Here is a 57,369-nt window from a genome sequence, read left to right as displayed (position 1 = left end):
TGAGCACCTTCGCGCCCTTGGCCACGGCGTCCTGCACGTGCCGCTCGATCTTCTCCACCGCCCGGGCGTTGATCATCGGCCCGATCTGCGAGGCGGGGTCGCTGGCCGGCCCCACCTTCAAGGCCGCCACGCGGGCGGTGAGCTTTTGCGCGAATTCGGCATGCACCCTGGTGTGCACGAACACCCGGTTGGGGCACACGCAGGTCTGGCCGCCGTTTCTGAACTTGGCGGCCATGAAGCCGTCCACCGCCGCGTCCACGTCAGCATCCTCGAAGACGATGAAGGGGGCGTTGCCGCCCAGCTCCAGCGAGAGCTTCTTGAGCGTGTCGGCACTGCGGCGCGCCAGGTGCTTGCCCACGGGCGTGGAGCCGGTGAAGGTGATCTTGCGAACGCGCGAGTCATCGAGCCACACGTCCACCACCTCGGGCGTCTTCTCGCGCGAGGCGGTGACGATGTTCAACACCCCAGGCGGCACCCCGGCCTCATGGGCCAGCAGCACCAGGGCGAGCGACGTGAGGGGCGTGTCTTCGGCGGGCTTGCAGACCACCGTGCAGCCGGCGGCCAGGGCCGGGGCGATCTTGCGGGCGATCATCGCGGCGGGAAAATTCCACGGGGTGATGGCGGCCACCACGCCAACGGGTTCCTTCAGGGCGAACATGCGCCGGCCGGGCACGGGGGCGGGGATGACCTCGCCGTTCATGCGCGTGGCCTGTTCGCCGAACCATTCGATGTAGCTGGCGGCATAGGCCACCTCACCCTTGCCCTCGGCCAGGGGCTTGCCCTGCTCCAGGGAGATCAAGGCGCCCAGGTCGTCCTGGTGGGCCAGCACCAGATCGTTCCAGCGCTTGATGATGGCCGCGCGCTGCTTGGCCGGCACCTGCCGCCAGGAAGGGAAGGCGGCATGGGCGGCCTCCAGCGCGGCCCGGGCCTCGGGGGCGCCGGAGTCGGGCACTTCGGTGATCACGGCGCCGGTGGCCGGGTCGGTCACGGGCAGCAGTGCGCCGGGGCCGGGGTGCCAATGCCCTGCGATGAAGTTGGCGCTACGGATCAGGTCGGGGCGGTGGAGGGTCAGGGGCATGGCAGGGAAGGAATGGGGTTGGAATGAAATCAGGCTCCAGTGCAAATGACACTAGGGCATCGTGCTACAAATTCAATAGCAAAAGGAATGGCAGGGCCGATGGGCTAGCGCCTGGCGATGCACGCGGCGATGGCCTCGCCGACCTGCGTGGTGTTGGCCGTGCCCCCTAAGTCGGGCGTCTTCGGTCCGGTCCTGATGACCTCTTCGATCGCCGCCACGATGGCATCGTGCGCCTGCCGTCCCGCGCCCTGGCCTTGCGTCAAGAAGTCCAGCATCAGCGCGCCCGACCAGATCATGGCGATGGGGTTGGCGATGTTTTGGCCGTAGATGTCCGGCGCCGAGCCGTGCACGGGCTCGAACAGGCTGGGGAAGGTGCGCTCGGGGTTCAGGTTGGCCGAAGGCGCCAGGCCGATGGTGCCGGTGGTGGCGGGCCCCAGGTCGGAGAGGATGTCGCCGAACAGGTTGGTGGCGGCCACCACGTCGAAGCGCCCGGGCTGCAGCACGAAGCGGGCGGTGAGGATGTCGATGTGCTGCTTGTCCAGGGTGACCTCGGGGTAGGCCTTGGCGATGTCGTCAGCGCGGGCGTCCCACCAGGGCATGCTGATGGCGATGCCGTTGCTCTTGGTGGCGAGGGTCACGTGCTTTTTGGCGCGGCTTTGCGCCAGGTCGAAGGCGAACTTCAAGAGGCGGTTGGCGCCGTGGCGCGAGTAGACCGATTCCTGGATGACGATCTCGCGGTCGGTGCCCTCGTACATGATGCCGCCCAGGGACGTGTATTCGCCCTCGGTGTTCTCGCGCACGACGAAGTAGTCGATGTCGCCGGGCTTCCTGCCGGCCAGGGGACACGGCACGCCTTCGAAGAGGCGCACGGGGCGCAGGTTGATGTACTGGTCGAACTCGCGGCGGAACTTGAGCAGCGAGCCCCACAGGGATACGTGGTCGGGCACGGTGGCGGGCCAGCCGACGGCGCCGAAGAAGATGGCGTCCACGCCGGCGAGCTGGGCCTTCCAGTCGTCGGGCATCATTTTTCCGTGGGCGGCGTAGTAGTCGCAGCTGGCCCAGTCGATGGTGCGGCATTCCAGCTCGAAGCCGAAGCGCTCGGCGGCGGTCTGGATGGCCCGCAGGCCTTCGGGCATGACTTCCTTGCCGATGCCGTCGCCGGGAATCACGGCGATGCGGAAGATGGGGTGCATGGGGTGTCTCCGGTAGGGATCGCCTGTTTGTCAGGCCGCTGCGGCCAGCACGGCCGGTGCGCCGGCCCTCTCCTCCAGCCAGCCCTGGCGCAGCTCGGGCACCGAGCGCGCCAGCAGTTCGTAATACGGGTGGTGCGGCCCGCGGTCGTAGTCGGCGCGCGCCACCTGCGCGAGTTTGCGGCCGTGCTGCATGACGACGATCTCGTCGCACACCGAGCGCACGGTGTGCAGGTCGTGGCTGATGAAGAGGTACGACACGCCCAGCTCGCGCCGCAGCTCGGCCATCAGGTCGAGCACGGCGGCACCCACCACGGTGTCGAGGGCGGAGGTCACTTCATCGCACAGGATCAGGTCGGGGTCGGCCGCGAGCGCGCGGGCCAGGTTGACCCGCTGCTTCTGCCCGCCCGACAGGCCGCCGGGCAGGCGGTCCGCCACGCTGTGCGGCAGCTTGACCAGGTCGAGCAGCTCGCGGATGCGCCGCTGCAGCGCCTCGCCCTTGAGTCCTTTGTAGAACTGCAGCGGCCGGGCCAGGATGCGCTCGATGGTGTGCGAGGGGTTGAGCGCCGTGTCGGCCATCTGGAACACGATCTGGATGCGGCGCAGCTCTTCCTTGGTGCGGGCGCCCAGGGTGGTCTTGAGCTCCGAGTTGCCGAACAGCATGGTGCCGTGCCAGGGCTGAATGAGCCCGGCGATGGCGCGCGCCAGCGTGGTCTTGCCCGAGCCCGATTCGCCGATGACGCCGATGGCCTGGCCCCGGTAGAGCTTGATGTTGATGTCTTCCAGGATGAGCGAGGCGGGGCGGCCGGTGGCATCCACCGGGCCGTAGCCGGCGGACAGGTCGCGCACATCCAGCAGCAGCTCGCCTTCGCCCCGGCAGTGCTCGGCCACGCGCGGCGTGGGGCGCGCGGCGGCCAGCAGGCACCGGGTGTACTGGTGGGCCGGGGCGGCGAGGATGTGCGCGGTGGTGTCCACCTCCTGCATCTGGCCGTTGCGCAGCACGAGGATGTGGTCGGCCATTTGCGCCACCACGGCGAGGTCGTGGCTCACGTAGACGGCGGTGGCGCGGCGTTCGCGCACCACGCGGCGAAAGGCGAGCAGCACTTCGATCTGCGTGGTCACGTCCAGCGCGGTGGTGGGCTCGTCGAGGATGACGAGGTCGGGGTCGGTGATGAGCGCCATGGCGGCCATCAGCCGCTGCAGCTGCCCGCCCGAGACCTGGTGGGGATAGCGGTCGCCGATGGTGTCCGGGTCGGGTAGCGCGAGTTCGCGGAACAGCTGCACCGCCTTGGCTTCGGCCTCGGCACGCTTCAGGGTGCCGTGGATGCGGGTGGGCTCGACCACCTGGTCCATGATGGTGCGCGACGGGTTGAACGACGCGGCGGCGCTCTGCGCGATGTAGGCCACGGTGCGCCCGCGCAGCGCGCGCTGGGCGGCGGGCGCCAGGTGCAGCACGTCGACGTCGCCGATGCGCACGCTGCCGCCGGAGATGGTGCAGCCGTGCCGTGCGTAGCCCATCAGCGCGAGCGCCGTGGTGGTCTTGCCCGAGCCGGATTCGCCGATGAGCGCCAGCACCTCGCCGGGCGCGATGGTGAAGCTCAGCGCATCGACCAGCGTCTGGTCGCCCGCGGTGATGCTCAGGTCTTGGACGACAACGGATGCCCCCATGTTCAACGCCCTCCGCGTTCGCGGGCCGCACGGCCCGGCAGGTTGTCGATGACGAGATTGACCGCGATGGTCAGGCTGGCGATGGCCAGCGCCGGCGCGATGACCGAGGCGCCGGCGTCGGGCAGCGCGCCGATGTTCTCGCGCACCAGCGATCCCCAGTCGGCCGCGGGCGGCTGGATGCCCAGGCCCAGGAAGCTCAGGCCGGCGAGCAGCAGCACCACGTAGACGAAGCGCAGCCCCAGGTCGGCCAGCATGGGGCCCACGATGTTGGGCAGGATCTCGCGCAGCATGATGTAGAGCGTGCCCTCGCCCCGGGTGCGCGCCACGGTGACGTAGTCGAGCGCATTGATGTTGACGGCCAGCGACCGCGCGATGCGGTACGCGCCCGGGATGTAGATGACCGCCGCCGTGGCCACCAGCATGGCGACGGACGAGCCGAAGCCGGCCACCAGGATCAGCGCGAACATCTTGCTGGGAATGGCGGTGAGGGTGTCCAGCACGCGGCTCAGAATGGTGTCCACCTTGCCACCCATGGCGGCGGCGAACAGCGCCAGGGCCGTGCCCGTGCCGCTGGCCAGCAGGGTGGCCAGCAGGGCCACGCCCACGGTGTAGCGCGCACCGTCGATCACGCGCGCCAGCATGTCGCGGCCCAGGTAGTCGGTGCCCAGCCAGTGTTGGGCGCTGATGGGCGCGAACACGTCGGAGCCGCCGCCCGCCTGCAGCGGGCCCGGCAGCAGCATGGGACCGGCCAGGGCGGCCAGCATCCAGCACAGCAGCACCGCCAGGCCGATCAGGCCGGAGACGCCGAAGCCCGAGAGCCAGCGGCGCACCGCGTGGCGCGGCGTGGCGGGCGGGCTGGAAGGGTGGGTCAGGGAATCCATGGGGCGGCCCTTCGGTGTGGTCAGCGGTGGCGCAGGCGCGGGTTGGCGAGGATGCCGCACACGTCGGCCGCGGTCACCAGGATCAGGTAGCCCGCGCAGAAGATCATGGCGCAGGTCTGCACCAGCGGCATGTCGCGCTGGGTCACGCCATCGACCATGAGCTTGGCGATGCCGGGGTAGTTGAAGATGGTCTCGATGATGATGACGCCGCCCAGCAGGTACGACAGCGACAGCGCCACCGCGTTGGCGATCGGCCCGATGGCATTGGGCAGCGCGTGGGCCATGACCATGCGCAGGGGCGAGGCGCCCTTCAGGCGCACCATCTCGATGTAGGGCGCCTCCAGCTGGTCGATGACGGCGGCGCGGCTCATGCGCATCATCTGCGCGACGATCACGCAGCACAGGCTGAGCACGGGCATGGCGAAGGCCCGCAGCATCTGCCCCACCGATTCGATGTCGCTCACGTAGGACAGCGCGGGCAGCCATTTGAGCTTGACGGCAAACACCAGCACCGCCAGCGTGGCCACCAGGAACTCGGGCACGGACACCACGGCCACCGCCGCCGACGAGGCCAGGCGGTCGAACCACGAGCCGCGCCACACGGCCGAGGCGATGCCCAGGGTGAGCGCGATGGGCACCGAGAACAGCGCGGTCACGGCCGCCAGCAGCAGCGAATTGGGCAGGCGGCTGGCCACCAGCTCGCCCACTGGCATCTGCGTGGTGACCGACTGGCCCAGGTCGCCGCGCACGATGCCGCCCAGCCAGCGCAGGTAGCGCAGCGGGGCCGGCACGTCCAGCCCCATCTGGGCGCGCAGCGCGGCGAGGGCCTCGACCGTGGCGTCCTGGCCCAGCTGCTCCTGCGCGGCATCGCCCGGCAGCACGGCGGTGATCGAGAAAACGATCACCGAGACCGCCAGCAGGGACAGCAGCGCCAGCAGGATCCGCTGGACCAGGAGCTTGAGAATCACACGGTTCATGGCGCGGCGGCTTCCAGTGCTCGGGGCGTGCGGGGCGTCAGGCTTCGAGCCAGACGTGCTCGGCGAAAGAGTAGCCCATCAGGCCGCCCAGCGGAATCGGGGACAAGCCCTTGAGCTTGGTGGAATGTCCGTCGATGCTGGCCAGGAACAGCGGAATGCCGATGCCCGCCTCCTGGTGGATCATGGTCTGCATGTCGGCGTACATCTGGCGGCGTTTGGCCAGATCGGTCTCGGCGCGCGAGGCCAGCAGCAGCTGGTCGAACTGCGGGCTCTTCCAGCGCGATTCGTTCCAGGCCGCGTCGGACTTGAAGAACTGCGTCAGGATGGTGTCGGCGCTGGGGCGCGGGTTCACGTTGCCAAAGCCCACCGGGCTGTTGAGCCAGTGGTTGGACCAGTAGCCGTCGGCCGGCATGCGCTTGATGTCCAGGTCCAGGCCGATGCGCTGGCCCGACTGCTGCAGCAGCAGCGCGGTCTCGGTCGAGTACATGGCGGCCGGCGAGGTGACCACCGGCACCTTGCCCGTCACGCCCGACTTCTGCAGGTGGAACTTGGCCTTGTCCAGATCGAACGTGCGCTGCGGCAGGTCCTTGAAGTAGAACCGGTTGGTCGGGTCGATGGGCTGGTCGTTGGCGATGACGGCGTAGTCGAGCGCGATGCTCTTTTTCATCTGCTCGCGGTCGAACAGGTACTTCATCGCCAGGATGAAGTCGGGGTTGGCGCCCGGGCCCATGTCCTTGCGCAGGATGAGGTCGGAGTACTGGCCCGACTGCGTGGTGAAGATGGCGTAGCCGGGCGTGCCCTTGACCCGTGCCACGGCGCGCGGATTGACCGAGGCCACCAGGTCCATGCCGCCCGACAGCAGCGCGTTCACGCGGGCGCTCTCGTCGCCGATGCCCACGAACTCGATCTCGTCCAGGTAGGGCTTGCCGGGCTTCCAGTAGGCGTCGTTGCGCACCATCAGCGACCGCACGCCGGGCTTGAACTCCTTGAGCTTGTAGGGGCCGGTGCCGATGCCGGCGTTGAAGTCGGTGGTGCCTTCCTTGACGATGTGGAAGTGGAAGGTGCCCAGGATGACCGGCAGGTCGGCGTTGGGCGCGCTCAGCTCGATGGTCACCTCGTTCGGGCCCGAGGCCTTGACGGTCTCGATCTGGTCGGCCAGCACCTTGGCCTTGGAGGCCGTGGCCGGGTCCTTGTGGCGCAGGATGGAGAACACCACGTCGGCCGGCGACAGGGCCTTGCCGTCATGGAAGGTGACGCCCTTGCGCAGGGTGAACACCCAGGTCTTGGCGTCCTGCGTGGCGGACGATTCGGCCAGCGCGGGCTGCGGCGTGAGCGAGCCGTCCAGCACGAACAGGCCGTTGTAGAGCATGGTGCCGCGCGAGTAGTCGGTCTGGTTGGACTGCTTGGCCGGGTCCAGCGTGTCGGTGGCCGCGGCCGTGGCGCCGGCCACGCGGATGCGGCCGCCGCGGCGGGGCGTCTGCGCATGCGCGGTGACCGCCATGCCCGCCAGGCCGCCGGCCAGCGTGGCCTGCATGCCGCCCGCCATCAGCATGGCGAGCACGTCGCGGCGCGTGGCGCCCCGCCGCAGCGAGTCCATCACGCGAAGGCTTTCTTGGGGACCGACGAGGGTGTCGAACGGGGTGCGGCTGTCGCTCATGGTGATGCTCCTGTGACGGGTGGCAGTGGGGGGGGTGAACGGGGATCTTGGAATGGTGCGAATCAAGGGAAGGTGGCAGGCGCCCGCAGGGACGTCAGGCCAGCCGGTCCTTCAGGCGGTAGTACAGCCCCACCGCCGGCAGGAACCACGGCGGGCCGAAGTGGCCGGGCACGGCGGGCCAGCCGCGGCCGCGCCAGGGATTGGCCTCAGCATCGCCGGCCATCACGGCGGCCATGCGCTCGCCCATGTGCACCGACATCTGCGTGCCGTGGCCGCTGTAGCCCATGGAATAGAACAGGCCGTCGCGCTCGCCGGCGTGCGGCAGGCGGTCCTGCGTCATGTCCACCAGGCCGCCCCAGCAGTGGTCGATGCGCACGCGGCCCAGTTGCGGAAAGGTCTGCGCCAGGCCGGCGCGCAGGATCTCGCCGCTGGCGGCGTCCTGCTGCGGGCTGGAGATGGCAAAGCGCGCCCGGCCGCCGAACACCAGCCGGTGATCGGCCGTGAGCCGGAAGTAGTGGTGGATGTTGGCGATGGTGACGTAGGTGCGCCGCTCGGCCAGCAGGGCCTGCGCGCGCGCCGCGCCCAGCGGCTCGGTCACCACGATGAAGCTGCCGATGGGCACGATGCGCCGGCGCAGCCAGCCGAACGTGCCGTAGCCGCCGTGGCGCGAGGCGCCGGTGGCCAGCAGCACCTGGCTGGCCTGCACCGCGCCGCGCGCGGTGTGCAGCCGGTGCACCTGGCCCTGCACGCGCTCGATGCGGTCCACGCAGGTGCCGGTGTGGATCTGCGCGCCCTGGCGCTGGGCGGCCAGGGCCAGCCCCTGGGCGAACCGCCCCATGTGCATCTGCGCGCTGCGCCGGTACAACAGCCCGCCTTCGAACCGGTCGCTCTGCACCTCGGCACGCACCCGGGCGGCGTCGAGGATCTCCACGTCGGTATCCACCCCGTCGGCGATGAGCCGCTCGGCACTGCGCCGCAGCGCCTCCAGGTGGTGGGGCCGGGTGGCGAGCTTGAGCTTGCCGTGGCGCAGGAAATCGCAGTCGATGGCCTCGTCGCGCACGATGCGGGCCACGGTGTCCACCGCCGCGTCGTAGGCGTGGTACCAGGCCCGGGCCTGCGCCACGCCGACCTTGGCGGCCACCTCGGCATAGTCCACCGCCAGGCCGTTGTTGACGTGGCCGCCGTTGCGGCCCGATGCCTCGGGCGCCACGCTGGCACCCGCCTCCAGCACCGCCACGCTCGCGCCGCGCCGGGCCAGGGCCAGCGCGGCCGACAGGCCGGTGAAGCCCGCACCGACGATGGCGACATCGACCTGCCTCGGCAGGTCGTGCGGTGCCAGCGCCAGCGGCGGGACCGAATCGTTCCAGTAGGACTCGAGCTTCATGGCAAGGGGCGTGCGGGCTGTGGGAAGGAAGGAAAAACCGCTCAGAGGCCGACGACGCCCGGCAGGCCGCCGATGTCTTCGATCTGCACGTAGTGGTAGGCCGGGTTGCCCGGGCCGTGGCCGCGGTTCACGAACACCTTGTTCTTGATGCCGATGTCGTCGGCCGACATCAGGTCGTAGCGCAGGCTGGAGGACACGTGCAGCACGTCCTGCGGGCCGCAGCCCAGCGAGTCGAGCATGTATTCGAACGCCTTCAGGCGCGGCTTGTAGGCCTGGGCCTGCTGCGCGGTGTACACGCGGTGGAACGGCGCGCCGAGCATGGCGACGTTCTTCTGGATCTGGTCGTCGGAGGCGTTGGACAGGATCACCAGCGGGATCTCCTTGGCGACCTTGGCCAGGCCTGCGGGCACGTCGGCATGCGGGTCCCAGGTGGGCACGGCGTCGTAGAACTTCTGGCCGTCGGCGTCCAGGTACTGGATCTTCCACTGCTTGCACAGGCGGCGCACGGCGTTCTTGAGCACCACTTCGTAGGGCTTCCAGTCGCCCAGCACTTCGTCGAAGCGGTAGGCGCTGAAGTCGGCGATGAACTGCTCCATGCGTTCGGCCGGAATGCGGTCGGCGAAGAGTTCACGCGTCATCTCGCCCATGCGAAAGCGGGTGAGCGTGCCGTAGCAGTCGAAGGTCACGTACTTGGGACGGAAGGTCATGGTCTCGGAATCCTCGGGTTGGGTCGGTCACCGACCGGGGCGGTTCGCAGCGCCTGATTTGGCATTTGCGACAGTGTCATTACGAAGTGATTGAAGCACGCGGTTTCGCGGGTGTCATAGGGAAATGCAGGGGTGCGGCGCGCGAAAGCTGCGGTTTGCCGGGGGCCTTGCGGCATGCCGTGCGGTCTGCACCGCCGGCGTGCAACCGTGCACCGTTAGTGCGCCGCAGCAAAGTCGATGAGCACGCTTTTGAAGCGCAGGTTGGCCTCCACGGCCTGGCGGCCCAGGTCCTTGCCGATGCCCGACTGGTGGTAGCCGCCGGTGGGGATGACGAAGTCCGCGCTGCGCCCGTAGCGGTTGATCCAGACGGTGCCCGCGCTGATGCCGCGCATGGCGCGCAGCGCGCGGCCGATATCGGCGGTGTGCACGCCGGCCGCCAGGCCGTAGTGCGCGTGCGCGGCCAGGGCCAGGCCTTCTTCCTCGGTGTCGAAGGTCTGCACCGTGAGCACGGGGCCGAAGATCTCTTCCTGCACGGCGGGGCTGTCTGCCGCCACGCCTTCGAGCAGCGTGGGCTGGAAGTACGCTCCGCCCGCCGCACCGGCCGCCACGCCGCCGGCCACGTCGTCGAACAGCCCCCCGCCGCAGCGCAATTGGGCGCCCGCGTCGCGCGCGCGCTCCACGATGTCCAGGATGCGCGCGGCCTGCGGCGCCGAGATGATGGGCGGCAGCGTGGCGGTGCCGTCCCAGGTGGCGCCGGGCCGCAGCGCGGCGAACCGCGCGCCGATGCGCTCCACCAGTTCCGCCGCGATGCCGCGCTGCACGATGAGCCGCGACCCCGCCACGCACACCTGGCCCGCGTTGCCGGTGATGGCACCGGCGATGAGGCCGGCCAGCCGGTCGATATCGGGTGCGTCGTCGAAGACGAGCTGCGGGCTCTTTCCGCCCAGCTCCAGCGTGACGGGCTTGGGGCCCTGCAGCGCACAGGTGGCCATAATGGCGGCGCCCGTGCGCGTCGATCCGGTGAAGGTCATCTTGGCGATCCGGGGGTGCCGCGTGAGCGCATCGCCGGTGGTGCGGCCATCGCCCTGCACCACGTTGAAGAGCCCGGGCGGCACGCCCGCCTCCACCGCCAGCTGGGCCAGCCGCACGGCGGAAAACGGCGTCATCTCGGACGGCTTTAGCACCACCGCGTTGCCTGCGGCCAGCGCGGCGCCCACCTTCCACGACATCATCACCAGCGGGAAATTCCACGGCGTGATGGCGCCCACCACGCCGTAGGGCTCGGCCACCACCATGCCCAGGTGGTCGTGCCGCGTGGCGGCCACCTCGCCGCCGAGCTTGTCGGCGTACTCGGCGAAAAAGCGCAGCCCTTCGGCGGTGAAGGGCACGTCCCACGCAGCGGCATCGCGCACTGGGCGCGTGGAGCACACGGCCTCCAGCGGCGCCAACTGCGGGCCGTCGGCCTCGATCATGTCGGCCCAGCGGCGCAGCACGCGGGCGCGTTCCCGAGGGGCGCGCCGCGCCCAGTCCGTGGTGCGCCAAGCCTGCCACGCATCCTGCACCGCGGCGTCCACGGTGGCGGCATCGGCCAGCGGCAGGTCGGCATGCCATTGGCCATCGGAGGGGCGCAGCACGGCGATGCGGCCGGCATCGGGCACGAGGCGCCCGCCGATGAAATGGCCGGCGGGAACGGCGATGGACCGGGGATCGAAAAGCAGCATGGAACGGGGGCGCGCAAGGGGCTGCGCGCAGTTGGAAAAAGGTGCTTCGATGCTAGGCAGGAAGGTCCAGCATTTGTGCCCGTAACGCCCCGCGTCACCGCAGCGAATTGCAAAACGCACGCGCCCGGCAGACGAAGCTTGCAAGTTGCGGGCAAACCCGAATTCGGGGTGGTGCGGCCTGCCGATGTCGTCCAAGATAGACGCCCAATCCCTTCGCAACGAGGACGCCGCCCATGCTCTCCACCGCCCTGCCCGCCACCCCTGCCACCGCCGAGGACGGCGTGCTGCTGCGCCCCATGACGCCCGACGACCTGCCGCAGGCGCAGGCGCTGTCGGCCGAACTGCGCTGGCCGCACCGGCTGGCCGACTGGGAGCAGGTGTTCGCGCATTCCGAGGGCCTCGTGGCCGAGCGCGACGGGCAGACCATCGCCACCGCCCAGCGCTGGAAATGGGGCGATCGGCACGCCACCATCGGGCTGGTGCTCGTCACCCCGGCCTGCCAGGGCCGCCGCATCGGCCACCGCCTGATGACCACGCTGCTCGACGGGCTGGACGGCCACACGGTGCTGCTGCATGCCACCGCCGAGGGGCGCGGCCTGTACGAGCGCCTGGGCTTCGTGCGCACGGGCGAGGTGCGCCAGCACCAGGGCGTGGCCCGGCCCACGCCGCTGATCGCCCTGCCCCCCGGCTGGCGCCTGCGCCCCTCTGGCCTGAACGAGGCGGCCGCGCTGCACCGGCTCGACGCCCAGGCGCGCGGCATGCCGCGCGATGCGCTCATCGACGACCTGCTGGCCCGCAGCGATGCCTGCGTGGTGCTGGACCACGACGGCGAGCAGCGCGGCTTCGCGCTGCTGCGGCGCTTCGGCCGCGGGCATGCCATCGGCCCCGTGGTGGCCCCGGATGCGGAAAGCGCCAAGGCGCTGATCGCCCATCTGGCCGGCATGAACGCCGGCCACTTCACGCGCATCGACATTGATTTCGACAGCGGTCTGGCCGAGTGGCTGGAGAGCATCGGCCTGCTGCGCGTGGACGCGCCCACCACCATGGTGCGCGGCGGCACCCTGCCCACCGCATCGGACGCCCCGAACGGCGCCCCGCGGCTGTTCGCCCTGGCCACCCAGGCGCTGGGCTGAGCCCGCCCCTTCGACGATCCACCCTGCCGGGCCTTGCCGTGACCTCCACCACCTTCCTCTACAAATCCGACCCCGTGCGCGGTCGCCAGTGGGCCGGCGTGTTCCGCGACCGCGCGCCCGAGATCGACTTTCGCATCTGGCCCGACATCGGCGACCCGGCCCAGGTGCGCTTTCTCGCGGCCTGGGAGCCGCCGCAGGATCTGGCCACGCGCTTTCCGCAGCTGCAGGTGCTGTTTTCATCGGGCGCGGGCGTGGACCAGTTCGACTTTGCGGCGCTGCCGCCCGAGTTGCCCGTGGTGCGCATGGTGGAGCCGGGCATCGTGCAGGGCATGGTGGAGTACGTGACGCACGCCGTGCTGGGCCTGCACCGCGACATGCCCCAGTACCGCCGCCAGCAGCAGCAAGGCGAATGGCGCGTGCTGCCGGTGCGCCCGGCCAGCGAACGCCGGGTGGGCGTGCTGGGCCTGGGCTCGCTCGGGCAGGCGGTGCTGGCCCAGTTGCGGGGTCTGGGCTTCGACTGCGCGGGCTGGAGCCGCTCGCGCCACCAGTTCGCCGGCGTGCACTGCTACGCGGACCGGCACGAACTGCCGGCCTTCCTGGCACGCACCGACATCCTGGTGTGCCTGCTGCCGCTGACCGATGCCACGCGGGGCTTTCTGAACAAGGACCTGTTCGCGCAACTGCCGGCCGGTGCCGGGCTGGTGCACGTGGGGCGCGGGCCGCAATTGATCGACACCGACCTGCTGGCCGCGCTGGCCGTGGGGCAGATCGGCGAGGCGGTGCTCGACGTGAACGACCCCGAGCCCCTGCCGCCGTCGCACGCCTTCTGGCGGCACCCGCGCGTGCAGCTCACCCCGCACATCGCGAGCATGACCCAGCCCCTGAGCGCCGCCAACGTGGTGGTCGACAACCTGCGCCGGTTCGAGGCGGGCGAGCCCATGGTGGGGCTGGTGGACCGCTCGCGCGGCTACTGACGCATGGCGGCCGGCAGCCAGCGCCCCGGAGGCACCGCACGATCTGCTGCCACCGCGCCAACAACCGCAGCGTGCTGCGCGAAACCCCGCCAAAGCAGCACCACGCGCAGCGGCCCCTGGCCTAACCTTGGGGCCATCGACAGACGCCTCACCACCGCCACCGAACCCCTGGCCCGCGACCGGACCCCGCCATGACCCAACTCACCGACCTGCCCCAGCTCGCCTCGCTCGATGCCATCGACCGGGCGCATTTGATCCACCCCGTCTCGCCCTGGCGAGCGCACGAGCGCCGCGGCCCGACCGTGCTGTCCTCGGGCCGGGGGGCATGGCTTACCGATGCCAAGGGCAACGAGCTGCTGGACGCCTTCGCCGGCCTGTGGTGCGTGAACGTGGGCTACGGCCAGGAGAGCGTGGTGCAGGCCGCCGCCGAGCAGATGCGCCGCCTGCCCTACGCCACGGGCTACTTCCACTTCAGCAGCGAGCCGGCCATTCTTCTGGCCGAAAAGCTGGTGCAGATCACGCCGAAATCGCTGAACCACGTGTACTTCACGCTGGGCGGCTCCGAAGCGGTGGATGCCGCCGTGCGCTTCATCGTGCAGTACCACAATGCCATCGGCCAGCCGGCCAAGAAGCACTTCATCGCGCTGGAGCGCGGCTACCACGGCTCGTCGTCCACGGGCGCCGGGCTCACCGCCCTGCCCGCCTTCCACCGCGGGTTCGACCTGCCGCTGCCGACGCAGCACTACATTCCCTCGCCCAACCCCTACCGCGCCGCGGACCCGTCGGACGGCCCGGCCATCATCGCGGCCTCGGTGGCGGCGCTGCGGGCCAAGGTGGCCGAGCTGGGCGCCGACAACGTGGCGGCCTTCTTCTGCGAACCCATCCAGGGCTCGGGCGGGGTGATCGTGCCGCCCCAGGGCTGGCTCAAGGCCATGCGGGAGGCCACGCGCGAGCTGGGCATCCTGATGGTGGTGGACGAGGTCATCACCGGCTTCGGCCGCACCGGCCCGCTGTTCGCCTGCGAGGCCGAAGGCGTGTCCCCCGACATCCTCACGCTGGCCAAGGGACTGACGGCCGGCTACGTGCCCATGGGGGCGACGGTGATCTCGGACGCGCTGTACGCCGGCATCGCCGACGGTGCACCCGAGGGCGCGCCCATCGGCCACGGCGCCACCTACTCCGCCCACCCCGTGAGCGCGGCGGTGGCGCTGGAAGTGCTGCGGCTGTACGAGGAAGGCGGCATTCTCGCCAACGGCCAGCGCGGCGCCGCGCCTTTCGCGGCTGGGCTGGATGCCTTGCTGGCACATCCGCTGGTGGGCGACTCGCGCCACCGCGGCCTGCTGGGCGCGCTGGAGCTGGTGAGCGACAAGGCGACCCGGCGCGGGTTCGATCCGGCGCTGGGTCTGTCCGAGCGCATCGCGGCCACGGCGTACCGCAACGGCATCGTGTTCCGCGCCTTCGGCGACAACATCCTGGGCTTTGCGCCCGCGCTCACCTACACCGAGGACGAGTTCGCCGAAATGTTCAAGCGCCTGCGAAAGACGCTGGACGATGTGCTGGACGCGCCCGACGTGCGCGCCGCGCTCAAGGGCTGAAACCGGCGGCAACGCCCCAGCAACGCCAACACAGCGACCGCGCGCCGCCGCAGAATCGAAGCCTCCTTCACGTCCCGATGCCGCCATGATGAACGAAGCCTTCAAGATCGACCGCCTCGACCTGCGCATCCTCGCGCAGTTGCAGAAGAACGGGCGCATGACCAACGTGGACCTGGCGGACGCGGTGGGCCTGTCGCCCAGCCCCTGCCTGATCCGCGTCAAGCGCCTGGAGCAGGCGGGCTACATCGCCGGCTACGGCGCGCACCTGCGCCTGGAAAAGCTGGGCGACACGCTCACCGTGTTCACCGAGGTCACGCTCACCGACCACCGCCGCGAGGACTTCACGCGCTTCGAGGCCGCGATCCGCGAAGTGGACGAGGTGCTCGAATGCCACTTGGTGAGCGGCGGCTACGACTACCTGCTGCGCTTTCTGACGCGCGGCGTGAACCATTACCAGGAGGTGATCGAGGACCTGCTCGAACGCAACCTCGGCATCTCCAAGTACTTCAGCTACATCGTCATCAAGACGCCGTTCATCAAGACGCACTGTCCCATCGAGCGGCTTTTTCCCCACCAGCGCTGACCGCCCTCCAGACGCCCATGCCCGACACCGCCCACCGCCCGCCGGCCCGCTTCGTGCGGCTGGCCGAGACCGATCGCCCCCCGATCGCCCTGACGATCGATGGCCTACCTGCCGCCGCGCTCGCTGGCGACACCCTGCTGGTGGCGCTGCTGCAGCACGGGCGGCGGGTGCGCGACAGCGAGTTCGGCGACGGCCCGCGCGCGGGCTTTTGCCTCATGGGTGCCTGCCAGGACTGCTGGGTGTGGACGCCTTCGGGCAATCGGCTGCGCGCCTGCTCCACCCCGGCCGAAGCCGGCATGGAGGTGCTCACCCACCCGCCCGCGGCGCACTGGCCGGTGACGCCGGACCTGCGCGAATCGCTGGCGCGCCATGCGCAAGGGGACGCGGCATGAGCACCCCCACCGCCACCCCAGTCACTAACCCTACCGGCTCGCCCCGCATCGTGGTGGTCGGCACCGGCCCGGCCGGCGTGCGCGCCGCCCAGGCGCTGGTGCAGGCCGGCCTGCGCCCCACCGTGGTGGATGAAAGCCGGCGCGACGGCGGGCAGATCTACCGCCGCCAGCCCGAAGGCTTCAAGCGGCCCTACGCCAAGCTCTACGGCAGCGAGGCCGGCAAGGCCCAGGCGCTGCACCGCGACTTCGACGCCCTGCGCGCATCGGTCGATTACCGGCCCGACACCCTGGCCTGGAACGTGACCGCCGGCGAACTGCACGTGGTGCATGCCGGCGAGCCGCAGACGCTGCCGTTCGACGCGCTGCTGGTGTGCTCCGGCGCCACCGACCGCCTCATGCCCGTGCCGGGCTGGCACCGCGCCGGCTGCTACAGCCTGGGTGCCTCGCAGATCGCGCTGAAGGCCCAGGCCTGCGCCATCGGTTCGCAGGTCGTCTTTCTGGGCAGCGGACCGCTGCTGTACCTGGTGGCCTCGCAGTACGTGCAGGCCGGCGCGCGCGTGGCGGCGGTGCTCGACACCGCGCCCGCATCCAAGCCCTGGGCCGCCATCGCCGGCCTGCTGGCGCGGCCCACGCTCGCGCTGCGCGGCCTGGGGCTGATCCGCGGCCTGCGGGCGGCGGGCGTGCCGGTGCTGCAGGGCGTGGCGCCACTGTCCATCGACGGCGACGACCGCCTGGGTGTGCAGGCCGTGGCCGTGCGCGATGCACAGGGCCAGGAACGACGCTTCGAATGCGATGCGGTGGGGCTGGGCTGGCACCTGCGGGCCGAGACGCAACTGGCCGATCTCGCGCGCTGCGCGTTCGCCTTCGAACCCGTGAGCCGCCAGTGGCTACCCAGCATCGACGCGGACGGCCGCAGCAGCACACCCGGCGTGTACCTGGCGGGCGACGGTGTGCGCATCCTGGGGGCCGACGGGGCCGAGGCCGCGGGCCGCCTGGCCGCCCTGGCGGCGCTGGCCGACCTGAAGCATGCCGCCGGCAGCGCCCGCTACGGCCAGGAGGCGCCCGCGCTGCGCCGCACGCTGGGCCGGATGGACCGCTTTCGCGAGGGGCTGGCGCGGGCCTTTCCCTGGCCGCATGCGCAGGCCGCGGCGCTGCCCGATGCGGCCGTGGTGTGCCGCTGCGAGGCCGTCACCGCGGGCGAACTGCGCCGCTGCGTGACCGAGATGGACAGCCAGGAAGTGAACCGCGCCAAGGCCTTCAGCCGTGTCGGCATGGGGCGCTGCCAGGGGCGCTTTTGCGGCCATGCCGCGGCGGAGATCGTCGCGAGCGCCTGCCACGTTCCCGTGGAACAGGTGGGCCGCCTGCGGTCGCAGGCGCCGGTCAAGCCTTTGATGATGAACACGCGCGAGGTGCAGGCATGAACCACGGCAGCCAGAACGCCACGGCGCACGACACCGACGTGCTGGTGCTGGGCGGTGGCCTGATGGGCACCACCACGGCCTTCTTCCTGCGCCAGCACGGCCTGTCCGTCACGCTGCTGGAGCGCGAGCTGGTGGGCCGCCAGGCCAGCGGCACCAATTTCGGCAACGTGCGCCGCCAAGGGCGCGAGCTGCACCAGATGCCGCTGGCCAACCGCGCGCGCGCCGTGTGGGGCCGCATCCGGTCGCTGCTGGGCGAAGACGCCGAGTTCGTGCCCTACGGCCACCTGCGCGTGTGCTACACCGAAAAGCAGGCCGCGGTGCTCGAAAAGCACGCGCACGACGTCAAGCCCCTGGGGCTTGATCTGCAGCTGTTCACCGCCGAGCAGTTGCGCCAACGCTGGGGCATCTTCGCGCCCGGCGTGGTGGCGGGGTCCTACTCGCCCCAGGACGGCCACGCCAACCCCCGCCTGGCCGGCCCGGCCTTCGCCCGCGCGGCGCGCCGTGCGGGCGCGAACATCGTCGAGCATGCCGAGGTGATGCAGGTGGAGCGCGACGCCAACGGCTTCGTCGCCCACACGGCCGATGGGCGGCGCTTTCGCGCCCCGCAGATGCTGGTGGCCTGCGGCGCGTGGTCCAACCGCATGGCCGAGCAGTTCGGCGAGCCCGTGCCGATGGAGGCCCGCGGTCCGCAGATGGGCGTGACCGAGCCCCTGCCCTACGCGCTCGGGCCGTCCATCGGCCTGTCGTCCCCCATCGAGACCGAGGGCCTGTACTTCCGGCAGATTGCGCGCGGCAACATCGTCTTCGGCGGCGGCCTGAAAGGGCCCGCGCATGCCGACCGCATCCGCGCCTATGTGAAGCCCGACAACGTGCTGCGCCAGCTGCGCGAGCTGCGCCGCTTCGTGCCGGCGTTCGAGCACGTGCAGCTGATCCGCGTGTGGAGCGGCATCGAGGGCTACACCCCCGACTGGCAACCGGTGATGGGGCCGAGCGCCAAGGTGGCGGGGCTGCACTACGCCTTCGGCTTCAACGGCGAGGGCTTCGCCATCAGCCCCGGCGTGGGCGAGACCATGGCCGAACTGATCGCCACGGGCCAGACGTCGATTCCGCTGGCGCCCTACTCCATCGGCCGGTTCGCGGCATCGCAGCCGGCGCAGCAGGCCGCCTGACAGGCCCGCGTCACGCCCGTGGCCGGCCGGCCAGGGGTGCATGCCGCTCCATGAGGCCAGCCACCCACTCAATGAACACGCGCAGCCGCGGGCTGACGTGCCGGTGCGGCGCATACGCGATGTACAGCGGCATCGGGTCCAGGCGCCAGTCCTGGAACAGCCGCACCAGTTCGCCCCGCTCCAGGGGCTCGCGCGCCAGGTAGTCCGGCAGCCACAGCACGCCCAGGCCCGCCACGCCGGCCGCCAGGTACGCGTTGCCATCGTCCACCGAGAACACATGGCGGCCCCGCACCGCCAGGCGCTCGCCCTCGCGGTGCATGGCATACGGCAAGGCCTTGCCGGTGCGCGCCCACAGAAAGCCCACCGTGCGGCGGTGCGAGTTCTCCAGTTCGTTCGGGTGCAGCGGCGTGCCCGCGCGCTCAAGGTAGCCGGGCGCGGCATACACGCCCAGCTGCAGGTCGCCCACGCGCCGCGCGACCAGGGACGGATCGGTGGGCTCGCCCCCGCGCACCACGCAGTCCACGTTCTCGCCGATCAGGTCCAAGATGCGGTCGCTCACGCCCATGTCGATCTGGATGTCCGGGTACCGGGCGTGGAAGGCCGGCAGCGCCAGCACCAGGATGGCGCGGGCCAGCGGGCTGGGCACGTCCACCCGCAGGCGGCCCCGGGGCAGCGCGGAGGCGCTGGACAGGCTGCCCTCGGCATCGTCCATGTCGGCCAGCAGGCGCACCACGCGGTCGTAATAGGCCGCGCCGTCGGCCGTGACGTTGACCTTGCGGGTCGTGCGGTTCAACAGCTTCACGCGCAGCCGCGCCTCCAGCTGCTGGACGAGCTGGGTCACGGTGGTCTTGCTCATGTGCAGGGTCTCGGCCGCCTTGGTGAAGCTGCCGGCCTCCACCACGCGGGCGAAGGCCTGCATTGCATCGAAACGGTCCATGGGCGCTGTGCTTTCGGTGGCGGTGGCGGAGGGATTGTTTGGAGTCTACAAACAGTGATGGGTGGACTGGGCCCTTTATCCCCCGCACGCCGCTGCCTACAGTGCCTGCATCGCCAACCACCGGGCGGCTTCGCCCCGATGAACCTTTGATGCATCCCACCAGCACGCCCCAACGCGACGTCGTCTTCCCCGCCGGGCGCCGCGCGCTCTACGACCGCAACCGCTATTCGCCAGCGGTCCGCTCCAACGGCTTTCTGTTCGTGTCGGGCCAGGTCGGCAGCCGCGAGGACGGATCGCCCGAGCCCGACCTGCCGGCGCAGGTGCGGCTGGCGTTCGACCACCTGAACGCCATCCTGCACGCGGCCGGCTGCACCTTCGACGACGTGGTCGATGTCACGGTCTTCCTCGTCGATCCCGAATCGACGTTCGAGACGGTGTGGGCCATCGTGCCGGAGTACTGGGGCGACGCGCCCCACCCCACGCTGACCGGCGTGGGCGTGACCTGGCTCTACGGCTTCCAATTCGAGATCAAGGTGATCGCGAAGCTGCCCGCGCCGAGCGGCGACGGACCTGCACGCCCCTGAACGCAGGCGCCGGTGGAGGCTTTACGCCGCCAGCACCACGAACACCTTGCGCAGCGTTTGCGTCACATGCCACTCGCCCGTCGTGTTCGACGGGAAGAACAGCGTGTCTCCGGCTCGAATGGATTGCGGCTCGCCGCCCGTGGGCGTGAAGGTGCAGGCCCCGGCCAGGATGTGCATGACCTCGGCATTGGCCAACTGGCGCTCGAAGCGGCCGGGCGTGCATTCCCACAGCCCCGAGCGGTTCTCGCCCGCGCCCTGCAGATCGACGTCGATGCCGCTGAACTCGCACGGCGGCAGGGTCAGCGGACGGGCGGGCGTGCCCTGGTGTTCGAAGCCGCCGAGGGTGGCGGACTGGCGCAGCACGGTGATGCTCATGGGATGGTCCCTTGGGTCGATGAAGTGGATGGAAGGAATCGAAGTGCGGCGCCGGGGCGATGCCAGGCTTCAAGCCCGCATCAGGTGGGCGCCAGGGCGCGCGCCGCCACCTCGCAGAACCAGCGCACGCCCAGCGGCAGCGCGTCGTCGTTGAAGTCGTAGCACGGGTGGTGCAGCGCGCGCTCGCCGTCGGGCCCGGGCTCGGCGCGGCCCTGGCCGAGCCACAGGTAGGCGCCCGGGCGGCGCTGCAGCATGAAGGCGAAGTCTTCCGAGGTGAAGGCGGCGCGCGGTGCCACGCCGGCCTGCAGGCCGATGGCGAGTGCGGCCTGCAGTGCCAGATCCGCCTCGGCCGGGGTGTTCACCGTCGCGGGGTAGTAGCGCAGGTAGGTCACCTCCACCTGCGTGCCGCTGGCCAGGGCAATGCCCTCGGCGGTGGCGCGCAGCGCGGCCTCGATGCGGTCTTGCGATGCGGCGTCGAAGCTGCGCACCGTGCCGGTGATCTGCACCTCGGCCGGCAGCACGTTGTGGCTGTGTCCGCCCTCGATGCGAGTGACCGACAGCACGGCCGACTCGCCGGGGTCGATGCGGCGCGCCACGATGGTGTTGAGCTGGGCCACCAGCTGGCTCGCGGCCAGGATGGCATCGGGCGTGTGGTGCGGCTGCGCGGCATGGCCGCCGCGCCCGCGCACGGTGATGTCGAAGCGGTCGGCCGCGGCCATGATGGGCCCGGGCCGGGTCTGGGCGTGGCCCAGCGGCAGGTCGGGCCAGTTGTGCAGCGCGTAGACGCTGTCGCACGGAAAGCGTTCGAACAGGCCGTCCTCGATCATCCTGCGCGCGCCGCCCTGGCCTTCCTCGGCGGGCTGGAAGATGAAGTGCACGGTGCCGTCAAACACGCGCGTGCGCGCCAACTGGCGCGCCGCACCGATCAGCATGCTGGTGTGGCCGTCGTGCCCGCAGCCGTGGTGTGCGCCCGGGTGGCGGCTGGCATGGGCGGCCGTGCCCAGTTCCACCATGGGCAGCGCATCCATGTCGGCGCGCAGGCCCACGCTGCGGGGCCCGCTGCCGCAGCGCAGCGTGCCGACCACGCCCGTGCCGCCGATGCCTTCGTGCACCTCCAGGCCGAGCAGCCGCAGCGACTGCGCCACGATGCCGGCCGTGCGCCGCTCCTGAAAGGCCAGCTCGGGGTGCGCATGCAGGTCGCGCCGCAGGGCAATGAGCTCGGGCAGCAGGTCGGCCACCGGCCGGGCGATGCCCTCCAGGCCCTCCAGGGCGGGCAAGCGCTCGTGGCCGTCCAGGCTCATTGCCCCGCCTCCACCGCGTCGGCCAGCTGGGCCAGCGTGTGGAAGTGGTAGTCCGGCACGGTGTGCTCGGATTCGATGGTGCCGCCCGAGTCCTTCATGCCGTGCCGCCGTTCGATCCAGCAGGTGGTGATGCCCAGCCGCTTGGAGATGCCGATGTCGTGGTACTGGCTCTGCGCCACGTGCAGGTTGTCGGCCTGCCGGTAGCCCCAGGCGCCCTCGTAGCGGCCGCGGGCATAGGCGAAGTAGCGCGCGTCGGGCTTCTCGCACATCGCGTCGTCGCAGCTCAGCAGCAGGTTGAAGGGCGAGCCCAGGGCTTTCTGGAAGTGCTCCAGCGCCCAGGCCTGGGCGTTCGTCATCGTCACGAGCTTGAAATGCCCGCGCAGGCGCTGCAGCGCCTGTACCGAGTCGGGGAACGCCGGCCAGTCGGCCACCGAGTCGCGCAGGCCGCGCGCCAGCGCCTCGCTGTCGGGCAGGCCCAGCGACGGCGCGATCGCATGCCAGCAGCGCTCCAGGTCGTCGGGATAGGCCCAGGTGTCGCCGCTCTTGCGGGCGGCGCGGTAGGCCGCGAGGAACGCCTCGTCGGTCACGGGGCTGCCGGGCACGGCCCGGCGCAGATAGGCGAGCATGCCGCCCTCGAAATCGATGAGGGTGCCGACCACGTCGAAGGTCAGCACTTTGAAATCACGCAAGGCCATGGGTCGCACTCCAGACAGCAGGAAACGGCGGAAAGCCGGCCACCGCAGGAAACGGCAGCGGCCACAGAACATTCACGGCCGAGCTTAGAACCGCGGCCGCCCCGCGTGGCACTGAAGCGGGGGCCGGCGACAGCAGCAAGTTGCGTTGTCCGGCGCATGGCGAAAGATTGTTTGCAGCCCCCCCCCGGCCGCGCCGTCCTTCGCGGCGTCAGAACAGGCTGCCCTGCCCCCGCGCCAGCCCGGGCCGGTACTGCGACAGGTCCAGCTCCACGCGCTGGCGGTTCAGGCCCAGGCGCCGGCACGCGGTGGCGAACCGCTGGCGCACCAGGTCGGCCCACAGCCCCGTGCCCTTCATGCGCGTGGCGAAGTCGCTCTGGTAGCTCTTGCCCGCCGCGCGGGCCTCGGCGCTCAGGCCGTGCAGGTCCTGGATGCGGGCCATCACGCGCGCCGCGCGCTGCGGGTAGTGCAGCGCCAGCCACTCGCGCATGAGCGGCGCCACCTCCCAGGGCAGGCGCACCACGGTGTAGAAGGCGGTCGTGGCGCCGGCATCGCGCGCGGCCTCCAGCACCTGTTCCATGTCTTCGGTGATGAACGGGATCTGCGGCGCCACGCTCACGCCCACGGGCACGCCGGCCTCGGCCAGCGCGCGGATGGTGCGCAGGCGCCGGTGCGGCGCGGCGGCGCGCGGCTCCAGGCGGCGGGCGAGCGCGGCGTCCAGCGTGGTGATGGTCACGTAGGCGGCGGCCAGGCGGTCGCGGGCCAGGGGGGCGAGCAGGTCGAGGTCGCGCTCCACCCCGCTCGACTTGGTGATGACCGAAAACGGGTAGCGGGCCTCGCCCAGCACTTCGATCAGCCCGCGCGTCAGGCGCAGCTCGCGCTCCACGGGCTGGTAGCAGTCGGTGGCCGATCCGATGTTGAGCAGCTGCGGCACATGCCCGGGCCGGGCCAGTTCGCCGCGCAGCACCTCGGCGATGTTGTGCTTGGCGATGATCTGCGTCTCGAAGTCCAGCCCCGGCGACAGGTTCAGGTAGCTGTGCGTGGGCCGCGCGTAGCAGTAGATGCAGCCGTGCTCGCACCCGCGGTAGGGGTTGACCGAGTGCTCGAAGAAGATGTCCGGCGAGTCGTTGGCGCAGATGGCGCTGCGCGCGGTCTCCAGCACCACGTGCGTGGCCTGGGGGGCGGCGGCGTCCGGCCCTTCGCCGGGCCCGGCCCAGCCATCGTCGAAGGCGTCGCGCGCATCGCGCAGGAAACGGTGCGGGATCCGCGTCGCGGCGCCCCGCCCCTTGATGGCGTGCAGTGGGATCTGGAATTCGGACATGGACGGCGCCTCGGCTGCGGGCTGGGCCAGGGGCGGCGCCGGTTCGACACCTGCCTGCGGCCAGCCAAAGACTGTATATAAACACAGATATTAGCGCCGTTCGCTCGGGATGTCTCCCGCCCCTTGGCCGGGCGCCGTTCGCCCCGATGCCGTGGGCCTGCACTGGCCCGGGCGACCGCCTGCGGTCAGGCGGCCAGGGAGAGGCGGCGCAGCAGGCCGCGCAGGTGCATGCGCTGCAATTGCACATCCAGCGCCTGCAGCGCGCGGCCTTCCTCGGTGAAGCCCGTGATCCGGGCGCAGACCGGGCCGCCCTCCTCCTCCACGGCGGTGGTGCCCGTCAGCAGGCCAGCGGCGCGCAGCAGCTCGAAATGCTGGATTTCCTCGGGGTCGGAGGTGGTGAACGGCAGGGGCTGTTCCGCCACCTTGCCCAGGAACACGACGTTCATATGCGCACTTTCTTCACAGGGCTGGCGCGCGCACCGGCCGGAACTCGGGGATCGAATCCGTGGCGCCAAGGCTGCCGCCCTCAGGGAAGGCACACGGTAGGCCACAACGCGGTGCAGCACAAGCACGGCCGGACAGGAGGTCACGGTGCTGCGCTCGGCAACGGTTTGGGTGTTTTTGGCCTCCAGCACAATCAACACTAAGGCATACCGCTATTAATTTAATAGCAAAATGGAACGAGACCGCAACTGGTGCCCTCCCGCCGCGCCCATCCCGTGGCCCCTGCGTTGCGGGCCCGCCACCCCCGGCGTCGTGCCGATGCGCCGTTCGGCGCGCCGTGGCTCAGTCGGCCGCCACGGGTGGGGCGGCCGCCGGCCCCGGGCCGGTGAGCGCCATCAGCACGTCGGCATACCAGGCGCAGTTCAGGCCCAGCGATTCGTCCTGCACCAAGTCGCGGGTGCTCATGTCCATGCGGGTCGAGTGCACGCCCAGCAGCTGCCACGGCAGCGGCGCCGGGCCCGCGCCCAGGCGCCGGCGCAGCACCGGGGCGCCGCTGCTGCCGCGGTGGGTGCGGGCATCGGTCAGGAAATAGCCCTGCTGCTGGAACCGCACGCCGTAAGCCGAGGCCACCGAGGCCGAGCGCACCACGGGCAGGCGGTGTACCGTGTCGTGAAACCCCAGCGGAAACCCGATCACGACCAGCGCATCGCCGACCTGGGGCGGATCGCCCGCGGCCTGCAGGTGGCTGGCGTCGAACGCCTCGAAGACGCAGCCCTCGGGCAGGCGGGCGGTGTCGATCTCGATAGCGGCCACGTCCACCTCCCCCCCGCTGTCCACCGCCTGGCGCCACAGGCCCAGGCCGTCGCGGTACAGCGGCAGCGAGAACACGGCGACGCGCGTGAGGTCCTGCGGATGCAGGTGCAGGTCGATTTCGATGCGGTCCGGAAAATGGGCGCTGGGCGCGTCGGCCAGCACGTGCCGGCTCGTCACCAGGAAAAGCCGCCCGTCGCGCCGGAAGAAGAAGCCGCTCGCGCCCGTCAGCGAGCGCGGTCCGTCGAACGTGCTGATGCGCGTGCTGGTGAGCAGCACGGATTCGGTGGCCGGGGCCTGGGACTGCGCCACGGGTCCGGACTCGGACTCGGCCAGCGGCGCCGGCGTGCCAGGCAGCGCGGCGATCACGCCGTGCATGCGGGCGGCGTCGCGCTCGAAGGTGGACAGCACATGGTCGGAGATGGGGGCGTGGAGCATCACGGTCCGGGCCGCTTCGACGTGCGCGTCGAACGACCGCGCCAGGGTGCCGTGCGCCCCGGACGGCAGGGCATCGAGCAGGGCCGGCAGCAGCGCGTCGATGGCGATGAGGCTGCCCTTGAGTTCGCAGATGCGCTCGGTGACGTCTTGCAGGTTTTTCATGGGGATGCGCCTTCCAAAAAAAGAAAACGCGGCCAGGGCCGCGTTTCGGGAGAGGTGCGGCCGGGGCGGACACCGCCCGGGCCTGGCGCCTTATTCGACGGCGCGGATGTTAGACGCCTGCGGTCCCTTTTCGCCTTGCGTCACTTCGAACTGCACGCGCTGGCTTTCCGCCAGGGTCTTGAAGCCGCTGCCACCCTGGATTTCGCGGAAGTGGGCAAACAGGTCCTTGCTGCCGTCATCGGGGGCGATGAAGCCGAAGCCCTTGCCATCGTTGAACCATTTCACGGTGCCGGTTTGTGTCGTCATATCGATTCCTTTTCAAGTTGCCGCGGCGCGAACGTGCCTGCGGCGCAGAGACGCCAAGAAAATCATCGATGGGATATTCGACAACATCCGCCGGCAGGGCGCCGGCGGGCAACTGGGGAGCGACCTAGGGAGTGACGGTCTTGCACATGTCTACGCGGCCCATGGTACACCCGTTCCCGCAACCGCCGTGGCGCCGCGCCGCGCTCACGGCAAAAGCCGCTCGTACTCGCGCTGCACGAGCCGGTGGCATTCGCAGCTGCGGCGCAGCAGTCCATCGATGTCCAGCACGGTGATGCGGCCACGGCGGTAGCGGATCAATCCGGCCTGCTGCAGGTGCCCCGCCGCTTCCGTCACCCCCTCGCGGCGAACGCCCAGCATGTGGGCGATGAGCTCCTGGGTCACCACCACGTCCGGGCCCTCCAGGCGATCGAGGCTGGTCAGCAGCCAACAGCAAAGTTGCTGGTCCAGCGAGTGGTGGCGATTGCACACGGCCGTCTGCGCGATCTGCGCCAGGAGCGCCTGTGCGTAGCGCAGCAACTGCCGCTGCCACGCGGCGGACTGCTGCAGCACGTCCAGCAGCGCATGGGCCGGCACGCGCCAGCCGCGGCCTGCGCACTGCACCACGGCGCGGTGGGGCATCGATTCGCCGCCCAGCACGATGCACGCGCCCACCATGCCCTCGAAGCCGACCACGGCGACCCCCGCGCAGCCGCCGTCTTCCAGGCGGTGCAGCAGCGAGACGATGGCGGTGGTGGGAAACACCGCATGGCCCACGCGCTCGCCCGGCTCGCCGAGCACCTGGCCCACGCCGAGGCTCACGGATTCGAGGTCGGGTTGCAGGCGCTGCCACTCGGTGTCGCCCAAGGCGGCGAGCAGGCGGTTGCGCCGGGGTTCTTCACGGTGGGGCATCGCATTCTCCAGAAAGCCGGATGCATCAGCGATGGAACAGCCACCGGCAACGATTCGCCCGGTTCAGTATAGGGCGCGGCCCGGGCCCGGCCTGTGTGTGCCAGCGCACAGACAGGCGGGCGGGCCGGCGATAGCCTCGCAGGCCAAGCGGTGCCAAGTCTTTCGCCGCCCTCTTTGGCTTTCCTTGCGCGCTCCACCCCATGCCCGCGCCGGTGCACCCACCGCCCGGCGGCATGCGATCACCCCCCACCTTTTCGGAGTTCCCCATGTCACAGCCTCCCTTTTTCCACGAAGCCTCGGGAACGGTGCGCTTCTGGGTCGAGGTCCAGTCGCAATGGATCGGCGCCAGCGTCGGCAAGGATGCCCTGCACTACCGCTACAGCCCCGGCAGCGCGGACGAGGACCCGATGGACACCTACCGCAGCCACGCCCCCGAGATCGAGGCCGCAGCGCGCCGCCGCGTGGACCAGGGCGCCATCGAGCCCGTGATGCTGCGCGAGTTCGACCTGCGCGCGCCCTAGAGCGGCCGGCCGCGCACGCGCGCCCTCTTTCGCCCCACCTTCCGTTGCCCGATCCGCCGTTCAGTCGCCTGGGCGCACCACCGCCCACAGCCCACCGAAAGGCACCATGACCCCCTTCCTCCAACGCCTCCTGTTTCGCGGCAGCGATGCATCGCTGTGGTCCGGCTCGGCGCCGGTGCGCGGCGAACTGTTCGGGCTGGAGCGCCTGGAGCAGCACGCCCAGAGCCTGGCCGCCGCGCAAGCCGTCAGCGCCAGGCCTCCGGCCGTCGCCCCGCTGCGCCGGCGCCTGGACGACAACGCCCGGGTGCTGCTGGCCGCCTACCGCGCCAGCGCGGCCGAGCTGGAGGCGGGCCGGCGGGTCGTGCCCGCCGCCGAGTGGCTGCTGGACAACTACCACCTCGTCGAAAAGCAGGTGCGCGACATCCGGGGCGATCTGCCGGCCGACTACTACCGGCAGCTGCCCAAGCTCGCATCGGGCCCCTTCGCGGGCTATCCCCGGGTGCTGGGTCTGACCTGGGCCTTCGTGGCCCACACCGACAGCCATGTGGATGCGGGCACGTTGCGGGCCTTCCTGCAGGCCTACCAGCGCGTGCAGTCGCTGACCATCGGCGAGCTGTGGGCGGTGGCGATCACGCTGCGCATCGTGCTGATCGAAAACCTGCGCCGGCTGGTGGACCAGATGACCGTGGGACGCGCCGCGCGGGCCGACGCCGACCGGCTCGCCACGCACCTGATGGCCCTGGGCTCTGCCCGCTCGGCGCTGGACGAGGACATCGCCGCGCGGTCGCCCCTGGCGCTGTCCGAACTGTTCGCCGCCCAGCTTGCCAAGCGGCTGCGCGACCACGACCCGCGGACCATGCCGGCGCTGGGCTGGCTACAGGAGCGCCTGCAGCAGCAGGGCACCACCATCGACGAAGTGGTGTCGCATGCCCAGCAGCGCCAGGGCGCCTCCAACGTCACCGTGCGCAACGTGATCACCAGCCTGCGCCTCATGTCCGACATCGACTGGGCCGACCTGTTCGAAAGCGTGAGCCTGGTGGACGAGCGGCTGCGCGAAGGCAGCCACTTCGCCGCGATGGACTTTCCCACGCGCAACCTCTACCGCGACGCCATCGAGCAGTTGGCCCGCCGGTCCCGCCATTCGGAACTGGATATCGCCGAGCACGCGCTGGCCGCCGCGAAGGCCGCCGCCAGGGCCCCGGGTGCAGAGCGCAGCGACGGCGGCGACGGCGCCGACGACCCCGGCTACCACCTCATTTCCGGGGGGCGCAGGGCGCTCGAGCAGGCCATCGGCTTCCATGCGCCGCTGCACTGGCGCCTGGCGCGCCTGCGGGGCGAGCACAGCCTGCGCGGCTACGTGGGCGCCATCGCGCTGACCACGGGCGCGCTGTGCGCCGCGGGCTGGCTCGTGCTGCCCGTGGGCGCGGGCGCGTGGCTGACCGCGCTGTGGCTGCTGGGCCTGCTGCTGCCCGCCTCCGAGGTCGCCACCAGCCTGGTGCACCGGCTGGTGGCCTGGCGCCTGGGCGCGGCGCCCCTGCCCGGGCTGGAGCTGGCCGGGGGCATTCCGGCCTCGATGCGCACCCTGGTGGCCATGCCCACGCTGTTCACCAGCGCGGCGGACCTGCTGGAGCAGATCGAGCGGCTGGAGGTGCACTATCTGGCGGGCGGCGAGGGCGACATCGCCTTCGCGCTGGTGGCCGATGGCGTGGATGCGCCCACGCAGGACCTGCCCTCCGATGCCCCCCTCGTCGCACTGGCCGAGCAGGCCATCGCGGCGCTGAACCTGCGCCACGGCCCCGCGCCGCAGGGGCCGCGATTCCTGCTGCTGCACCGCCGCCGCCTGTTCAATGCGGCGGAGAGCACCTGGATGGGATGGGAGCGCAAGCGGGGCAAGCTCCATGAGCTGAACCGGCTGCTGCGCGGCGCGGCGGACACCAGCTTCGTGCCCACCCCGGCCGTGCCGCAGGGCGTGCGCTACGTGATCACGCTGGACGCCGACACGCGGCTGCCGCGCGACGCGGCGCTGCGCCTGGTGGGCAAGATGGCCCACCCGCTCAACCGCCCCCGGTTCGATCCGGTGTCGCAACGCGTCGTGGGCGGCTACGCCATCTTGCAGCCGCGCATCACGCCCTCGCTGCCCACCGGCAGCCAGGGCTCGTTCTACCAGCGGATCTCCTCCAGCCCGGGCGGCATGGACCCCTATGCGATGGCCATCTCGGACGTCTACCAGGACCTCTTCGGCGAAGGCTCGTACACCGGCAAGGGCATCTACGACGTGGATGCCTTCGAAGCATCGCTGCAGGGCCGGGTGCCGGACAACACCCTGCTGAGCCACGATCTCTTCGAAGGCACTTTCGCGCGCGCCGGCCTGGCCTCCGACATCGAACTGATCGAGGAAGCCCCCGCCCGCTACGACGTGGCCGCGCGGCGCCAGCACCGCTGGACCCGGGGCGACTGGCAGCTGCTGCCCTGGATCGCCGGCCACTGGAGCGGGCCCCAGGCCGTGTCCGCCGTGGGGCGCTGGAAGATGATCGACAACCTGCGCCGCTCGCTGCTGGCGCCATCGGCGCTGCTGGCGCTGGGAATGGCCTGGGCGATGCCCACGGCGCCCGCCGCCGTCGCCATGCTGCTGGTGCTGCTGGTACTGGCCATTCCTTCCTGCCTGCCGTTGCTCTCCAGCGCCTGGTCGCACCGTCCGGGCGTGCGGCTGCGCAGCCAATGGCGGGTGCTGGCCGCCGATGCGCGGATGGCCTGCGCCCAGACCGTCCTGGCCTGGAGCCTGCTGGCGGACCAGGCCTGGCGCATGGGCGATGCCCTGGTGCGCGCGCTGGCCAGAATGTTCGCCACCCGCCGCCACCTGCTGGAATGGACGACCGCGGCGCAGTCCGGCCAGCGCCCCCGGCCGGGCGTGCGGGGCTTTTACCGGCAGATGGCCCCGGGCATGGCGCTCGGCCTGGCCCTGGCAATAGCTTCCATCGCGGCGGCGCCATCGCACTGGGCGGCCACGCTGGCGCTCCTGCTGCCGATGGTGTCGCTGTGGCTGGCGGCGCCCGCCCTCGCCGCATGGGCCAGCCGGCCGCCAGGCACGGCGCCCCTGCTCGATCTGCAGCCCGCGCAGGCCCTGGCGCTGCGCCGGATCGCGCGGCGCACCTGGCGCTACTTCGAGACCTTCGTGACGCCGGCGGACCACATGCTGCCGCCCGACAATTTCCAGGAAACGCCCCGGCCCGTGGTGGCGCGCCGCACCTCGCCGACCAACATCGGCCTGTACCTGCTGGCGACGGCCGCGGCGCGCGATTTCGGCTGGGCCGGCACGCTGGAGACGGTAGCGCGCCTGGAGGCGACGTTCACCACGCTGCAGCAGCTGCAGCGCTTTCGGGGCCACTTCTTCAACTGGTATGGCACGGCGGACCTGCGCGCGCTCGATCCGCCCTACGTGTCGTCGGTGGACAGCGGCAATCTCGCCGGCCACCTGATCGCCCTGGCCAACACCTGCGACGAGTGGCGGGCCCAGGGCGGCCCCTGCGCGGAAGTTCGCACGGGCATCGGCGACGCGCTGCAGCTGGCGCGTGCGGGCCTGCCGGGCCTGGCCAGCGCGCGCGGCGTGCCCCTGGCGCAGCGCATGGGCGAGCTGCTGGACGGCATGGCCGCCCTGATCGATGGCCCCCTGCCCCTGCGGGAACTGGCGCCCGCGCTGGGCCGCCTGGCCGACAAGGCGGCCGGCGCGGCGACGCCGGCGGGCTCGGTGGACGGCGATCCGGGCGTGGACGAAATGCTGTTCTGGACCCGCGAGATCGCTCGCGTGGCCGCGGCGCACGCCGAAGATGCCCTGGCGCCCACCCCGGCGCCGGCACTGGCTCAGCGGCTGCAGGCACTGGCCGGCACGGCGCGTGAGATGGCCCTGGCCATGGATTTCGCGTTCCTGATGCACCCGGAGCGCAAGCTGCTGTCCATCGGCTACGCCCTGGTGGAGCAGCGCCTGGACGAGAACTGCTACGACCTGCTCGGGTCCGAGGCCCGGCTGGCGAGCCTCTTCGCCATCGCCAAGGGCGATGCACCCACCCGCCACTGGTTCCGCCTGGGGCGTGCTGCCACGCCGCTTGCGGGCAGTTCGGCGCTGATCTCCTGGTCCGGCTCGATGTTCGAATACCTGATGCCCTCGCTGGTCATGCGGGCGCCCGCGGGCAGCCTGCTGGAGCAGACGAACCGCCTGGTGGTGCAGCGGCAGATCGCGTACGGGCAGGCGCTCGGCATTCCGTGGGGCATCTCGGAGTCCGCCTACAACGCGCGCGACCGGGAATTTACCTACCAGTACTCCAACTTCGGCGTGCCGGGCCTGGGCCTCAAGCGCGGACTCGGCGACAACCGCGTCATCGCGCCGTACGCCACCGGCCTGGCTGCCATGGTGGAGCCGCGCGCGGCGCTGCTGAACTACGAGCGCCTGGCCGCCCTGGGCGCGCTGGGCCACCATGGCTTCTACGAAGCGCTGGATTTCACGCCCACACGCCTGCCCGAGGGGCAGCCGGTGGCCATCGTGCGCAACTACATGGCCCACCACCAGGGCATGACCATCGTGGCCTTGCTCAACGTGCTGAAGGACGGCCGCATGCGCGAGCGCTTTCACCGCGAGCCCATGGTCCAGTCCAGCGAACTGCTGCTGCAGGAGCGCACGCCGCGCAACGTGGCGGTGGACCGGCCGCGCGCCGAAGAAGTCAAGGCCTCGCTGGACGGCGGCGTGGGCCAGCCACCCACCGTGCGCCGACTGGTGGCCGGAGCGCCGGGGCCGGTCACGCACCTGCTGTCCAACGGCAGCTACACGGTCATGCTCACGGCCGCCGGCGCGGGCTACAGCCGCTGGCGCGGGGTGGCGGTGACCCGCTGGCGCGAGGACGCCACGCGGGATTCGCACGGCAGTTTCATCTACCTGCGCGATGTGCACAGCGCCCAGCTCTGGTCGCCCACCACCCAGCCCCTGGGGGCCAGCCACCACCACGGCGACGTTCTGTTCGGCGAGGACCACGCCACGTTCTCGCACCACGACAAGGGCCTGCTCACCACGCTGGATGTGCTGGTGTCCGGCGAGACCGACGGCGAGGTGCGCCGCATCTCGCTGGCCAACAGCGGGCGCCGGGCGCGCGAGATCGATGTGACCTCCTATGCCGAGGTGGTGCTGGCGCCGCAGGCCGCGGACGACGCGCATCCCGCGTTCTCCAAGCTCTTCGTGCTGACCGAGTACCTGCCGGAATTCGGCGCGCTGATCGCCACGCGCCGGCCGCGCACGCCGCACGAGCCGCAGGCATGGGCCGGGCATTTCGCGGTGCTGGAAGGCGAGATCACCGCGGCGCCCCAGTACGGCTCCGACCGCGCGGGCTTCCTGGGCCGGGGACGCGACCCCGCCACCGCCGCCGCCGTGCTGCAGGACCTGCCGCTGTCGGGCGCCGTGGGCACGGTGCTGGACCCGGTGTTCGCCCTGCGCCAGCGGGTGCGCGTGGCACCGGGCGGGCTGGCGCGCATCGCCTTCTGGACGGTGGTGGCATCGACCCGCGCGGGGCTGCTGGACCTGATCGATCAGCACCACGAGCGCAGCGCCTTCGACCGCGCCGCCACGCTGTCGTGGACGCAGGCCCAGGTGCAGCTGCGCCATCTGGGAGTGGACGGCGAGGAAGCCGCCGACTTCCAGCGCCTGGCCGCCCCGCTGCTGTATGCCGACCGCCGGTTCCGCGCCCATCCCGAGACCCTGCTGCAGGGCGCCGGGCCGCAGTCGGGGCTGTGGCCGCACGCGGTCTCCGGCGACCTGCCCATCGTGGTGCTGCGCATCGACGACATCGAGGACATGCCGCAGGTGCGGCAATTGCTCACGGCCCACGAATACTGGCGCATGAAGCAGCTGAGCGTGGACCTGGTCATCCTCAACGAACGCGCGTCTTCCTACGTGCAGGACCTGCAGGTGGCCATCGAGACCGCGGTGCGCAGCAGCCAGGCGCGCCCGGCCATGGCGTCGGGCCTGGCGCAGGGCGCGGTCCATGTGCTGCGGGCCGACCTGCTCGGGGTCCAGGGGCGCGCGCTGCTGCAGTCGGCGGCGCGCCTGGAGCTCGTCGCGCGCCAGGGCCCGGTCGCCGACCGGCTCGCCCGCATGGCGCCGCCCGCCCCGGGCGCGGCACCGGCCCCCGCCAGGCCGGCCTGGGTGCCGCCGCCCTCCCCACTGGTGCCTGGTGCGGCACCCGCCCCAGCGGCATCCGACGACCTGGAGTTCTTCAATGGCCTGGGCGGATTCGCCCTGGACGGGCGGGAGTATGTCGTGCGGCTGGGCCCGGGCCAGGCCACCCCGGCGCCCTGGATCAACGTCATCGCCAACCCGGGGTTCGGGTTCCAGGTGTCCGAGCGCGGCAGTACCTGCACCTGGTGCACCAACAGCCGCGAGAACCAGCTGACCCCGTGGTCCAACGACCCGGTGAGCGATCCGTCCGGAGAAGCGATCTACGTGCACGACGAAGCCACGGGCGAAGCGTGGACCGCCACGGCGCAGCCGCTGGGCGACGATGGCCTGTACGAAGCGCGCCATGGCCACGGCTACAGCCGGTTCGCGCACGCGGCGCGCGGCCTGGGGCTGGAGTTGCTGCAGTACGTGCCCGGCGAGGACCCCGTCAAGATCTCGCGCCTCACCCTGCGCAACACCTCGGGCAAGGCCCGGCGCCTGACCGTCACGGCCTATGCCGAATGGGTGCTGGGCACCTCGCGCGGCGCGTCGGCGCCGTTCATCGTGACCGCGGTGGATGCCGGCAGCGGCGCCCTGCTCGCCCACAAGCCCTGGGACATGGCGTTTGCCGGCCGGGTGGCCTTCGCGGACCTGCGCGGTCAGCAGACGGCGTGGACGGCCGACCGCACGGAGTTCCTGGGCCGCCACGTCGGGCCCGGGGCGCCCGCCGCGCTCACAGGCCATGTGCCGCTGTCGGGCCGCACGGGCGCCGGGCTCGACCCCTGCGCGGCGCTGCAGTGCGTGGTCGAACTGGCTCCGGGGGCCTCGGTGGAGGTCGTGTCCCTGCTGGGGCAAGGCGACTCGCTGCAGGCCACGCAGGCGCTCATCGCCCGCTACCGCACCTGCGATCTCGATGCCGTGCTGGCGCAGGTGACCGCAGGCTGGCGGCAGACGCTGGGCGCGGTGCAGGTGCGCACGCCCGACCGGGCCATGGACATCCTGCTCAACGGCTGGCTGCTCTACCAGACCATCGCCTGCCGGCTCTGGGCCCGGGCGGCCTTCTACCAGGCCAGCGGCGCCTACGGGTTCCGCGACCAGTTGCAGGACGGGATGGCGCTGCGCTTCACCCACCCGGAGCAGACCCGCGCGCACCTGCTGCGCGCCGCCGGCCGCCAGTTCCCGGAAGGCGACGTGCAGCATTGGTGGCTGCCGCACTCCGGCCAGGGCGTGCGCACCCGCATCTCGGACGACCGCGCCTGGCTGGCCTATGCGGCGGCGGAGTACGTCGCCACCTCGGGCGATCGCGCCGTGCTGGACGAAGCCGTGCCCTTCCTCGAAGGCCCCGCATTGCAGCCCGGCGAACACGATGCGTTCTTCCAGCCCATGCCGTCCGGGCAGTCGGCCTCGCTGTTCGAGCACTGTGCCCGCGCGCTGGACCAGTGCATGGCGCTCACGGGCCGGCAGGGGCTGCCGCTCATCGGCACCGGCGACTGGAACGACGGCATGAACCGCGTGGGCGCCGAAGGGCAAGGCGAGAGCGTGTGGCTGGGCTGGCTGCTGATCCGCACCGTCGCCCTCTTCGCGCCGCTGGCCGAAGGCCGGGACGACGCCCGGGCCGCGCTCTGGCGCGCGCACGCGGAATCGGTGCGTGCCGCCATCGAGGCGGTGGCATGGGACGGCGCCTGGTACCGCCGCGCCACCTTCGACGACGGCACCTGGCTGGGCTCGCAGGACAGCGGGGAGTGCCGCATCGACGCCATCGCCCAGGCCTGGGCCGTGCTGTCGGGGGCCGCCGACCCGGCAAGGGCCGCCCAGGCCATGGATTCGCTGGAGCGGCACCTGATCCGCCAGGACGACGGGCTCGCGCTGCTGCTGGCCCCCCCGTTCGACCAGATGCCGCGCGACCCGGGGTACATCAAGGGCTACCCGCCCGGCCTGCGCGAGAACGGTGGCCAGTACAGCCACGCCGCCATGTGGTCCATCCTCGCCTTCGCGCAGCAAGGCGATGGCGACCGGGCCGCCGCGCTGTTCCGGCTGGTGAACCCCATCCTGCACGCCAGCACGCCCGAGCAGGTCGCCCGCTACCGGGTCGAGCCCTACGTGGTCGCGGCCGACGTCTATGCCGTGCCCCCGCATGCCGGGCGCGGCGGCTGGACCTGGTACACCGGCTCGGCCGCCTGGATGTACCGCGCGGGCATCGAAGGCATCCTGGGGCTGCGCCGCGAAGGCACGGCGCTGCGGGTGCGGCCCTGCATTCCTGCGGACTGGCCGGGGTTCGAGGCGACGGTCACCATCGGCACCAGCCACTGCGCGATCCGCGTCGCCCGTACCCCGGGCGCCGGCGGCCCGCCGCAGGCCTGGCTGGACGGTGTCTCCGTGCCCTGCGAAGACAGCGGCGTGCGCGTGCCGCTCGACGGTGGAGGGCATGATTTGCTGCTGACGCTCTGATCGCGGTGCGCCCCGTGCACCAAAGCCCGCCCATACTGTATTTAAATACAGACACTCAGTACACTCTGGCCCACCATGGATTTCGCTCTGTGGCACAGTCGGAGGGCACGCCTGCAGGCAACCCGCCCGGCACTGCGCAGTGAACGCCCCCCAACCCATGACCACCGCTTCTCCCCACGATCCGGAGCCCCCGCTTCCGCCCGACACCGCCCTGACGCAGGCGTCCGATCCCGCGTCCGCCGCGGCCCTGCAGCGCCGCGTCGAGTGCGCACCGGAATGGTTCTGCGCCTTCCTGGCGGGCAGCAACCGGGAGAAGAACCGCTTCCTCAAGGAACTGGCCACCATGAAGGGGTCGGTGACGTGGCTGGTCCAGCAGCGCCGCCAGGGGCTGTGGACGGCCGAGGAGCGCGACCGGCTGCGCAGCGTGATGCGCTCGGCCTCGTCGGTCAGCCCCTACCTGCTGGTGTGGGTGGTGCCCGGCTCCATGCTCATCCTGCCGTTCATGGCCTGGTTCATCGACTGGCGCCGCCGCGGGCGCGAGGTGGCGAAGGACCCCGCCTGAGCGTCATCCCGGCCTGGCATGGCGGGGCCCCGAGCCTGAACGCACGGGCCCACCGCCGGGCCTGATCAGCCGAAGCGCCCGGCCGCGAACGCCACCACCACGCCGGTGCCCACGAGCCCGGCCTGCCAGCGCAGCGCCACCGTCCACGACGGCACGTGGCGCTCCACCCGCCAGTACAGCAGGCGCCCCGCGGCCAGCGACAGGCCGAACGCGGTGGCCATGCCCAGCAGGTTCATCGCTGCGGAGTCCGGCCAGGCCTGCTGGAACGCGGCATTCACCAGCAGGCACACGGGAAAGTGCACGAGGAACACCGAATACGACATGCGCCCCAGCCGCTCCAGGGGATGGGGCACGGCACTGGGTGCCCCGGCGGGCCAGCGCGCCGACACCCAGGGCTGCCCCCAGCGCAGCCACAGCACCAGCACCAGCGCGGCCACCCAGGCCACCGCGATGCGTTCGCGGAACTCCACCGCCAGCGCGACGGCTCCCAGCGCGGCGATGGCCAGCAGCCCCGCCCGCGCACGGGGCGCGCGCACGGTCCAGCACGCCAGCATGCCCAGGCCGTACGAGCCGAAGAAGTAGCAGGCCCACATGTCCAGGCCCGGCTCGCGGTTGAGCCACAGCAGGGACAGCGCCGTGCCGGCCAGCACCAGCGCCTTGCCCAGGCGCTCCGCCTGCGGCCGGCTCACCCCTGGCCATCGGCGCACGGCCGAGAACAGCAGCGCCGCCAGCGCGAAGAGCTGGAAGTCGATGCCCACGTACCAGACCCCGGCGGACAGCGCCTCCTCGCCCACGATGTCCTGGATCATCAGCGCGTTCGCCACCAGCTGGGTGGGGCTGGGCTCGCCCGGCACCGAGGGGTGGTCCAGGAACGGCCGCACCGCGGCGGAGGCCAGCACCGCCAGCACCAGGGCCACGGCGTAGGGCACGGCCAGCCGCACGAACCGCCGTCCGATCTGCTCGGAGGCGCTGTCGAAGCGCGCCGCGCCGGTGGGCGCCAGGCTGGCCGCGGCCAGGTAGCCGCCGAGGACCAGAAACACCTGCACGGCCATCCGCCCATGCTGGGACAGCCACGCCATCACCTGCGGCATCAGCGGCAGGGCCACATCGGACATGGGGCCATAGAAAACCAGGTGGTGCGCGACGATGGTCGCGCAGGCCAGGCCCTTGACCGTGTCGATCAGGGAACTGCGGGAGGCGGAGGACATGCGGAAACCGGCGAGGGACGAACCATGGAACGGGCCGCGCGGCAAAGTGCCCGCGGGCCCGCAAAAAAGCGCTCCCGGCACTGCCATGCGGCAGCGCCGGGAGCGCGGGGGTCGAAAAGTATAGCGTCCCGGGCCGAGGCAGCCGGCCCGGCGGCGCGGCTCAGAGGACGGCCAGGCGGCCCCGCGCGGCCTGGTACTCGCGGCGCAGGCGGGCCACGAGGTCGGCCGCGCCGGTCACCTCGGTGATCGCGCCGATGCCCTGGCCGCAGCCCCAGATGTCCTTCCAGGCCTTCTTGGCATCGCCGCCGAAGTTCATCTTGCTTGGGTCGGACTCGGGCAGGTGGTCGGGGTCGAGCCCGGCCGCGCGCACCGAGGGCGCCAGGTAGTTGCCGTGCACGCCCGTGAACAGGTTGCTGTAGACGATGTCGTCGGAGTTGCCGTCCACGATGGCCTGCTTGTAGGCCTCCTGCGCCCGCGCTTCGTGCGTGGCGATGAAGGCCGAGCCGATGTAGGCGAAGTCGGCCCCCATGGCCTGCGCGGCCAGCACGGCGCCGCCCGAGGCGATGGCGCCGGACAGCGCCACGGGGCCGTCGAACCACTGGCGGATCTCCTGGATCAGCGCGAAGGGGCTCTTGACCCCCGCATGCCCGCCCGCGCCCGCGGCCACGGCGATGAGGCCGTCGGCGCCCTTCTCGATCGCCTTGTGCGCGAACTTGTTGTTGATGATGTCGTGCAGCACGATCCCGCCCCAGCCGTGCACGGCCCGGTTCACGTCCTCGCGCGCCCCCAGGCTGGTAATGACGATCGGCACCTTGTACTTGGCGCAGACCTGCATGTCGTGCTCCAGTCGGTCGTTGCTCTTGTGCACGATCTGGTTGATGGCGAACGGGGCCGAAGGCCGGTCGGGGTGCGCCTTGTCATGCGCCGCCAGCGCCTCGGTGATCTCGGCCAGCCAGTCGTCCAGCTGCTCGGCCGGGCGGGCGTTGAGCGCGGGCATCGAGCCCACGATGCCCGCCTTGCACTGCGCGATCACCAGCTGGGGGTTGCTGATGATGAACAGCGGCGAACCGATGACGGGCAGCGAGAGTTTCTGAAGCGCCGGTGGCAACTGGGACATGGACGGTCTCCGGGGTTGGTATTAATGACGAAAAACGGCCCCAGCGCATATTGCTCTAGGGCATTCAGCTATCGATTCAATAGCAATCAAGGCAGCCAAAGCAGTGTCAGAACGCCTCGGGCGCCAGCGCGGTCACGCTGTCGGCACCTTCCACGATGGCATCGCGCAGGCCGCCGGCCTTGACCAGGATGTGGTCCGCGTAGAACTGCGCGGTGGCGATCTTGGCGCGCAGGAAGGCTTCGTCCTGTCCCTGCGGCAACAGCCGCTGCGCGGCCAGCAGCGCGCGGCCCATCTGCCAGCCCGCCACCAGGTTGCCGGCCAGCATCAGGTACGGCACGCTGCCCGCATAGGCGGCGTTGGGCTGGGCCTTGGCGCTGGCGGCGATGAAATCCACCACCTCCAGGAACGCCGCGCGGGCCTGGGACAGGCGCCGGGCCACGGCGCGGGCAGCGGGCGTGCCGCTGGCGTCGAGCTCGCCCTCGGTCGCCGCGATCTGCGCGGCGATGGCCTTGGCCGTCTGGCCGCCGTCGCGCGCCGTCTTGCGGCCCACGAGGTCGTTCGCCTGGATGGCGGTGGTGCCTTCGTAGATGGTGAGAATCTTCGCGTCGCGGTAGTGCTGCGCGGCGCCGGTCTCCTCGATGAAGCCCATGCCGCCGTGCACCTGCACGCCCAGGCTGGTGACCTCCAGGCTCATCTCGGTGCTGTAGCCCTTGACCAGCGGCACCATGAATTCGTAGAACGCCGTGTTCTGCCGGCGCGTCTCGGCATCGGGGTGGTGGTGCGAGGCGTCGTAGGCGGCCGCGGCCACGGTGGCCATGGCGCGGCAGCCTTCGGTGTAGGCGCGCATGGTCATGAGCATGCGGCGCACATCGGGGTGGTGGATGATGGTGGCGCTGGCCTTCACGCTGCCGTCCACGGGCCGGCTCTGCACGCGGTCCTTCGCGTAGCCCACGGCCTGCTGGTAGGCGCGCTCGGCCACCGCGATGCCCTGCACGCCCACGGCGTAGCGCGCCGCGTTCATCATGATGAACATGTATTCGAGGCCGCGGTTTTCCTCGCCCACCAGGTAGCCCACGGCGCCGCCGTGGTCGCCGAACTGCAGCACCGCGGTGGGCGATGCCTTGATGCCCAGCTTGTGCTCGATGGAGACGCAGTGCGCATCGTTGCGCTTGCCCAGGCTGCCATCGGCGTTGACCAGGAACTTGGGCACCACGAACAGGCTGATGCCCTTCACGCCCTCGGGCGCGCCCTGCACGCGCGCCAGCACGAGGTGCACGATGTTGGCGGCCATGTCGTGCTCGCCGTAGGTGATGAAGATCTTGGTGCCGAACACCTGGTAGGTGCCGTCGCCCTGCGGCTCGGCGCGCGTGCGTACCAGCGCCAGGTCCGAGCCGGCCTGTGGCTCGGTGAGGTTCATCGTGCCGGTCCACTCGCCGGTCACCAGCTTTTCGAGGTACGTGGCCTTGAGGTCATCGCTGCCAGCCGTGAGCAGTGCCTCGATGGCGCCGTCGGTCAGCAGCGGGCACAGCGCGAAGCTCAGGTTGGCGCTGTTGCACATCTCGATGCAGGCCGCGCCGATGGTCTTGGGCAGGCCCTGGCCGCCGAAGTCGGCCGGGTGCTGCAGGCCCTGCCAGCCGCCCTCGGCGTACTGGCGAAAGGCCTCCTTGAACCCCGGCGTGGTCGTGACCACGCCGTCCTTCCAGGACGACGGGTTGCGGTCCCCCACCCCATTCAATGGCGCCACCACGCCCTCGTTGAAGCGGGCGCATTCCTGCAGTACCGCCTGGGCGGTGTCGAGACCGGCGTCCTCGAAGCCGGGCAGCCGGGCCACTTGCTCGATGTTCGCCAGGTGTTCGATCGCGAACAGCATGTCCTTGACGGGGGCGGTGTAACTCATGGAAGAAGTCTCCGGGGGCGAAAAATGTCGGAAAAAAAGGCATCGCAAGCGATGCCTTCCGGGGAACGGGGCCGCGCGATCAGAGCGCCTTGACCAGTTCCGGCACGGCCGTGAACAGGTCGGCCTCCAGGCCGTAGTCGGCCACGCTGAAGATCGGCGCTTCCGGGTCCTTGTTGATCGCCACGATCACCTTGGAGTCCTTCATGCCCGCCAGATGCTGGATCGCGCCCGAGATGCCCGCCGCGATGTACAGCTGCGGCGCCACGATCTTGCCCGTCTGCCCCACCTGCAGGTCGTTGGGCGCGTAGCCCGCATCCACCGCCGCGCGGCTCGCGCCGATCGCCGCACCCAGCTTGTCGGCCAGGGGCGTCATCACTTCGTTGAACTTCTCGCTGCTGCCCAGCGCCCGCCCGCCCGAGACGATGATCTTGGCCGCGGTGAGCTCGGGGCGGTCGCTCTTGGTCACTTCGCGGCCCACGAAGCTGCTCTTGCCCGAATCGGCGGCGGCCTCCTGCTTCTCGACGGCGGCCGAGCCCCCCGTGGCGGCCGCGGCATCGAAGCCGGTGGTGCGCACGGTGATGACCTTGGTCGCATCGCTGCTCTGCACGGTGGCGATGGCGTTGCCGGCGTAGATGGGGCGCTCGAAGGTGTCGGGGCTGTCGACCTTCGTGATGTCGCTGATCTGCGCGACGTCGAGCTTGGCGGCCACGCGGGGGGCCACGTTCTTGCCGCCCGCGGTGGCGGGGAACAGGATGTGGCTGTATTGGCTGGCAATGGCCAGCACCTGGGCGGCGACGTTCTCGGCCAGGCCGTCCTGGAGGCTCGCGCCATCGGCCAGGATGACCTTGCTGACGCCGGCGATCTGCGCGGCGGCCTGGGCGGCGGCATCGGCGCCGCTGCCCGCCACCAGCACGTGCACGTCGCCACCGCAGGCCACGGCGGCCGTGACGGTGTTCAGGGTGGAGGGCTTGATGCTGGCGTTGTCGTGTTCGGCAATTACGAGGGCTGTCATGTTCAGATCACCTTTGCTTCGTTCTTGAGCTTGTCCACCAGGGCGGCCACGTCGGGCACCTTGATGCCGGCGCCGCGCTTCGGCGGTTCGGAGACCTTCAGGGTCTTCAGGCGCGGCTTGACATCGACGCCCAGGTCTTCGGGCTTGACGGTATCGAGCTGCTTTTTCTTGGCCTTCATGATGTTGGGCAAGGTGACGTAGCGCGGCTCGTTCAGGCGCAGGTCGGTGGTGACCACGGCCGGCAGCGTGAGGGAGATGGTCTCCAGCCCACCATCGACTTCACGCGTGACGTTGACCTTGTCGCCGCTCACTTCCACCTTGGAGGCGAAGGTGGCCTGCGGCAGGTCGGCGAGCGCGGCGAGCATCTGCCCGGTCTGGTTGGCATCGTCGTCGATGGCCTGCTTGCCCAGGATGATGAGCTGGGGCTGCTCCTTGTCCACCAGCGCCTTCAGGATCTTGGCCACCGCCAGGGGCTGCAGCTCTTCGGTGGTCTCCACCAGGATGGCACGGTCGGCACCGATGGCCATCGCGGTGCGCAGCGTTTCCTGGCACTGCGCGACGCCGCAGGAGACGGCGATGACTTCGGTCACCACGCCCTTTTCCTTCAGGCGCACGGCCTCCTCGACGGCGATCTCGTCAAAGGGGTTCATGCTCATCTTCACGTTCGCGATGTCCACACCCGTGTTGTCCGACTTCACCCGGACCTTCACGTTGTAGTCCACCACGCGCTTGACAGGGACCAAAACCTTCATTGCTGCGGCTCCTAGAGTTGTTGATTAATTGACGTTTACGTAAACCGAAACATTCTATTCCGCACCCCTGGCGCATACCCCTGCGCGAGGCAGTGGGATGGCGCCCATCCACAAAAAGAACGATCGTGCTTTTTTTAGAATTATAGGCCAGTGTCTCCGGCCTCCGGGCGCTGCGGTGCGGGTGCTGGCACGTCGGCGACAGCGCCGGCCGGTACCGGGGGCACGGCGTCGCCCCGGATCTGCACCACCCGCTGCGGGTAGGGAATGTCGATGCCCGCCCCGCGCAGGCCCTCCAGGATGGCGATGTTGATGGCCGAACGCAGGTTGACCGAGCCGGCGGAGGGATCGCTGATCCAGAAGTTCAGGCTGAACTCCAGCCCGTCGGGCGCGAAGTTGACGAGGTAGGCCACGGGCTGCGGTTCCTTGAGCACACGGGCCTGCGCGGCGGCGGCCTCGCACAGGATCTGCTGCACCTGGGCCACGTCGCTGTCGTAGCCCACGACGATGTTGGTGGTGACGTTGAACTTGCGGTCGGCGTCGGAGAGGTTCTCCACCCGCTGGGTGATGAGGGTCTCGTTCGGCACGATGGACTCGCGGCCGTTGCCCGCGCGGATGAGGGTGTAGCGCGTCTTGATGTCGGTGATGCGGCCCTCGAAGCCGTCAACGCGCACGTTGTCGCCGATGCGCAGCGAGCGCTCCAGCAGGATGACGAAGCCGCTCACGTAGTTGGAGGCGAGCTTTTGCAGCCCGAATCCCAGGCCCACGCCCACCGCGCCGCCCAGCACCGACAGCGCGGTCAGGTCCACGCCCACGGCCGACAGGGCGAACAGCATGCCGATCATCAGCAGCACCGCGCGCGTGGCGTTCACCACCACCTTGCGCATGGACAGGTCGTTGACGGCATTGCTCAGCACGCGGCGCTCGAACGTGGACGACACCCACAGCGCCAGCACCATCACCAGCCCCGCCGACAACACGCCCTGCAGCAGCATGAGCAGGCTGACCTGCGACTTGCCGAAGCTGATGGTGATGTCGGCCAGCTCCTGGCGCACCAGCGGCAGCAGCCCCACGATCCACAGCACGGCCACGCCCCAGGCCACCCACGAGACGATGCGCTCGACCAGCCGCATGGCCGCCGAGCGCGGGAACGCGGCGGTCAGCACCCGCGCGAAGAAGCGGATCAGCACCAGCGAGGTCAGCACCGGCACCGCCACGCGCAGCAGGAACACCGGCTGGTAATGCTCCACGCCCACGCGTGCCGCATACACCAGCGCCAGCGAGAGCAGCGGGAACATCAGCCCATCGACGGTGCGCCGCCCGAACCACACCGAATCGGCCGGCTGCTGGCGCCCCACCGCGCGGCTGGCCAGGTAGGCCAGGGCGATGCAGGCCGCGAGCACGGCGATCTCCAGCCAGGTGCTGGAATTATTGAAGTCGCGCGACAGGGTGTCGAAGATTTCCATCGGCAGTCAGAAGAAGGCGCCACACGCGGCGGCGCCAGGATCGGAAGGGGTGCAGGGATCGGGAACCGGGGACGGCGGCATGGCCAGCGGGCTCAGCGCGCCGGCTTCCAGGCCGGCGTGCGTTTTTCGGCGAAGGCGCGCGCGCCCTCCTGCGCCGCCGCGTCCATCATGTTGGTGGCCATGGCCTGGCCCGCGAGCTGGTAGGCCGCCTCCACGCCCAGTTCGCGCTGCTGGTAGACCAGGGCCTTGCCCATGGCGACCGCGGCGCGGGGCTTTTCCAGGATGGATTGCACGAGCCGTTCGACCTCGGCATCGAGTTGCGCCTGCGGCACCACGCGGTTCACCAGCCCTTGCGCCTGCGCTGTGCGCGCATCGAGGAAGTCGCCCGTCAGCAGCATTTCCATGGCGCGCTTGAACGGCACGTTGCGCACCAGCGGCACGCTGGGCGTGGCGCAGAACAGGCCGTAGTGGATGCCGCTGGTGGCGAAAGTGGCGTCGTCCGCCGCCACCGCCAGGTCGCACTGCGCCACCAGCTGGCAGCCGGCCGCCGTGGCCATGCCCTGCACGCGGGCGATCACCGGCACGGGCAGCTGCTGGATGGCGAGCATCATGCGGCTGCACTGGGCGAAGAGCTTCTGGTACCAGGCCTTGTCGGGGTGGGCGGCCATGTCCTTCAGGTTGTGGCCGGCGCAAAAGGCCTTGCCGCTGGCGGCCAGCACCACCACCCGCGCGGTGTCGTCGCGGGCCACGTCGGCCAGCGCCTGCTGCAGCGCGGCGAGCATGCCGTCGCCCAGCGCGTTGAAGCGCGCGGGGTCGTCCAGCGTGAGGGTGACGACGCCCCGCGCATCGCGCGAAACGGCCAGGGGGTTCGGGGGGGCGGGAGGGGTCGTCATGCGATGGGGCGGCTAAGGCAGAAGGTCACAGGTCGGCCAGCACGCGCACGTGGGCTTCCACGCTGCGCGCAAGGGCGTCCATCATGTAGCCGCCTTCCAGGCACGAGACGATGCGGCCCTTGGAGTGGCGGCGGGCCACGTCCTTCACGCGCTGGGTGATCCAGGTGTAGTCCTGCTCGGTCAGGCCGAGCTGGCCCATGTCGTCCTCGCGGTGGCCGTCGAAGCCGGCGCTCACGAAGATCATCTCGGGCTTGAAGGCCTCCAGCCGCGGAATCCACAGCATCTCGATCAGCTCGCGGATGTCCATGCCGCGCGTGTAGGCGGCCACGGGCACGTTGAGCATGTTGGGCGCCGGGTCGCGGTCGCCGCTGTAGGGATAGAACGGGTGCTGGAAGATGCCCACCATCAGCACGCGGTCGTCGCCGGCCAGGATGTCCTCGGTGCCGTTGCCGTGGTGCACGTCGAAATCCACCACCGCCACGCGGCGCAGGCCGTGGCGCTTCAGGGCATACCGCGCGGCGATGGCCACGTTGTTGAAGAAGCAAAACCCCATGGCCTTGTCGCGCGTGGCGTGGTGGCCCGGCGGGCGCACGCAGCAGAAGGCGTTCTCCAGCTCGCCCGCCATCACCGCATCGGTGGCGGCCAGGGCCGCGCCGGCGGCGCGCAGCGCGGCGTTCCAGGTGTGGGTGTTGATGGAGGTGTCGGGGTCGATCTGCGCATGCGCCGGGCCGCCGGCCAGCAGCTCTTCGGCCAGCCGCTCGGACATGCCGCGCAGGGCATCCACATGGCGGCGGTCGTGCGCCAGCTCGATGTCGGCCAGCGACGCCTCGGGGGCCTGGATGCGTTCCAGCGCGTCGGCCACGCCGGTGGCGAGCAGTCGGTCCTCGATGGCATCCAGCCGCGCCGGGCATTCGGGATGCCCCGGGCCCATCTCGTGCTTCCAGCATTCGCGATGGGTGAAATAGCCTGTCATGCCCACAGTCATTCCCGTAGCCTCGTTCTTTTTCGGATAACGTCGCACCATGCAAGCACAGCACAAAATCAAGTCGCTTCTGGACCAGCTTAACACGGTGATCGTGGGCAAAAGCGCCCAGGTCCAGGACTGCGTGGCCTGCCTTCTGGCCGGCGGCCACCTGCTGATCGAGGACGTTCCCGGCGTCGGCAAGACCACGCTGGCCCACGCGCTGGCACGCACCTTCGGGCTGCAGTTCTCGCGCGTGCAGTTCACCGCCGACCTGATGCCGAGCGACCTCACCGGCGTCTCGGTGTACGAGCGCGGCAAGGAATCGTTCGTGTTCCACCCCGGCCCCGTGTTCGCGCAGGTGCTGCTGGCCGACGAGATCAACCGCGCCAGCCCCAAGACCCAGAGCGCCCTGCTCGAGGCCATGGAAGAAAAGCAGGTCTCGGTGGAGGGCGAAACCCGCGCCCTGCCCCACCCGTTCTTCGTGATCGCCACGCAGAACCCGCACGACCAGCTGGGCACCTTCGCGCTGCCCGAATCGCAGCTGGACCGTTTTCTGATGCGCATCTCCATCGGCTATCCCGACCGCGCGGCCGAACGCCTGCTGCTGGCCGGGGCCGACCGGCGCGACATGGTGGACAGCATGCTGCCCCTGCTCTCAGGCAACGAGCTGGAGCAACTGCAGCAGCAGGTGCTGGCCGTGCACACGGCCGACCCGCTCTTGAACTACGTGCAGGACCTGATGGCCGCCACCCGTTCGGGCCGGTGGTTCCTGCAGGGGCTGTCGCCGCGCGCCGGCATCGCGCTGGTGCGCGCGGCCAAGGCGCAGGCGCTGATCTCGGGGCGCGACTACGTGGCCCCGGACGACGTGCAGGCCGTGCTGCCCCAGACCGTCGCCCACCGCCTGGTGCCCGTGGGCGATGCCGGGCGCGGCGCCGTGGAGCAGGTGCGGGCCATGGTGGATGCCGTGCCGCTGCCCTGAATCCGCTCTCCGCCGCCGGCCCGCCCATCGCTCCCCCTTTCCCTGTTCCCCCGACCCCCACCACATCGCCCATCCCCGCCATGCCGGCCGCCGCTCCGCCCCCGCTCACCCCGCCGCTGCCGCCGCACGCCCCGCGCCCGGCCCCCTGGCCGCTGTCCGCCCTGCAGCGGCGCTGGCAGCGCTGGTGGCAGTCGCGCATCAAGCGCACCGACACCGTCACGCTCACCCAGCGCAATGTGTACATCCTGCCCACGGGCGCGGGCTGGATGCTGGCGCTCACGCTGCTGGTGCTGCTGGTGGCGTCCATCAACTTCCAGCTGAACCTGGGCTACCTGCTCACCTTCCTGCTGGCCGGCAGCGCGGTGGTGGGCATCCACATCTGCCACGGCACGCTGCGCGGCCTCACCCTGCACCTGGTGGCGCCGGAGCCGCAGTTCCTGGGCACCAGCACCGCGCTGGAAGTGCAGCTGAGCCACACGCGACGCACCGCGCGCCACGGCATCGCGGTGGCGGTGCACGGCGCGGGCACGGACACCAAGTGGGTCTGGACCGACGTGCCCGCCGAGGGCTCGGCCAGCGTGCAGGTGGCCTACCAGCCGCTGCGGCGCGGGCTGCACGATGCGCCCACGCTCACGGCCGAGACGCGCTTTCCGCTGGGCACCTTCCGCGTCTGGACCCTCTGGCGGCCCGCGGCGCAGGTGCTGGTGTATCCCCAGCCCGAGGTGCCGCCCCCGCCGCTGCCCGCGGGCGAGCCACGCTCGGGCGGCGCGGGCAGCACGCCCACGCAGGGCATCGGCGAATTCGACGGCGTGCGGGCCTACCGCCGGGGCGACCCGCTCAAGCTGGTGGTCTGGAAAAAGGCCGCCAAGTCGCTGGCCACCGGCACCGACGACCTGGTGAGCCGCGACGCCCAGCAGGCCCAGCGGCAGGAGCTGTGGCTGGACCCCGCCGTCACCGGCCTGAGCGACCCCGAAGCCCGCCTGTCGCGCCTGGCCGCCTGGGTGCTGCAGGCCGACCGGCTGGGCGTGGAATACGGGCTGCGCCTGCCCGGCGGCGAGATCGCCCAGGACAGCGGCGCCGCCCACCGCCGCCGCTGCCTGGAGGCGCTGGCCCTGTGCTGAGCACCGCCCACCTTTCATGATCAAAATGCCATCCAGCGCAATCAACACTAGGGCATATCGCTACAAAAATAGTAGCAATGCATTATCGGAGCCGGCCGGCCGCCTGCCGGTGGCGCGGAGCGTCCGCCCATGAGCCTGCGCCAGACGCTCGCCACCCTGCCGCGCGACACCCGCGACACCCTGTTCCTCATCGTCGTCATCGCCTGGGTGATCGCGCCGCAGGCCGCCAACCTGCCCGTGTGGACCACGGCGCTCGCCGCCCTGGTGCTGGCCTGGCGCGGCTGGCTGGCGCTGGAAGGCCGGCCCCTGCCGGGCCGCTGGGCCACCGGCGGGCTGCTGGTGGTGTCGGTGGCGCTCACGCTGGCGTCGCACCGCACGATCGTAGGGCGCGATGCGGGCGTCACGCTCATCGTGATGCTGCTGGCGCTCAAGACGCTGGAGCTGCGCGCGCGGCGCGACGCCATGGTCATCTTCTTCCTGGGCTTCTTCACGATGCTCAGCAACTTCTTCTTCTCGCAGTCGCTGCTCACGGCGACCGCCATGCTGGTCGCGCTGCTGGGGCTGCTCACCGCCCTGGTCAACGCCCACATGCCAGTCGGCCGCCCGCCGCTGGCGCAATCCATGCGCACGGCCGGCAAGATGGCGCTGCTGGGCGCGCCCATCATGCTGGCGCTGTTCCTGCTGTTCCCGCGCATGGCGCCCCTGTGGGGCATGCCCAACGACAACCCCTCGGGCCGCAGCGGGCTGTCGGGCGAGATGGAGATCGGCAACGTCGCCTCGCTGGCGCTGGACGACAGCGTGGCGATGCGCGTGCAGTTCGACACGCCGGGCGGCGAGGCGCCGCCGCAGAGCCAGCTTTACTTTCGCGGCCCGGTGCTCACCGCCTTCAACGGCCGGCAGTGGTTCGCCCTCGGGCAGTCCGGCGCGCCGGCCTCGGCCTTTCGCCCGCCCGCGCCCGCGCGGCTGCAGACCGAGGGCGAGCCCCTGCGCTACGCCGTCACGCTGGAGCCGCTGCGGCGCCCCTGGCTGCTCACCCTGGACGCGGCCCGCGACCGGCCCGAACTGCCCGAGGGCCTGTCGGCCTTCATGACGCAGGAGCTGCAATGGGTGGTCAACCGGCCGGTCAACGAGGTCATGCGCTACCGCGCCGAAAGCTACCCCCGCTTCACCCACGGCCCGGCGCAGCGCACCGGGCAGATGCGCTCCTACGTGGAGCTGCCCGACGGATTCGACCCGCGCACCCGCGCCCTGGCGCAGGAGATGCTGGCCGACCCGCGCCTGGCCGCCGGCGGGCCGCCCGCCCTGGTCGACGCCGCCCTCGCCCGGCTGCGCACCGGCGGCTACAACTACACGCTGGAGCCCGGCGTGTACGGCCAGCACACCGCCGACGCGTTCTGGTTCGACATCAAGGAAGGCTTTTGCGAACACATCGCCTCGGCCTTCGTCGTGCTGATGCGGGCGATGGACATCCCCGCGCGCATCGTCACCGGCTACCAGGGCGGCGAACGCAACGGGGTCGACGGCTACTGGACCGTGCGCCAGAGCGATGCGCACGCCTGGGCCGAGGTCTGGCTCGAAGGCCGCGGCTGGGTGCGCGTGGATCCGACCGGCGCCGTCTCGCCCGGCCGCATCGGCGCCTTCCAGCGCCTGCAGGCCCCGCGCGGCGTGTTCGGCAACGCCATGGACACCATGATCAGCCCCGGCATGGTGCAGCAGATGCGCGCCGTGTGGGAGGCCGTCAACAACGGCTGGAACCAGTGGGTGCTCAACTACACCCAGGGCCGCCAGCTCGACATGCTGAAAGCCCTGGGCATCGAATCGCCCAGCTGGGAAGACCTGGCCCGGGCCCTGGGCGGGCTGGCCGCGCTGGCCGCGCTCGTGGGCGCCGGCTGGACACTGTGGGAACGCAGCCAGCACGACCCCTGGCTGCGCCTGCTGGCCCATGCCCGCGACCGGCTCGCCCGCGCCGGCCTGCCCCTGCCCGCCACCCTGCCGCCGCGCGCCATGGCCGAGCGGGCCCGGGCGCAGTTCGGCGAGGCCGCCAGCGCACCCATCGCCGACTGGCTGCTGCGCCTGGAACACACCCGCTACGCCCCCGAACCGGCCACCGCCCTGGCCGACCTGCGGCGCGACCTGCGCCGCCTGCCCTGGCCGGCGCGCCAGCCGCCGACCCCTTGACCGCCCCATGCCCTCCTTCGCCTTCCTTCGCCACGCCCTGCTGCTGATCGCCGCCGCCCTCCTGTCCCCGGGTGCCATCGCCCAAAAGCCCGTCAAGAAAAACCCGCCCCGGGCCCCGGCCGCGGCCCCGCAGCCGGCGATCTTCTACGACCAGCGCGCCGATGCCATGCAGTTCGCCGACGACATCGCCGCGCGCCGCGACCTGGACCGCGAATGGGTGCGCCAAGCCATCGGCCAGGCGCGCTTTCTGAGCCAGGTGCCGCGCCTCATGCTGCCGCCGCCGCCCGGCACGCCCAAGAACTGGCGCGTGTACCGCAGCCGCTTCGTCGAGCCCGTGCGCATCCGCGCGGGCGTGCGCTTTTGGCACGACAACGCCGACACCCTGGCCCGCGCCGAGCGCGAATACGGCGTGCCCGCGGAAATGATCGTCGGCATCATCGGCGTGGAAACCATCTACGGCCAGCAGATGGGCAACTTCCGCGTCATTGACGCGCTGGCCACCCTGTCGTTCGACTTTCCCATGGCCCACCCGCGCGCGGCCGAGCGCGTGGCGTTCTTCCGGGGCGAGCTGGAGCAGTTCCTGAGCCTCATGCAGCGCACCAACGCCGACCCGCTGGAGCCGCGCGGCAGCTACGCCGGCGCCATGGGCCTGGGCCAGTTCATGCCCTCCAGTTGGGCGCGCTATGCGGTGGACTTTGACGGCGACGGCCGCATCGACCTCTTCAACAGCCCCGCCGACGCCATCGGCTCGGTCGCCAACTACTTCAAGGGCCACGGCTGGACCACCGGCATGCCCACGCACTACGCGGTCGAGTTCGACCCCGCCCGGCTGCGCCTCGAAGACCTGCTGGCCCCCGACATCCTGCCCACCTTTACCGTGGACCGCATGGCCGAACTGGGCGCACCGGTGCAGGGCGACGGCGCCACCCACCGCGGCCCACTGGCCCTGGTGGAACTGCAGAACGGCGTTGGATCGCCCGTCTTCTACGCGGGCACCGAGAACTTCTATGCGGTCACGCGCTACAACTGGTCGAGCTACTACGCCATGGCCGTGATCGAGCTGGGGCGCGAGGTGAACGCGGCGCGGTAGCAAAACCCGGCGGAAGAAAAAAGCGAGCGCTCCCCGCTTCGGGGGCCACAATGGACCGCATGCAACGCCGTCAACTACTGCGCCTGGGATCGGCCACCAGCCTGGCTGGCGCCCTGTTCTCCACCGCCGCTTCCTCCTCCTACGCCGCCACCGAGCCCGGCACCGTGCTGCTGGTGCGGCATGCGCAGACCGATCCCGGCACGGGCGATCCGCCCGGCTTCGCCCTGGGCCAATGCAGCACGCAACGCAACCTCAGCGCCGAAGGGCGCGCGCAGGCCCAGCGCATCGGGACACTGCTGAAGCAGCAAGGCCTGGCGCCCCAGCGGGTGCGCTCCAGCGCCTGGTGCCGCTGCCAGGACACCGCCATGCTGGCCTTCGGCCAGATGGAACCATGGGAGGCGTTGAATTCGTTCTTCGATGGCGGGGACACCCAAGGCGCGCGGACCGCAGCGCTGCGGAAAGCGCTGGCGGCAGTGCCCGCCGGGCAGGTCGAGGCGTGGGTGACGCACCAGGTCAACATCACGGCATTGACGGGGATCTATCCGGCGTCGGGCGAGGTGCTGGTGTTGCGGCGGGGGGATGGGGTGGATGGAGCGCCGATGGTGCTGCAGCGGGTGCGGGGGTAGTTGGGTTGGCGGTCGCGCTGGTTGCTCAGGTGATCGTCATGCCAAATCAAGGCTTCGCGGACATTGCGTAACCGCTCAGGCTGACCGTGACTCGGTGGCCGAGCACTCCGAGGACCTCGGCGCGATCCTCTTCAATGGATGCGTTTTCGGCCAAGACATTGAGCGCATGCGCCTTCACCAGCTTGTAGTCGGCCTCGGGGAGCACGGTGGCAAGCCATGCAAACCGGGATTCCAGTGCGCAATACACCGCTTTTTGGCGTGGCTGCCGCAGGCTCGCGACCTTCACCTCCGATGCGGCCGACCCGCCGTCTTGAAGCCAGCTGAGCAAAGGTGCACCGGCGTCTGCCACCTCCCAGTCTGCGCGGATCAGCGAATCGTCCGGCGGCGGCTTCAAAACACTTCCGTCCAGTGCTTTGAGAAGTCCATACACCCGATCCATCGGCATGGATCTGGAAATGGCGGGCGCATCGTCCAACCGGTCGGTGCCGCCTTGGCACTGCCAACCCTCTGAATTGAAAACACTGACGCGCGCTTGATCGGCATCGAGGCGACTGACTGAAATCAACAGTGCGTGGTTTCCATTAGAACCGCACTGCCCCACTGGAATGCACAGATGCTCGCCTTCCGCCATCGGGCGAAGCACATCGAAAAGAGGGTCCTGATCTGCAGAAGCCGAGGATGCGCTCTCATCGCGCCCACCGACCATCGAAGCCTCATCCACATCGACAAGGTTGGTGTAATACGAGCCATTTTTTTCGAGTTCCACTCAAAGAAAAATCGCCGCCCCTTGGCCATGGCCTCCATGGCGGAACGGGCCGCGAACGGGTCGTCGAGATCCTTCCCCAGCTGGTCAAGCACGGACATCAGCATGTCACCGATGACAACGATCTCATGCCCTGCCACCCCGGTTGCCCCAGTTCTGGTGCCGGACGCCACTTGGGCCAAGTGAGGCAGCGTTTGGCCGTCAAAGGGTACGTCGATTTTTTTCAGCCGAGCCTGGACTGCCAACAGTTCGCTCATCGCACTGCCGAGAATCGGCGTCACCTCAAGGGGCCGCACCGAGGCTCCAGAATGCCGCAGGTGGGTCATGGAGGGCTTGCGGCACCGCTCGGCCAACGGACCTGCGGTTGACGAGGCCATAAAGCTCAACCCTGTGTCGAGATTTCCATCCACCCTACCCAGAGACACGTCCCCGTTCGGCCAATGCAGAATGGCCTGACGCGGGGGCATGGCACCAACCGCCCTGCCGAACGCCGGCTCCAACCTAGGTGCCAGCCCTTGCAATGCATGCTCGCCAGCGAGCGGCCTGGCTGACTCGGAAACAGCATCGGGTGCCACGCGAGTGTTCGAATCCAGCAAAACGCTGCGGATCGGCGAGCCAGAAGGTGAAATTCGGTGTGGCATGTCAGGCTTGCGGAGCAGGGAGCGACGATCGCGCAACTCCAGTCCGCACGTTATGGCAAGCAGCGTGCACCATGGCGAGTCTTGCGAAGGCGTTGAAGGAATAACGCAGAGCTGCGCATGCAGCTGCATGGCCGGGACTTTTTTGCGCAACTCTCCCGTCAGAAGCAACCCCCTGAACCCGGACGCGCCTAGGCCACCGCGACTGTGATGAGATATGCGTGCTCAGTTGAGTGGAACGATTGAGCAGCGCGACCCGCACATGCAAATCCACCAACTGACATGCGAAGCTGCCGTACTACCCCAGCACGGTGCTGCCGATTCCGTCCTCCGCATAGACGTGTGGCCATTATCCAAGGTCAGCAATTAAATGCTTTGCCGCATTCAATGCATTAACAAAATCCTCTAAGGGGAAAACAAAATTTGCATCGCTAGGTGAAAACCTAGAAGGAATTTGTATTTCACAATTTTCAGGGCCTTTATCCTTATTAATTTGAGCAACAGGAACCCCCTGATATCTGATCTCAACAGACATGCCCTCATAATCGAGATCGCTGAATGAGAAGGCTTCAAAATCTGGCGAAATTTTTTCAGTCATTGCATACACCTTAATCAACAAATCCAGCAAATCTTCCATTCGAATCGAAGCGAATTTCCCTTCCGTCTGGTGTTCACGCACGAACCCATTTCGGCCCAGTGGATTAAATACTACGCTGGGATGGGTCAGGATATCCTCAACTTGAAATTGTCCATGTGGCGTTGTCCGGGTTTGCGCTGGTCCTGTTTTGACGATGCATCCGCCCACGCATTCCGCTACTTTCCTCTGATTAATTTAGTAATAGCGCTACACAACAGATAAGATAAGCCAACGAGCAACACGCCAAAGAGAACAACCATCAAGCCATAAAACAGGGAAGCCTCCTCATAGCCCTTCAATGCCGAGAAAATCAACAAAAACAAAACCTCCAAGCCTGTAAACATTTGAAATTCTTGCGGCTTTTCATTTATCCTCCCCAAGATCCACAATCTATGCATCCATTGCGTCATTGAGGGGAAAATAACATTCCACAAAAGCTTTGAGAAAAAGCCCGCGAGTAGAATAATTTCAAAATTATCTATATTCATGTAATTATTTGCATTTGACCAAATACTCCTCGCCAAAATTTGGCAATGCCAACTGACTGTGGCGCTGCCAGTTACAGAGTTTGAGATTGGATAAATTGACCAAGAAAGGCCTTATCAAATGTGAATCGAGCCCCCCCACCCTAGTTCTGATGTAATTCCAAGTACTGGGTCCACCTTGCATTACCCACCTGCCCGCCGCCAGATCAGGTACAACGCCTGCCTCTGCCCATGAAGTCACCGTAGTGGTAGTTGAACATAACAATGGCGAAGCAGCAGATCCCGCCAGACCTATTGCCGAAGGACTAAATCCCGCTACAGATGCAGGCATGGTGACCGTCCGGGTCCAAGCTCCGGCTCTCACCACATCGTCCAAGGTCGTTTCTCGCCTGACTCCAGCAAGAGGGTCAAGTCTAGAAACTGCAAGCCATCCGGATCAATCGACGAAATCGGATTTCCTGCCACATACCCAAATCGATCCCCCTCATCCAGTCCATAGGATCAGCCTGGAAGTACCGCCCGAGGGCGGGTCATAGGACCGGTTCAGGTTGTAGTTCAGTTGGGTCTCCTTATCGAACACCTGCCCCGGATACCGCAGGTCGAACTTGATGGCTTCCGCATGGTTGGAACTGCCCTGCCCGCTTTGTGAGTAATTGGTCGCCCCGGTCGTCGGGTTCGCCTCTCCAAACCCCGTGATCAGCCACTGCCACGCCACCTGGCCCTGCGTGTTCGTCAGGCGTCTCGGCGTGTTCAGGTGGTCCGCATCGATGGCATACAGCCTGCCGTTGATCTGCGCGGCAATGGGCATCGGCCCGTTCGCGGTGGGCAGGTAGATGACCTCGGTGCTGTCCATCTCGCCCGCTGCTGCCGCGCTGTCGCTGCTCCGTCTGCTGCCGTACTGCCCCAGCACGGTGCTGCCGATGCCATCCTCCGTATAGACGGCCAGCTGGTTGAGGGACGGGTTAGCCCCGAATATCCGCCCACTAATCTTGAACACTCGCTGTTTCAGGATTTCGTAAGTGTAGTTTGCAGTCAACTCTACCAGCGTCACCCCCCGCTCTTGACGTCCCAATTGTCCTGTGAGACTGTTGTCATCAATGCCCTCCAACGCTTTTAAGCCGGCCGTGCTCAAAATTGAATGGTATCTCTCCAAACCAAACTACCCCATCCTCTTTTTTAATCACAATGCTCTCCGCTGGATATTTAATCACTTGCAATTGCAATTCATCTATAACAGATTTTTCTGGCACCCCAATCCATGCAGCCTCCAATAATCTCTCCAAACGGCGATTGGATTCGTTACTCGACTCTCCACTCTGCCTCACATAATTTAGAGTTATTGAGCGATCAATCCACAAATATGCAAATACAGCGCAACCAATTAGCGCCAACATTAGCGCAAAAATCATCAATTTTAGCTTCATATGTATCTCTTATTTTCCAGCATTGAAGGCACCTTTTGCAAAGGTACGGCACTGATTAGAACTCCAGGGCTTCCAACTGTATTTAGGACGATCTTTATTATTTGCAAGACTCAAAATATAATCATACACTTTTTTCTCTTCTGCCTTGGCATCACAGGTAATTTCGGCTCGTGTATTTTTACCCGATTTTTCCGAAAGAGCAAAGCGAAGATTATCAACTGACTGAGAGGTTGGTTGCCCGTCTTTATCCATGACAAGATTTGGCACACTAACACGGCGAATATTTCCATCATCCGCAGAAAGCCGCGCGCCCACTATGCCCGGGCTATTGGGACTATATCGCCCGTATTCGTAATATTGAGTCACGCCCGCTGCGTCATATCCCAATACTCCCCCATGCCCGCCTAGCCATGTGCTTGTCTTACCGTCCGCATACTCAATTGGGTAATCCGGAAACAATACCGTGCATGCAGCCAACCCTTCAGGGTCTATAAAATTCAGAGGATCGCCGCCCACATACCCAAACCGATTCCACCCGCCCTCCAGCCCGATCGGGTCGGCCTGGAAGTACCGCCCCGAAGGCGGGTCATAGGACCGGTTCAGGTTGTAGTTCAGCCCCGTCTCCTCATCGAGCACCTGCCCCGGATACCGCAGGTCGAACTTCACGGCTTCTGCATAGGCTGCACTGCCCTGCCCGCTTTGTGAGTAATTGGTCGCCCCAGTCGTCGGGTTCGCTTCCCCAAACCCCGTGATCAGCCATTGCCACACCACTTGGCCCTGCGTGTTGGTCAGGCGTCTCGGCGTGTTCAGATGGTCCGCATCGATGGCGTACAACCTGCCGTTGATCTGCGCGGCGATGGGCATCGGCCCGTTCGCGGTGGGCAGGTAGATGACCTCGGTGCTGTCCATCTCGCCCGCCGGTGCCGCGCTGTCGCTGCTCCGCCGGCTGCCGTACTGCCCCAGCACGGTGCTGCCGATGCCGTCCTCCGCATAGACGGTCTGCTGGGTGATGGCCGGGTTGTTCGCCCCCGACAGCCGCGCATCGCTCTTGAACACCCGCTGGCCCAGGGCGTTGTAGGTGTAGCTCACGGCCAATGCGTTGGCCGGGTCGGCGCTCGGCCCTGCCTTGGCGATGCGGCCGTCCACGCCGTAGTGCAGGTAGCTGTCGCCCTTCCTGGTGATCGATCCGGCGGCGTCGTGGTTGTAGCTGACGTTGGTGGTCTGCGCGCTGCCGCCCGCGGGCGTGAAGGTCTGCGTGTAGCCGTCCAGGCGGTTGCTGTTGCTGGCGATTTGGTAGTCGCGCTGCAGCGTGGCGGTGCCCCCTGCCGTGCTGCTGCTGTAGTAGCTCTGGCTGCGGTTGCCGTTGGCATCCCACGCGTAGCCGCTGGTGTTGGCCCCGATGGTGTCGCTCAAGGCCGTTCCGCTGGGCAGCGTAAGGGTGTTGGGCGCGCTGTGCGCACTGGCGGTGAGCCGGCCCACCGTGTCGTAGCTGTACGCGCTGGTGAGCGCCACCTGCTGCGCCACCGTGCTGCTTTGCGTGGGCAGCATGTGTTGCTGGGTGATCTGCGCGATGCGCCCGGCGCTGT

At 69.5% G+C, this 57,369-nt stretch carries 48 protein-coding genes (1 of these 48 only partly in view); 16 read left to right on the top strand and 32 right to left on the bottom strand.

What is annotated here, in order from left to right; genetic code table 11:
* The 9 genes from AVME950_RS21910 to AVME950_RS21870 all read right to left on the bottom strand — a co-directional run.
* On the bottom strand, window positions 1–1,078 hold the 5' portion of the coding sequence (locus tag AVME950_RS21910) for an NAD-dependent succinate-semialdehyde dehydrogenase (protein ID WP_284431446.1). The gene continues 392 nt to the left of window position 1, outside the view; only the first 1,078 of its 1,470 coding nucleotides appear in the window; its start codon is at window positions 1,076–1,078; the stop codon falls past the left edge of the window.
* A gap of 104 nt (window positions 1,079–1,182) precedes the next feature.
* Window positions 1,183–2,271 carry a tartrate dehydrogenase gene (locus AVME950_RS21905; protein ID WP_284431445.1) on the bottom strand — a complete coding sequence of 363 codons (1,089 nt, stop codon included), beginning with the start codon at window positions 2,269–2,271 and terminating at the stop codon, window positions 1,183–1,185.
* A gap of 30 nt (window positions 2,272–2,301) precedes the next feature.
* Window positions 2,302–3,936 carry an ABC transporter ATP-binding protein gene (locus tag AVME950_RS21900; protein ID WP_284431444.1) on the bottom strand — a complete coding sequence of 545 codons (1,635 nt, stop codon included), beginning with the start codon at window positions 3,934–3,936 and terminating at the stop codon, window positions 2,302–2,304.
* A gap of 2 nt (window positions 3,937–3,938) precedes the next feature.
* Window positions 3,939–4,817 (bottom strand): ABC transporter permease, encoded by an 879-nt coding sequence (locus AVME950_RS21895; protein WP_284431443.1) that lies wholly within the window; start codon window positions 4,815–4,817, stop codon window positions 3,939–3,941.
* Between the two features lie 20 nt (window positions 4,818–4,837).
* Window positions 4,838–5,794 (bottom strand): ABC transporter permease, encoded by a 957-nt coding sequence (locus tag AVME950_RS21890; protein ID WP_272568392.1) that lies wholly within the window; start codon window positions 5,792–5,794, stop codon window positions 4,838–4,840.
* Window positions 5,795–5,831: 37 nt separating this feature from the next.
* Window positions 5,832–7,451, bottom strand: a complete 1,620-nt coding sequence (locus AVME950_RS21885; RefSeq protein ID WP_284431442.1) for an ABC transporter substrate-binding protein — start codon at window positions 7,449–7,451, stop codon at window positions 5,832–5,834.
* Between the two features lie 94 nt (window positions 7,452–7,545).
* Entirely contained in the window at window positions 7,546–8,835 is a 1,290-nt protein-coding gene (locus AVME950_RS21880; RefSeq protein ID WP_284431441.1) for an NAD(P)/FAD-dependent oxidoreductase, read from the bottom strand.
* A gap of 41 nt (window positions 8,836–8,876) precedes the next feature.
* On the bottom strand, window positions 8,877–9,542 hold the full coding sequence (locus AVME950_RS21875) for a haloacid dehalogenase type II (protein WP_272568388.1): 666 nt from the start codon (window positions 9,540–9,542) through the stop codon (window positions 8,877–8,879).
* A gap of 215 nt (window positions 9,543–9,757) precedes the next feature.
* On the bottom strand, window positions 9,758–11,263 hold the full coding sequence (locus AVME950_RS21870; protein WP_284431440.1) for an aldehyde dehydrogenase family protein: 1,506 nt from the start codon (window positions 11,261–11,263) through the stop codon (window positions 9,758–9,760).
* A gap of 233 nt (window positions 11,264–11,496) precedes the next feature.
* Here AVME950_RS21870 and AVME950_RS21865 point away from each other — a divergent pair, with 233 nt between their 5' ends.
* The 7 genes from AVME950_RS21865 (at window position 11,497) to AVME950_RS21835 (ending at window position 18,530) form a co-directional block, all read left to right on the top strand.
* A complete protein-coding gene (locus AVME950_RS21865) occupies window positions 11,497–12,396 on the top strand; it encodes a GNAT family N-acetyltransferase (RefSeq protein ID WP_284431439.1) in 900 nt (299 codons plus the stop codon).
* A 38-nt stretch (window positions 12,397–12,434) separates the two neighbouring features.
* Window positions 12,435–13,370, top strand: coding sequence for a 2-hydroxyacid dehydrogenase (locus AVME950_RS21860; RefSeq protein ID WP_284431438.1), 936 nt, complete (start codon window positions 12,435–12,437; stop codon window positions 13,368–13,370).
* 191 nt (window positions 13,371–13,561) lie between these two features.
* Entirely contained in the window at window positions 13,562–14,965 is a 1,404-nt protein-coding gene (locus tag AVME950_RS21855) for an aspartate aminotransferase family protein (RefSeq protein ID WP_284431437.1), read from the top strand.
* A gap of 88 nt (window positions 14,966–15,053) precedes the next feature.
* The gene (locus AVME950_RS21850; protein WP_272553201.1) at window positions 15,054–15,548 is read left to right on the top strand and encodes an Lrp/AsnC family transcriptional regulator; all 495 of its coding nucleotides are present in this window, start codon (window positions 15,054–15,056) and stop codon (window positions 15,546–15,548) included.
* Window positions 15,549–15,565: 17 nt separating this feature from the next.
* On the top strand, window positions 15,566–15,940 hold the full coding sequence (locus AVME950_RS21845) for a (2Fe-2S)-binding protein (protein ID WP_284431436.1): 375 nt from the start codon (window positions 15,566–15,568) through the stop codon (window positions 15,938–15,940).
* Window positions 15,937–17,361 carry an FAD/NAD(P)-dependent oxidoreductase gene (locus AVME950_RS21840; RefSeq protein WP_284431435.1) on the top strand — a complete coding sequence of 475 codons (1,425 nt, stop codon included), beginning with the start codon at window positions 15,937–15,939 and terminating at the stop codon, window positions 17,359–17,361. Before AVME950_RS21845 ends, AVME950_RS21840 begins: the two co-directional genes overlap by 4 nt.
* Window positions 17,358–18,530 (top strand): NAD(P)/FAD-dependent oxidoreductase, encoded by a 1,173-nt coding sequence (locus AVME950_RS21835; protein ID WP_284431434.1) that lies wholly within the window; start codon window positions 17,358–17,360, stop codon window positions 18,528–18,530. The genes AVME950_RS21840 and AVME950_RS21835 overlap by 4 nt, the downstream gene beginning before the upstream one ends.
* 10 nt (window positions 18,531–18,540) lie before the next feature.
* On the opposite strand, the gene AVME950_RS21830 is transcribed toward AVME950_RS21835, so the two are convergent.
* A complete protein-coding gene (locus tag AVME950_RS21830; protein ID WP_284431433.1) occupies window positions 18,541–19,467 on the bottom strand; it encodes a LysR family transcriptional regulator in 927 nt (308 codons plus the stop codon).
* 149 nt (window positions 19,468–19,616) lie between these two features.
* On the opposite strand from AVME950_RS21830, the gene AVME950_RS21825 reads away from it, so the two are divergent.
* A complete protein-coding gene (locus AVME950_RS21825; RefSeq protein WP_284431432.1) occupies window positions 19,617–20,051 on the top strand; it encodes a RidA family protein in 435 nt (144 codons plus the stop codon).
* A gap of 21 nt (window positions 20,052–20,072) precedes the next feature.
* Here the strand turns inward: AVME950_RS21825 and AVME950_RS21820 are convergent, their stop codons facing one another.
* The 8 genes from AVME950_RS21820 to AVME950_RS21785 form a co-directional block, all read right to left on the bottom strand.
* Complete coding sequence (locus tag AVME950_RS21820; protein WP_284411872.1) at window positions 20,073–20,426, bottom strand: cupin domain-containing protein; 354 nt, start codon at window positions 20,424–20,426, stop codon at window positions 20,073–20,075.
* Window positions 20,427–20,506: 80 nt separating this feature from the next.
* Window positions 20,507–21,727, bottom strand: coding sequence for a M20 aminoacylase family protein (locus AVME950_RS21815; RefSeq protein WP_284431431.1), 1,221 nt, complete (start codon window positions 21,725–21,727; stop codon window positions 20,507–20,509).
* The gene (locus tag AVME950_RS21810; protein WP_284431430.1) at window positions 21,724–22,422 is read right to left on the bottom strand and encodes an HAD-IA family hydrolase; all 699 of its coding nucleotides are present in this window, start codon (window positions 22,420–22,422) and stop codon (window positions 21,724–21,726) included. Before AVME950_RS21810 ends, AVME950_RS21815 begins: the two co-directional genes overlap by 4 nt.
* A 208-nt stretch (window positions 22,423–22,630) precedes the next feature.
* On the bottom strand, window positions 22,631–23,740 hold the full coding sequence (locus tag AVME950_RS21805) for a PA0069 family radical SAM protein (RefSeq protein ID WP_284431429.1): 1,110 nt from the start codon (window positions 23,738–23,740) through the stop codon (window positions 22,631–22,633).
* A gap of 185 nt (window positions 23,741–23,925) precedes the next feature.
* Window positions 23,926–24,186 (bottom strand): hypothetical protein, encoded by a 261-nt coding sequence (locus AVME950_RS21800; protein WP_272568362.1) that lies wholly within the window; start codon window positions 24,184–24,186, stop codon window positions 23,926–23,928.
* Window positions 24,187–24,526: 340 nt separating this feature from the next.
* The gene (locus AVME950_RS21795) at window positions 24,527–25,594 is read right to left on the bottom strand and encodes a S1 family peptidase (protein WP_284431428.1); all 1,068 of its coding nucleotides are present in this window, start codon (window positions 25,592–25,594) and stop codon (window positions 24,527–24,529) included.
* A 90-nt stretch (window positions 25,595–25,684) separates the two neighbouring features.
* A complete protein-coding gene (cspE, locus tag AVME950_RS21790; protein ID WP_272552015.1) occupies window positions 25,685–25,900 on the bottom strand; it encodes a transcription antiterminator/RNA stability regulator CspE in 216 nt (71 codons plus the stop codon).
* 204 nt (window positions 25,901–26,104) lie between these two features.
* A complete protein-coding gene (locus AVME950_RS21785) occupies window positions 26,105–26,809 on the bottom strand; it encodes a Crp/Fnr family transcriptional regulator (protein WP_284431427.1) in 705 nt (234 codons plus the stop codon).
* Between the two features lie 266 nt (window positions 26,810–27,075).
* Between AVME950_RS21785 and AVME950_RS21780 the strand changes: the two genes are divergently transcribed.
* The 3 genes from AVME950_RS21780 to AVME950_RS21770 all read left to right on the top strand — a co-directional run bounded on the left by AVME950_RS21780 (window position 27,076) and on the right by AVME950_RS21770 (window position 36,536).
* The gene (locus tag AVME950_RS21780) at window positions 27,076–27,330 is read left to right on the top strand and encodes a DUF1488 family protein (RefSeq protein ID WP_284431426.1); all 255 of its coding nucleotides are present in this window, start codon (window positions 27,076–27,078) and stop codon (window positions 27,328–27,330) included.
* 106 nt (window positions 27,331–27,436) lie between these two features.
* A complete protein-coding gene (locus tag AVME950_RS21775; protein WP_284431425.1) occupies window positions 27,437–35,974 on the top strand; it encodes a glycoside hydrolase family 94 protein in 8,538 nt (2,845 codons plus the stop codon).
* Between the two features lie 157 nt (window positions 35,975–36,131).
* Window positions 36,132–36,536, top strand: coding sequence for a hypothetical protein (locus AVME950_RS21770; RefSeq protein WP_284431424.1), 405 nt, complete (start codon window positions 36,132–36,134; stop codon window positions 36,534–36,536).
* Between the two features lie 65 nt (window positions 36,537–36,601).
* On the opposite strand, the gene AVME950_RS21765 is transcribed toward AVME950_RS21770, so the two are convergent.
* The 8 genes from AVME950_RS21765 to AVME950_RS21730 all read right to left on the bottom strand — a co-directional run bounded on the left by AVME950_RS21765 (window position 36,602) and on the right by AVME950_RS21730 (window position 45,863).
* Window positions 36,602–37,744, bottom strand: coding sequence for an acyltransferase family protein (locus AVME950_RS21765; RefSeq protein ID WP_284431423.1), 1,143 nt, complete (start codon window positions 37,742–37,744; stop codon window positions 36,602–36,604).
* Window positions 37,745–37,904: 160 nt separating this feature from the next.
* Entirely contained in the window at window positions 37,905–38,861 is a 957-nt protein-coding gene (locus tag AVME950_RS21760) for an NAD(P)H-dependent flavin oxidoreductase (RefSeq protein ID WP_284431422.1), read from the bottom strand.
* A gap of 106 nt (window positions 38,862–38,967) precedes the next feature.
* Window positions 38,968–40,758, bottom strand: a complete 1,791-nt coding sequence (locus AVME950_RS21755) for an acyl-CoA dehydrogenase (protein WP_284431421.1) — start codon at window positions 40,756–40,758, stop codon at window positions 38,968–38,970.
* Window positions 40,759–40,837: 79 nt separating this feature from the next.
* Window positions 40,838–41,770 carry an electron transfer flavoprotein subunit alpha/FixB family protein gene (locus AVME950_RS21750; RefSeq protein ID WP_284431420.1) on the bottom strand — a complete coding sequence of 311 codons (933 nt, stop codon included), beginning with the start codon at window positions 41,768–41,770 and terminating at the stop codon, window positions 40,838–40,840.
* Window positions 41,771–41,772: 2 nt separating this feature from the next.
* Window positions 41,773–42,522, bottom strand: a complete 750-nt coding sequence (locus tag AVME950_RS21745; RefSeq protein ID WP_272568347.1) for an electron transfer flavoprotein subunit beta/FixA family protein — start codon at window positions 42,520–42,522, stop codon at window positions 41,773–41,775.
* 140 nt (window positions 42,523–42,662) lie between these two features.
* Window positions 42,663–43,985 (bottom strand): mechanosensitive ion channel family protein, encoded by a 1,323-nt coding sequence (locus tag AVME950_RS21740; RefSeq protein WP_284431419.1) that lies wholly within the window; start codon window positions 43,983–43,985, stop codon window positions 42,663–42,665.
* Window positions 43,986–44,077: 92 nt separating this feature from the next.
* Window positions 44,078–44,878: an enoyl-CoA hydratase gene (locus AVME950_RS21735; RefSeq protein ID WP_284431418.1), complete on the bottom strand. Its 801-nt coding sequence runs from the start codon at window positions 44,876–44,878 to the stop codon at window positions 44,078–44,080.
* A 25-nt stretch (window positions 44,879–44,903) separates the two neighbouring features.
* Window positions 44,904–45,863 (bottom strand): histone deacetylase family protein, encoded by a 960-nt coding sequence (locus AVME950_RS21730; RefSeq protein WP_272552001.1) that lies wholly within the window; start codon window positions 45,861–45,863, stop codon window positions 44,904–44,906.
* Between the two features lie 37 nt (window positions 45,864–45,900).
* Between AVME950_RS21730 and AVME950_RS21725 the strand changes: the two genes are divergently transcribed.
* The 5 genes from AVME950_RS21725 to AVME950_RS21705 all read left to right on the top strand — a co-directional run bounded on the left by AVME950_RS21725 (window position 45,901) and on the right by AVME950_RS21705 (window position 51,836).
* Window positions 45,901–46,821, top strand: a complete 921-nt coding sequence (locus tag AVME950_RS21725; RefSeq protein WP_284411832.1) for an AAA family ATPase — start codon at window positions 45,901–45,903, stop codon at window positions 46,819–46,821.
* Window positions 46,822–46,901: 80 nt separating this feature from the next.
* Complete coding sequence (locus AVME950_RS21720) at window positions 46,902–47,942, top strand: DUF58 domain-containing protein (RefSeq protein ID WP_284403051.1); 1,041 nt, start codon at window positions 46,902–46,904, stop codon at window positions 47,940–47,942.
* Between the two features lie 129 nt (window positions 47,943–48,071).
* Window positions 48,072–50,120, top strand: coding sequence for a transglutaminase TgpA family protein (locus tag AVME950_RS21715; protein ID WP_284431417.1), 2,049 nt, complete (start codon window positions 48,072–48,074; stop codon window positions 50,118–50,120).
* A 7-nt stretch (window positions 50,121–50,127) separates the two neighbouring features.
* Window positions 50,128–51,210, top strand: coding sequence for a lytic murein transglycosylase B (gene mltB / locus AVME950_RS21710; RefSeq protein ID WP_284431416.1), 1,083 nt, complete (start codon window positions 50,128–50,130; stop codon window positions 51,208–51,210).
* Between the two features lie 59 nt (window positions 51,211–51,269).
* Window positions 51,270–51,836: a histidine phosphatase family protein gene (locus AVME950_RS21705; protein ID WP_284431415.1), complete on the top strand. Its 567-nt coding sequence runs from the start codon at window positions 51,270–51,272 to the stop codon at window positions 51,834–51,836.
* Between the two features lie 46 nt (window positions 51,837–51,882).
* On the opposite strand, the gene AVME950_RS21700 is transcribed toward AVME950_RS21705, so the two are convergent.
* The 6 genes from AVME950_RS21700 to AVME950_RS21675 form a co-directional block, all read right to left on the bottom strand.
* Entirely contained in the window at window positions 51,883–52,602 is a 720-nt protein-coding gene (locus AVME950_RS21700; RefSeq protein WP_284431414.1) for a hypothetical protein, read from the bottom strand.
* Window positions 52,603–53,586: 984 nt separating this feature from the next.
* Complete coding sequence (locus AVME950_RS21695) at window positions 53,587–54,042, bottom strand: hypothetical protein (RefSeq protein ID WP_284431413.1); 456 nt, start codon at window positions 54,040–54,042, stop codon at window positions 53,587–53,589.
* An 8-nt stretch (window positions 54,043–54,050) separates the two neighbouring features.
* Window positions 54,051–54,362, bottom strand: coding sequence for a hypothetical protein (locus AVME950_RS21690; protein ID WP_284431412.1), 312 nt, complete (start codon window positions 54,360–54,362; stop codon window positions 54,051–54,053).
* 481 nt (window positions 54,363–54,843) lie between these two features.
* On the bottom strand, window positions 54,844–55,410 hold the full coding sequence (locus AVME950_RS21685) for a hypothetical protein (protein ID WP_284431411.1): 567 nt from the start codon (window positions 55,408–55,410) through the stop codon (window positions 54,844–54,846).
* A gap of 43 nt (window positions 55,411–55,453) precedes the next feature.
* A complete protein-coding gene (locus tag AVME950_RS21680) occupies window positions 55,454–55,783 on the bottom strand; it encodes an Imm58 family immunity protein (protein WP_284431410.1) in 330 nt (109 codons plus the stop codon).
* A 9-nt stretch (window positions 55,784–55,792) separates the two neighbouring features.
* Window positions 55,793–57,369, bottom strand: a 1,577-nt coding sequence (locus AVME950_RS21675) for an RHS repeat-associated core domain-containing protein (protein ID WP_284431409.1), incomplete at its 5' end; no start/stop codon positions are given.

The organism is Acidovorax sp. SUPP950 (assembly GCF_030158935.1).
GTDB lineage: Bacteria > Pseudomonadota > Gammaproteobacteria > Burkholderiales > Burkholderiaceae_C > Paracidovorax.
This window is presented reverse-complemented; position numbering and strand designations above follow the sequence as displayed.

Excerpts from the sequence above, each read along its gene's own strand:
- AVME950_RS21690 (WP_284431412.1), bottom strand. The coding sequence starts at position 54,362 with ATGAATATAGATAATTTTGAAATTATTCTACTCGCGGGCTTTTTCTCA.
- AVME950_RS21760 (WP_284431422.1), bottom strand. The coding sequence starts at position 38,861 with ATGTCCCAGTTGCCACCGGCGCTTCAGAAACTCTCGCTGCCCGTCATC.
- AVME950_RS21715 (WP_284431417.1), top strand. The coding sequence starts at position 48,072 with ATGAGCCTGCGCCAGACGCTCGCCACCCTGCCGCGCGACACCCGCGAC.
- AVME950_RS21895 (WP_284431443.1), bottom strand. The coding sequence starts at position 4,817 with ATGGATTCCCTGACCCACCCTTCCAGCCCGCCCGCCACGCCGCGCCAC.
- AVME950_RS21855 (WP_284431437.1), top strand. The coding sequence starts at position 13,562 with ATGACCCAACTCACCGACCTGCCCCAGCTCGCCTCGCTCGATGCCATC.
- AVME950_RS21775 (WP_284431425.1), top strand. The coding sequence starts at position 27,437 with ATGACCCCCTTCCTCCAACGCCTCCTGTTTCGCGGCAGCGATGCATCG.
- AVME950_RS21875 (WP_272568388.1), bottom strand. The coding sequence starts at position 9,542 with ATGACCTTCCGTCCCAAGTACGTGACCTTCGACTGCTACGGCACGCTC.
- AVME950_RS21750 (WP_284431420.1), bottom strand. The coding sequence starts at position 41,770 with ATGACAGCCCTCGTAATTGCCGAACACGACAACGCCAGCATCAAGCCC.
- AVME950_RS21840 (WP_284431435.1), top strand. The coding sequence starts at position 15,937 with ATGAGCACCCCCACCGCCACCCCAGTCACTAACCCTACCGGCTCGCCC.
- AVME950_RS21850 (WP_272553201.1), top strand. The coding sequence starts at position 15,054 with ATGAACGAAGCCTTCAAGATCGACCGCCTCGACCTGCGCATCCTCGCG.
- AVME950_RS21810 (WP_284431430.1), bottom strand. The coding sequence starts at position 22,422 with ATGGCCTTGCGTGATTTCAAAGTGCTGACCTTCGACGTGGTCGGCACC.
- AVME950_RS21830 (WP_284431433.1), bottom strand. The coding sequence starts at position 19,467 with ATGGACCGTTTCGATGCAATGCAGGCCTTCGCCCGCGTGGTGGAGGCC.
- AVME950_RS21765 (WP_284431423.1), bottom strand. The coding sequence starts at position 37,744 with ATGTCCTCCGCCTCCCGCAGTTCCCTGATCGACACGGTCAAGGGCCTG.
- AVME950_RS21865 (WP_284431439.1), top strand. The coding sequence starts at position 11,497 with ATGCTCTCCACCGCCCTGCCCGCCACCCCTGCCACCGCCGAGGACGGC.
- mltB (WP_284431416.1), top strand. The coding sequence starts at position 50,128 with ATGCCCTCCTTCGCCTTCCTTCGCCACGCCCTGCTGCTGATCGCCGCC.
- AVME950_RS21780 (WP_284431426.1), top strand. The coding sequence starts at position 27,076 with ATGTCACAGCCTCCCTTTTTCCACGAAGCCTCGGGAACGGTGCGCTTC.
- AVME950_RS21835 (WP_284431434.1), top strand. The coding sequence starts at position 17,358 with ATGAACCACGGCAGCCAGAACGCCACGGCGCACGACACCGACGTGCTG.
- AVME950_RS21785 (WP_284431427.1), bottom strand. The coding sequence starts at position 26,809 with ATGCCCCACCGTGAAGAACCCCGGCGCAACCGCCTGCTCGCCGCCTTG.
- AVME950_RS21735 (WP_284431418.1), bottom strand. The coding sequence starts at position 44,878 with ATGACGACCCCTCCCGCCCCCCCGAACCCCCTGGCCGTTTCGCGCGAT.
- AVME950_RS21890 (WP_272568392.1), bottom strand. The coding sequence starts at position 5,794 with ATGAACCGTGTGATTCTCAAGCTCCTGGTCCAGCGGATCCTGCTGGCG.
- AVME950_RS21870 (WP_284431440.1), bottom strand. The coding sequence starts at position 11,263 with ATGCTGCTTTTCGATCCCCGGTCCATCGCCGTTCCCGCCGGCCATTTC.
- AVME950_RS21745 (WP_272568347.1), bottom strand. The coding sequence starts at position 42,522 with ATGAAGGTTTTGGTCCCTGTCAAGCGCGTGGTGGACTACAACGTGAAG.
- AVME950_RS21880 (WP_284431441.1), bottom strand. The coding sequence starts at position 8,835 with ATGAAGCTCGAGTCCTACTGGAACGATTCGGTCCCGCCGCTGGCGCTG.
- AVME950_RS21805 (WP_284431429.1), bottom strand. The coding sequence starts at position 23,740 with ATGTCCGAATTCCAGATCCCACTGCACGCCATCAAGGGGCGGGGCGCC.
- AVME950_RS21845 (WP_284431436.1), top strand. The coding sequence starts at position 15,566 with ATGCCCGACACCGCCCACCGCCCGCCGGCCCGCTTCGTGCGGCTGGCC.
- AVME950_RS21885 (WP_284431442.1), bottom strand. The coding sequence starts at position 7,451 with ATGAGCGACAGCCGCACCCCGTTCGACACCCTCGTCGGTCCCCAAGAA.
- AVME950_RS21820 (WP_284411872.1), bottom strand. The coding sequence starts at position 20,426 with ATGAGCATCACCGTGCTGCGCCAGTCCGCCACCCTCGGCGGCTTCGAA.
- AVME950_RS21725 (WP_284411832.1), top strand. The coding sequence starts at position 45,901 with ATGCAAGCACAGCACAAAATCAAGTCGCTTCTGGACCAGCTTAACACG.
- AVME950_RS21825 (WP_284431432.1), top strand. The coding sequence starts at position 19,617 with ATGCATCCCACCAGCACGCCCCAACGCGACGTCGTCTTCCCCGCCGGG.
- AVME950_RS21705 (WP_284431415.1), top strand. The coding sequence starts at position 51,270 with ATGCAACGCCGTCAACTACTGCGCCTGGGATCGGCCACCAGCCTGGCT.
- AVME950_RS21720 (WP_284403051.1), top strand. The coding sequence starts at position 46,902 with ATGCCGGCCGCCGCTCCGCCCCCGCTCACCCCGCCGCTGCCGCCGCAC.
- AVME950_RS21905 (WP_284431445.1), bottom strand. The coding sequence starts at position 2,271 with ATGCACCCCATCTTCCGCATCGCCGTGATTCCCGGCGACGGCATCGGC.
- cspE (WP_272552015.1), bottom strand. The coding sequence starts at position 25,900 with ATGACGACACAAACCGGCACCGTGAAATGGTTCAACGATGGCAAGGGC.
- AVME950_RS21770 (WP_284431424.1), top strand. The coding sequence starts at position 36,132 with ATGACCACCGCTTCTCCCCACGATCCGGAGCCCCCGCTTCCGCCCGAC.
- AVME950_RS21795 (WP_284431428.1), bottom strand. The coding sequence starts at position 25,594 with ATGAAAAACCTGCAAGACGTCACCGAGCGCATCTGCGAACTCAAGGGC.
- AVME950_RS21730 (WP_272552001.1), bottom strand. The coding sequence starts at position 45,863 with ATGACTGTGGGCATGACAGGCTATTTCACCCATCGCGAATGCTGGAAG.
- AVME950_RS21755 (WP_284431421.1), bottom strand. The coding sequence starts at position 40,758 with ATGAGTTACACCGCCCCCGTCAAGGACATGCTGTTCGCGATCGAACAC.
- AVME950_RS21815 (WP_284431431.1), bottom strand. The coding sequence starts at position 21,727 with ATGAGCCTGGACGGCCACGAGCGCTTGCCCGCCCTGGAGGGCCTGGAG.
- AVME950_RS21800 (WP_272568362.1), bottom strand. The coding sequence starts at position 24,186 with ATGAACGTCGTGTTCCTGGGCAAGGTGGCGGAACAGCCCCTGCCGTTC.
- AVME950_RS21680 (WP_284431410.1), bottom strand. The coding sequence starts at position 55,783 with ATGAAGCTAAAATTGATGATTTTTGCGCTAATGTTGGCGCTAATTGGT.
- AVME950_RS21740 (WP_284431419.1), bottom strand. The coding sequence starts at position 43,985 with ATGGAAATCTTCGACACCCTGTCGCGCGACTTCAATAATTCCAGCACC.
- AVME950_RS21900 (WP_284431444.1), bottom strand. The coding sequence starts at position 3,936 with ATGGGGGCATCCGTTGTCGTCCAAGACCTGAGCATCACCGCGGGCGAC.